This is a genomic window from Kribbella sp. NPDC026596 (genome assembly GCF_040638415.1).
In the GTDB taxonomy this organism is placed as follows: domain Bacteria; phylum Actinomycetota; class Actinomycetes; order Propionibacteriales; family Kribbellaceae; genus Kribbella.
This window is the reverse complement of sequence record NZ_JBEZYF010000026.1, coordinates 1-57,402: the sequence shown is the minus strand read 5'-3', so window position 1 is coordinate 57,402 and position 57,402 is coordinate 1. Positions and strand designations below refer to the sequence as shown.

Genomic DNA, 57,402 nt, shown 5'->3' with positions numbered 1-57,402 from the left:
CGCGGGCTGCGATGACGATCTCGCAGCTCGCACCCGAACGTGCGCTCCGGCGGCTCGAGCTGACCGTCGTACGGCGCCTCGAGGGGTATCTGCACGGGGAGCACCTGGGCCTGCTGCCGGGTCCGGGCACCGAGCTGGCCGAGGCCCGCGAGTACCAGGTCGGCGACGACGTACGGCGGATGGACTGGGCGGTCACCGCCCGGACCACCATTCCGCACGTCCGGGACCTGATCGCGGACCGTGAGCTCGAGACCTGGGCCCTGGTGGACCTGTCCGGCTCGATGGACTTCGGTACGTCGCAGATGGAGAAGCGGGAGCTGGCAGTGGCGGCCGTTGCCACCGTCGGCTTCCTGACGCACCGGTTGGGTGACCGGTTCGGTGGGTTGATGCTGCGTGACTCGGCGCTGCGGCGCTGGCCGGCGCGGTCCGGGCGGCTCGCGCTCTACGGTCTCCTCCGGGCGCTGCTGGCCGAGCAGTTCAGCGGTGACGAGGAGGCCCGTCGCAGCGACCTGGCCGCCGCGCTGGAGTCGATGGCGCGGACGCAGCGCAAGCGTGGACTCCGGGTCATCGTGTCCGACTTTCTCACCCCCGAGGACGGCGAGGTCGACAGTCGGCTCGAGCCGTCCTGGGAGCGCGCGATGCGCAAGCTCACCGCGCAGCACCAGGTCCTCGCGGTGGAGGTTGTCGACCCGCGCGAGCTGGAACTCCCCAATATCGGCGTCGTCACGATCGGTGACCCCGAGACCGGCCAGGTGCGGGAGATCGACACCCGCCGGCGCAAGATCCGGGAGGCGTTCGGAGTGGCCGCGCTCGCGCAGCGGGAACGAACCCGGGCCGCCCTGCGTAGGGTAGGTGCGGGGCACCTCGTGTTGCGGACCGACCGTGACTGGGTCGCCGACACGGTGCGGTTCGTCCTCGCCTACCGGCGAGTGGCGCCCCGCTTGCACCAACCGCCGAAGGGAGTGGCTCGCTGATGGAGTTCCTGTCTCCGGCCAGGTTGTGGTTCCTGCTCATCATCCCGGTCGTCGTCGCGGCGTACATCTTCCTGCAGCACCGGCGGGCGCAGTACGCGCTCCGGTTCACCAACATCGCGCTGCTGGACCGGGTCGCGCCGCGCCGGCCGCAGTGGCGGCGGCACCTGGCGGTGACGCTGGCGCTGCTGGCCGCGCTCTCATGCATCGTGGCGTTCGCGCAGCCGAAGGACGAGGTCAAGGTGCCGCGCGAGCGGGCCACCATCGTGGTCGCGATCGACGTGTCGCTGTCGATGATGGCCACCGACATCGAGCCGAACCGGCTGGAAGCGGCGAAGGACTCGGCCAAGGAGTTCATCAACCAGCTGCCGGCCAAGTTCAACGTTGCCCTGGTCAACTTCGCTGGTACGGCGTCCATCATCGTGCCGCCGACCACCGACCGGGCCACCGTGCTGCGCTCGGTGGACGGGCTCGAGCTGGCCGAGTCGACCGCGACCGGTGAGGGCATCTTCACGTCGCTGCAGGCGCTCACCCAGGTCCCGCCCGACCCGGCGCACCCGAACGACCCGGCCCCGGCGCGGATCGTGCTGCTGTCCGACGGCAAGCGAACGGTGGGCCGGACCGCGCAGGAAGGCGCGCAGGCGGCGAAGGCGAAGAACACGCCGATCTACACGATCTGCTTCGGCACCGACTCCGGCTTCATCGAGATGGACGGCATCCGCCAGCGGGTGCCACCGGACCGGGCCGAGCTGCGCAGCATCGCCGAGACCACCGGCGGCGAGGCCTACACGGCCGAGTCCGCGGGCGAGCTGAAGGACGTGTACAAGGACATCGGCTCCTCGGTCGGCTACGACAAGGTCGACAAGGAAGTCACCTCACGGTTCGCCGGGATCGCGATGCTCTTCACGCTGGCCGCCGCCGGCGCCTGCATCGCCCTCGCCTCCCGCTTCCCGTAAGTCCGCGTTTCAGCCGTGCCCGTGGCGACCCTGCAGGTCGTCGTACTCCCGATCTCCAGCGACAACCCGCAGGTGTTCGCGGACCCGTTCTTCGCCGAGGTCATGGTGGCGCGAACGCATCAGGGAGAGGATTCTCGGACTCATCACCCGCAACCTCGCGTTCTGGCCACACCTTCAGGAGACACGATGCCGGACCGGACGGATCTGCTGGTCGTCGGCGCAGGCCCTTATGCCTACTCTGCGGCCGCGTTTGCCCGTGACAACGGCATCGAGTCCCACATAGTCGGCCGCCCGATGGGTTTCTGGCGCGAGCAGATGCCGGCTGACATGTTCCTGCGTTCGGGCCCCGATTGGCATCTCGACGGAAGCGGCGAGTTCACGTTCGAGGCGTTCTTCGAGGATCGGGGAATGCGTCCCGAAGACTTCGACCCGATCCCGATCTCGGTCTTCCTCGACTACACGGAGTGGTTCCGCGAGCGCAAGTGGCTCGACCTCGACGACCGCCTCGTGACCGGCCTGACCAAGCCGGACGCAGGCTTCGTGGCAACGATGGACGACGGTACGACGATCACCGCGGACAAGGTACTCGCGGCACCCGGCATCGGCTACTTCCTCAACCTGCCGGAGTGGTACGCCGATGTCCCGCCTGCTCGCCGCTCACATACGTCCGAACTGGTCTCCTTCGAATCGCTCGCCGGTGCCAGGGTGGTGATCATCGGCGGCAGGCAAAGCGCCTACGAGTGGGCGGCCCTGCTGTGTGACCACGACGCCGAGCGTGTGGACGTGGTGCATCGCCACAGCACGCCGAAGTTCGCCAAGGTGAACTGGCGCTTCGTCGACCAGTACGTCGATCAGACGCTGACACACCGGGGATGGTGGCGAAGCCTCTCCGTCGAGCGGCAGACAGCGATCGCTGCCGAGTTCTGGCAGGTCGGGCGCCTCACCCTCGAACCCTGGCTTGTGCCGCGGATCCCTGACGCCGTCGTGACTAGCCATCCGGGGTGTGCGGTGGTCGACACGACCGTCAGCGAACACGACGTGACGCTGTCGCTCTCCGATGGCACGGCGCTGACAGCCGATCATGTCGTCTTCGCTTCCGGTTACCGGGCTGACCTTGCTCGCGTGCCTTACCTGGGCGGTGTTGTGGATCGGATCTCGACAACCGAGGGGTTCCCCGCCCTGACCGAGGGCCTCGAGACGTCCCTGGCCGGGCTTTACCTGACAGGGTTCGCGTCGATCCGCGACTTCGGCCCCTTCTACGGGTTCACCAAGGGGTGCCCGTCGGCCGCACGTATCGCCATCGCAGACATGACGCGATGACCGAACCGGACCCGCTTCCCGTAGGCCTGCGTTCCTGAGCAAGCTCACTTCGTGCATCAGATCCGTGCGGTGCAGTGTTCGGCGTACGGATCTGATGCACAAAGTCGGCCGAGGGATGCACAAAGTCGGCCGGGGAAGGATCGCGACACGACGGTGATGTAGTTGACACGGCGAGGTTGCTGGTGTTGGTGGGGGCAGTGGTGCAAGATGTACGCAGTGTTCCGCGGGGTGCCTTTGTGCTCGGTGGGATGCTGGTACCGCCGGGTTCGACGCGGTTGTTCGAGAACGCTGGGGAAGGCGCCCCTCGAGCACAGGAGGTCCCGGTGGCGACGACTCGTGGCGTTCTCTACGTCCACACGGTGCCGTCAGCGTTGTGCCCGCATGTCGAGTGGGCAGCGGGCGGCATCCTTGGCGTGCCCGTGAAACTTGACTGGACGCCGCAGCCCGCGGCCCAGGGCCAGTACCGGGCCGAGCTGTCGTGGCAGGCCGAGGCCGGCACGGCGGCGAAGCTGGCGTCCGCCCTGCGCGGATGGCAGAAGCTCCGGTTCGAGGTGACCGAGGAGCCGAGCAACGGCGTGGAAGGCGAGCGGTACTCCTTCACGCCCGAGCTGGGCGTCTTCCACGCGACGACCGGCGTCCACGGCGACATCATGGTTCCCGAGGAGCGGCTGAAGGCCGCGATGCTGAAGGCGGCCAGCGGTGAGGCCGATCTGACCGAGGAGGTCGAGCGTTTGCTCGGCCGCCCCTGGGACGACGAGCTGGAGCCGTTCCGGTACGCCGGTGACGGCGCGCCGGTGCGGTGGCTCCATCAAGTCGTCTGAACGGATCCTGAGAACTTCAGAAGAAAGCCATGAAGGGCAGGACTTCCCCGAACTTTTCGATGAGACTGAGCATCAGACATCTCACATGGGTGGGAGGGGCCGTGGCCGCTGGGCCACCGGGTGTCGGGACACCCCCGGTTGTCGCAAACAGCGGCCGCACCACGTGAAGGGCGCGGACCTCAGGGTCCGCGCCCTTCGTGCGTTGTCGTGACCAAAACGCGGCTGACGTGGACTGGTACCCGACCTATGGTGGGTCGATGGAGTGGATCCTCGTGGTCTTGGCGGGTGGGGCGATGGTGGGGGCCGGGCGCCAGTTGCTGGTGCGCCGGGCGGCCCGGAAGGTCGATGCCGAGGAACTGGCCCAGATCGAGCGGCTGGCCGGCGAGGACGTGACGGAGTTCGGCGAAGAGCTGACTCGGCTGGGCGAACAGGTCCGGACCGACGACCTGGACGCCGACGGGCGGCTCGACTACCAGCGCGCGCTGGCGGCGTACGAGGCGGCTCAGCAGGCTGTCGAGAAGCTTCAGTCGGCGCACGACGTCAGCACGATCACGGACACGCTCGCCTCTGGGCGGTACGCGATCGTCTGTGTACGCGCGCGAAGTACCGGCCAGCCGGTGCCGGAGCGGCGGGTGCCGTGCTTCTTCAACCCGCAGCACGGTCCGTCGACGACCGACGTGGTCTGGAACCAGCCGAAGCACGGGACCCGGAAGATCGCGGTCTGCGCGCAGGACGCGGCCCGGCTGCGGGCGGGCGAGGAGCCCGAGGTTCGAATGGTTGTGGTCGGCAACAGACGGGTTCCGTACTGGGAGGCCGGCAAGGCCCTCCTGCCCTACAGTTCGGGCTACTTCAGCCAAGGCGGCGGTGCCCAGTACATCACCGAGGCGAAGATCCAGGGCCCGCTCCATCGGATCGCCGACAGTGGCGGGGCCAACGGACTTGGCGACATCGGCCCGGGCATGTAGCCAGGCGGCGCGGCTACAGCGGGATGTTGCCGTGGCAGCCGCGGATCTGGCCGGTTGACTCGGCTTTGGCGAGCGCGGTGGCCAGGGCTGAGCGGGTGCGCGTGGGGTCCACGACCTCGTCGACGACGCCGATCTCGCGAGCCCGGTCGATACCGCCGGCGATCTTCTCGTGTTCGATCGCGAGCTCCGCCTCGACCTGGGGACGCAGTTCGGGATCGACCTCGGCGAGCTTGCGGCGGTGCAGCACCCGGACGGCGGCGACCGCGCCCATCACCGCGACCTCGGCCTGCGGCCACGCGAACACCCGGGTCGCGCCCAGCGACCGCGCGTTCATCGCGATGTACGCACCGCCGTACGTCTTCCGCGTCACCAACGTCACCCGCGGTACGACGGCCTCCGCAAACGCGTGCAGCAGCTTCGCACCACGTCGTACGACGCCGTCCCACTCCTGACCGACACCCGGCAGATAGCCCGGTACGTCGACGAGCACGACGAGCGGGACCCCGAAGGCATCGCACATCCGGACGAACCGGGACGCCTTCTCCGCCGATAGCGCGTCGAGGCAACCACCCAGCCGGAGCGGGTTGTTGGCGATCACACCGACCGTCCGGCCGCCCAGCCGACCGAGCGTGGTGACGATGTTCGGCGCCCACCGCTGGTGCAGTTCGACGGAGGAGTCCTCGTCGAGCACCCCTCCGACCAGCGGATGGACGTCGTACGCACGCTTGGCCGACTCCGGCAGGAACCCGGACAGATCGGTGTCGGCCACGTCGGTCGACACCGTGCCCTGGTTCGCGAGCAGGTCCGCGAGCCGGCGCGCCTGGGCAAGTGCGGCGGCCTCGGTGTCCGTGGTGATGTGGACGACGCCGGACCGCCGGCCGTGCGGCTCGGGACCGCCGAGCCGGAGCATGTCGACGTCCTCACCGGTGACGGATCGGACCACGTCCGGCCCGGTCACGAAGATGCGGCCTTCCGGCCCGAGGATGACGATGTCGGTCAGCGCCGGACCGTACGCCGCTCCGCCCGCGGCCGGGCCGAGGACGACGGAGATCTGCGGGATCTTGCCCGACGCCTGCGTCATCGCGTAGAAGATCTTGCCGACCGCATGCAGGCTGAGCACGCCCTCGGCCAGCCGCGCGCCACCCGAGTGCCACAGGCCGATGATCGGCACCTGCTCCTCGCGCGCGACCTGGTACGCCGTCACCACGACGTCGCACCCCTCGTCGCCCATCGCGCCACCCATCACGGTGGCGTCGGAGCAGAACGCGACGACCTTCGCCCCCGCGATCGTCCCGCGCGCCGCGATCATCCCCGACAGGTTGTCCGGGGTGATCAGCTCCAGGCTGCCCGGGTCGACCAGGTTCGTCAGCCGGGTCACCGGGTTCCGCGGGTCCAGCTCACGGGGCAGTTTGGCGGGCTTGGGAGCCGCGGCGGCGGTCGTCATGTGGTCCTCCGGGGGGTGGTGAAGGAACTGCTTGTTAGACCGTCTTGGAAGGAACTGCTTGTTAGACAGTTTTGAAGGCGATGGCGGCGTTGTGGCCGCCGAAGCCGAACGAGTTGTTCAGCGCCGCGAGGTCCCCGTCGGCCAGCTTGCGCTGCTCGGTCGCGATGTCCAGCTCGATCTGGTCGTCGAGCTTGTCCACGTTGATCGTCGGCGGGACCACCCGGTGGTGCAGGGCGAGCACGGTCGCGATCGACTCGACCGCACCGGCCGCGCCGAGCAGGTGGCCGATCATCGACTTCGGCGCGGTCGCGACCGCGTGGTCGGCGTCCTTGCCGAGCGCCAGCCGGATCGCCAGCGACTCCGCGATGTCGCCCTGCGGGGTCGAGGTGGCGTGCGCGTTGATGTGGAAGATGTCGGCCGGGGTGAGGTCGCCCTCGGCCAGCGCCCGCTCCATCGCCCGGCGGGCACCGGAACCGGTCGGGTCAGGCTGCGCGATGTCATGACCGTCGGCGGAGATCCCCGCTCCCGCGAGTTCGGCGTAGATCTTCGCGCCACGGGCCTTCGCGTGCTCGTACGACTCCAGCACCAGGACCCCGGCGCCCTCACCAAGCAGGAAGCCGTCCCGGTCCACGTCCCACGGGCGCGAGGCCCGCTCCGGCTCGTCGTTGCGCTTGCTCAGCGCCATCATCTGCCCGAACGCCGCCAGCGGCAGGGCCATGATCACGCCCTCGGTGCCACCGGCCAGGACGACGTCCGCGCGGCCGAGCCGGATCTGGTCCAGGCCGAGCGAGATCGCCTCGTTGCCGGAGGCACAGGCGGACACGGGGGCGTGCACACCGGCCTTCGCGCCGAACTCCAGGCTCACGTACGCCGCGGCCGAGTTCGGCATCAGCATCGGGATCGCCAGCGGCGACACCCGGCGGGGGTTGGTCTTCAGCGCGTCGTAGTTCGACAGGGTGGTGCCCAGGCCGCCGATGCCGGAAGCGACCGCGATGCCGAGCCGCTCCTTGTCCAGTCCGGAGTCCTCCAGGCTCGCGTCGGCCCACGCCTCACGGGCGGCGACCACGGCGAGCTGCGCGTTCCGGTCCAGGCGTCGGGCCTTCACCCGCTCGAGCACCTCGGTCGGCTCGACCGCGGCCGGAGCGGCGATCTGGACGGCGAGGTTCTGCACCCATTCGTCGGTCAGCCGCCGGGCGCCGGAGCGACCGGCCAGCAGGCCTTCCCAGGTGCTGGACACGTCACCCCCGAGCGGGGTGGTGGCTCCGAGCCCGGTGATCACGACTCGGGTCTTCGACATCTTTACCTCATCCTTTGCAAGAGATCTGGGGACAGGAGCGAGGGGTGGGTGCGCCGGTGCTGGTGTCCATCGGACCTGGGCCCGATGAACACCGGCCAGCACGGGTACGGCGGTGTCAGCCGTTCTGGGCGCGCTCGATGAACGCGACCGCGTCGCCGACGGTCTTCAGGTTCTTGACCTCGTCGTCGGGGATCTTCACGTCGAACTTCTCCTCGGCGGCCACCACGACCTCCACCATGGAGAGCGAGTCGACGTCGAGGTCGTCGGTGAAGGACTTGTCCAGCTGGACGTCCTCGACCGGGATGCCGGCGATCTCGTTCACGATCTCGGCGAGGTTGGAACGGATCTCTTCGGTGCTGGCCATCTTGTTGTTTCCCTTTCGGATCTTCGCTGGCTGACTACAGCCGGGCCGGCCACCTGAGCCGCCCCGGACAACTATGGGCTACCGGAGCATCGGCTAGGGGAGCCGGATCACTTGCGCGGCGTACACCAATCCGGCGCCGAAGCCGATGATGAGGGCGAGGTCGCCGCTCTTGGCCTCGCCGGACTCGCGCATCGCGGTGATCGCGAGCGGGATCGACGCGGCCGAGGTGTTGCCCTGCCGCTCGATGTCGCGGGCCACCTTGATGTGCTCGGGCAGCTTGAGCGCCCGCCGCATCGCGTCGGTGATCCGCATGTTCGCCTGGTGCGGCACGAACAGGTCGAGGTCCTCGGCCTTCACACCGGCCACGTCGAGCGCCTGCTGTGCGGTCTTCGCCATCTCGAACGACGCCCACCGGAACACCGGGTTGCCGTCCATCGTGAGGTGCGGCCACTGGGAGCTGCCGGCCGCCTCCTGCCACGACTCCTTCTGGCTGATCACCCGGTGCTGCGTGCCGTCGGAACCCCACACCACCGGGCCGATCCCCGGCTCGTCGGTCGGGCCCACCACTGCCGCACCCGCGCCGTCGGCGAAGATGAACGCCGTGCCGCGGTCGGTCCGGTCGGTGATGTCGCTGAGTCGCTCGACCCCGATCGCCAGCACATACTTCGCGCTGCCGCCGCGGACCATGTCGCTGGCCATCGCGATGCCGTAGCAGAAGCCGGCGCAGGCCGCGGAGATGTCGAACGCGGCCGCGGTCGGCGCGCCCACCTCGACCGCGATCCGGGTCGCGATCGCCGGCGTCTGGTAGAGGTGCGTGACGGTGGCGACGATGACGCAGCCGATCTGGGCCGGGTCGATGCCGGACTCGGCCAGCGCGTCCTTGGCCGCGTTCACGGACATCATCAGGACGGTCTCGTCGTCGCTGGCCCAGCGGCGTTCCTTGATCCCGGACCGGGTCTGGATCCACTCGTCGCTGGAGTCGATCTGCTCCAGGATCTCCGAGTTCGGTACGACGCGCCGCGGTCGATACGACCCGATACCGAGCACCCCGGCGTACGTCGCACCGGTCGAAGCAGTGATCGTGGTCATTGGGTGCCTCCGTTGGGGTGCAGGCGAACTAGCGGCTGACCGGGGGCGACCGGGTCGCCTTCCTCGACGAGCCACTCGACGACGATGCCGCCGTGCGGGGCCTTGACCTCGAGCTCGTCGCGCAGACTCTTCACCTTCGCGACCACCTCGCCGGCCTCGACCGTGTCACCGGACTCGCGGCCGACCTGCTCGGAGCGGGTGAACGTGCCCTTCATCGGAGCGACCAGCAGCCGCCACGTCGGCGAGGCGTCGATCTCGGACGGGCTGCCGTGCTTGTCCACGAACGCGCGGGCGTCGTCGAGCTGGTCCGGTGTCTTCAGCGCGAACGTCTCGACGCCCTTCAGCGCCCGGCGCGCGATCCCGGTCAGCGTGCCCGCCGGCGGCAGCTCGAGGATGCCGGTCACCTGCAGATCGGCCATCGTCTCCATGCACAGGTCCCAGCGGACCGGCGCGTTCACCTGGGTGACGAGGCGCTGCAGCACGTCCCGGCCGTCGTGCACGACCTGGCCGTCCCGGTTCGAGATCAGGCGGGTCCGCGGGTCGTGGGTGCTGATCGCGGTCGCGTACTTCGCCAGCGTCTGGACCGCCGGCTCCATGTGCTTGGTGTGGAACGCGCCGGCGACGGACAGCGGGATCAGCCGGGTCTTGGCCGGCGGGTCGGCGGCCAGCGCGGCCAGCTCCTCGACCGTGCCGGCGGCGACGATCTGGCCGGGGCCGTTGTCGTTCGCGGGGGTCAGGCCGTGCTCGGCGAGCTTGGCCAGGACCTCGTCCCGGTCGCCGCCCAGGACGGCGGTCATCGACGTCGCCGTCTGCGCGGCGGCCGACGCCATCGCCTTACCGCGCTCGCGGACCAGCACCATCGCCTGCTCGGCGCTGAGTACGCCGGTACCCGCGGCGGCCGCGATCTCACCGACGCTGTGCCCGGCGACGGCACCGACCTTGCTGAAGGCGTCGGCCGGGTGCGGGATCACCGCCAGCGCGGCCAGCATGCTGGACGCGACGAGTAGCGGCTGCGCGATCGCGGTGTCCCGGATCGTGTCCGCGTCGGCTTCGGTGCCGTAGTGGGCGAGGTCGAGGCCGGCCACCGCGGAGAGCCAGTTGAGCCGGCTCTCGAACGTGGGATCTGCCAGCCACGGCGCGAGGAATCCTGGGGTCTGGGCACCCTGACCGGGCGCGACGATGACGAGCACGTGACCACTCTCCCTCCTCCCGGCCGATCGTGAGCCGGAAAGCAGCACGAATTCTCCTGGGCCGATCTTGTGGAGATCCTACAAAATGGAGCTTCCCGGCTCAGGATTGAGCAGGCGGCCCAAGGTCAGTGCGACACGAAGTGTGAAAGCGTCGCGGGGATTCAGCGGGTTGTAGCCCGTGAGATCGCCCACACGCTTCAACCGGTACCGGACGGTATTGGCGTGGATGAACATCGCCCGGGCGGTCGCCTCGATCGAGCCGCCGGAGTCCAGGTACGCCGAAACCGTGTCGCACAGGACGCCGTCGCCTACGGTGAGTGGGCCGTAGACGTCGTTGGCGAGCTGGCGACGGGCGTGGCCGTCTCCGGAGAGTGACCGTTCGGGCAGGAGTTCGTCGGCCTCGACCGGTCGGGGCGCACCGGGCCACGCCGGTGCCGCACGGAGCCCGGCCACCGCCGCGCGAGCCGAGGTCACGGCCGCCATCAGGTCTTTCACGACCGGACCGACGACGATCGGTCCAGGTCCAAACCACTGAGCGAGTTTTTGTACGATCTCGACAGGTTTACTCGTACCACCGAGTACCACCACCAGCCGGTCGCCCTGCATCGCGCACAGAGCGTCAGCACCCGCCTCGCGGGCCGCGTGCCGGATGGCGTCGGCCAGATTGGCGTTCCCGTCCGTGGCTTGCGCGCGTCCGACCACCACCGTGACCTCGGCCGATCCCGACGTACCGGCGACTCCGGTCCAGCCGAGGGCGGAGGCGCGAGAGCGGACCGACTCGTCCGCCTCGCCGCGGATCACCGAGTCGACCAGGAGTGCTTCCAGCCGGGCGTCCCACGCGCCGCGCATCTCCGCGGCCTGCGCGTAGACCGTGGCTGCGGCGAAGGCGACCTCGCGGGCGTAGCGCTGGATCGCCTCCCGGACCACGGGTACGTCGTCCGCCGGGAGCAGGTCCCCGATGGTGTCCTCGATCGTCTCGATCGTGGTCCGGACCAGGTCGACGGTCTGGTGCAGCGAGATCACCCGGGTGAACTCGCGCGGCGCCGAGCCGAAGATCCGGGTCGGCATCGACGAGTGCGCGCCCGGATCGCGGAACCACTCGACGAACGCCGAGATCCCGGACTGCGCGACCAGCCCGATCCAGGACCGGTCCTGGGCCGACAGCTTCCCGAACCACGGCAGGTTCTCGTCCATCGCCGCCATCGCCGCGGTGGCGAGCGCCCCGGTCGCGTTCTGCAACCGCTCGGCCCGGGCCAGATGCGCCTTGCCACTCTTCGCCACGCCCTGACCTTAGTCCGCCATGATGGGGGTATGAGCGACAAGGCGGGTGTGGCGGAGGCGGTCGCGGCATTGCGAGCCATCGGCTATTACCTGGAACGCGACCAGCAGCCGACCCACCGCGTGAAGGCTTACCGACGAGCGGCCGACACCATCGCGGCCCTGCCGGCGGCCGAGGTACGAGCGCGCCGCCGAGCCGGCACGCTGACCGAGCTCGCGGGCATCGGGCCGAAGACCGAGGCCGTCATTCTCGAGGCGATGGACGGCGCCACTCCGTCGTACCTGGTCAAGCTGGAGGAGTCGGCCGGCGCGCTGACCACGGCCGGCAAGGCGATGCGCGCGGCGCTGAAGGCCGACCTGCATCTGCACTCGGAGTGGTCCGACGGCGGCAGCCCGATCGAGGAGATGGCGCGGACGGCGTACCGGCTCGGGCACAAGTATCTGGCGCTGACCGACCACTCGGCCCGGCTGACGGTCGCGAACGGACTGTCCCGCGAGCGCCGGCTGCAGCAGCTCGAGGTCGTTGCCGAACTCAACAAAAGGCTCGGCGCCGAGCTGGACGGGTTCACGATCCTGAACGGGATCGAGGTGGACATCCTCGAGGACGGCACGCTCGACTGCGACACCGAGATCCTGGCCCGGCTCGACGTCGTCGTCGCCAGCGTGCACTCCAAGCTGCGGATGGCCTCCGAGCCGATGACCGAGCGGATGGTTCGTGCGGTCGCGAACCCGCACGTCGACATCCTCGGCCACTGCACCGGCCGGCTGATCACCGGCGGCCGCGGCACCCGGCCGGAGTCCGACTTCGATGCGGACGTCGTCTTCGAGGCTTGCCGCCAGTTCGGCACCGCGGTCGAGATCAACTCTCGCCCCGAACGCCTCGACCCACCCAAGCGCCTGCTGTCGCTCGCGGTCGAGGCCGGATGCATCTTCTCCATCGACACCGACGCGCACGCGCCCGGACAGCTCGACTGGCAGGTCTACGGCTGCGAACGCGCCGAAGACTGCGGCGTCACGCCCGACCGCGTCATCAATACCTGGGACCAGAAGCAACTCCTGGAATGGACAGCGTCATGAGCGATCTCGAGAAGGATCCGGCTGAGGTGGTGTGCGACGGTTCGGACGGCGGGGGCCCGACGTTGGAGTTGCTGGAGCCGCGGGAGGTCGTGCTCGGGCGGACGACGACGGTACGGCGGCTGTTGCCGAACAAGAACCGCCGGATGGTCGGGGCGTGGTGCTTCGTCGACCACTACGGACCGGACGACCTCACCAGCCGGGTCGACTCGTACGACGTACCGGGGGAGCGCGGGATGCGGGTCCCGCCGCACCCGCACACGAGTCTGCAGACGGTGAGCTGGTTGTTCGAAGGCGAGATCGAGCACCGCGACAGCGTCGGATCGCACGCGTTCGTGCGGCCGGGGGAGCTCAACATCATGACGGCCGGCAACGGCATCGCGCACTCGGAGGTCTCGACCCCGACCGCGCCGCCGGTCCTGCATGGTGCCCAGCTGTGGGTCGCCCTGCCGGACTCCGTGCGTACGACGGTCGCACCCGCCTTCAACGCCTACGCCGACCTGCCGTCGCTCGAGCTCGACGGCGCCAGCGGGACGGTGATGATCGGCACGGTCGCCGGTGTCACCTCACCCGCGCCGGCCTACTCGGCGCTCGTCGGCGCCGACATCACCATCGAGCCCGGTCGCACGCTCTCGTTGCCGCTGACGGTGTCGAACGAGTACGCCGTACTGATCGTCGACGGCTCGCTGTCGGTCGGGGAGCTGACGCCGGGCTTCGGCGAGATGGCCTACCTCGGTGGCGGGCGCCGGTCCGTCGAATTGGTTGCTTCTGGCAACGGTGTGCGCTTCCTCCTGCTCGGCGGCGAACCGTTCGAGGAGCACCTGGTGATGTGGTGGAACTTCATCGGCCGCTCGCACGGGGAGATCGTCGCTGCCCGCGACGCCTGGCAGGCCGCCATCTTGGCGAACGGCAACGACCGTTTCGACATGGTCCCCGGCTACGACGGCGACCCGCTGCCTGCTCCACCGCTACCCGCTATCGCACTGAAACCACGTCCTCGCTCGCGCTGACGCGGCGGCGGTAGTAGGCGTAGGTGAGGACGAGGAGGGCGGGGCCCCAGAGTTGGAGTGGGGCGTAACAGGTGATCATCAGCGCTTTCCAGGCGGTGCTGGAGAACGGGATGAAGTGGTCGGTGAAGACGTCTCGAAAGCCGAAGGTCCAGATGGCGATCAGGCTGAGGGCGCCGAGGACGGCCGGGACGATCGCGGCGTACGGCGCGACCCGACGGCCGCCGATGACGGGGATCCAGCGCGGTGCCACCTCGCCCCAGGGTTTGACCAGCCCGAAGGCGATCAGGGCGACCGCCTCGGAGAACACGGTGAGGACGACGACGTACGTCGCCTCGCCGAAGCCCTGCAGGTGAGCCGGCCGGCCGGAGCCGTCGAGCATGCCCATCGAGGAACCGGCGACCAGGCCGAGGCGCCACAACCCGGACGGCAGAGTCAGCAACGGGATCACGTGGGCCAGACGGTAGGCCCAGCGCGGGACGGGACGCTCAGTCGTGTGCACCCTCCGAGCATCCGGCCGGACACCCCGTCCGCACCTCACTCCCGAGAGTGAACGCGATCCCTCGCGAGAGCCTTCTACAGCAGGTCGTGGTCGCGGGCGTACGCCGCCGCCGCGGTCCGGGACGGTACGTCGAGCTTGGTGAAGATGTTCGTGAGATGCCGCGCCACCGTCTTGTCACTGAGCACGAGCCGCTCCGCGATCTCCGCGTTGCTCCGACCGTCCGCGACCAGGCGCAGCACCTCGAGCTCACGCGCGGTGAGACCGCCCGCGGTGCTGACGTGCAGCAGTTTCTCGACCTCCTGCCGGGCCGGGACCGCGCCGAGCTCGGCGAAGGTCTTGCCCGCGGCGGACAGTTCAGCCACCGCCGATTCCTCGTCCTCGAGCAACCGGAACGACCGACCGATCAGCACCTTCGTCCGCGCGACCTCGTACGGCGCCTGCAGTTCGGTCCACAGTCGTAGCGCAACCCGCGCCTGCGGCAACGCCCGATCGGGATCACCACGCTCCAGCGCCACCAACGCCAAGCAGTACGCCGCCCACGCGCGCAACCCGGCACACCCGAAGCCGGCCGCGATGCTCGCCAGCTCGTCCGCGACCGACTCGGCCTCGTCGACAGCCCCATCGGCCAGCAGGACCTCCACCGCTCCCGCGAGCAGGCGTGACCGGTACACCGCTCCGATCGTCTCCGCGAGCAATCGCCGTACCGTCCCGACCGCCGCCGGCGTGCGGCCGCGGGCGAGTAGCAACAACGCCCGTCCTGGCTGAGGCTCGTACCCGAAGCCGGCCGCCTCGTCATAGGCCTTCTCCGCAGCCACGAGCTCGCCACGGATCCGCAGGACGTCGCCACGCTCACTCAAGGCCAGCCCGGCCGCCGCTTGCGCACCCGACGACGCATACCGCCGGCAGGCCTCGTCGTACTCCTGCAGCGCCTCGCCGTACGCACCGTGCAGCCGCAGGATCTGACCCCGATGTACGGCGCACTGTCCGGTGAACGGCACCAGGTCCGGCTGGGTGTCGCACCACCGGGTCAGCGCCGCCGTCCACGCCGCGGCGCGGGCGAAGTCCTGCACCTCCTGGCAGGCCTCGATCATCGCGCAGTACACGTTGCCCGCGAAGATCGGCGACAGCTCACCGGCCGCGACGCCGACCATCGCTTCGTCGAGCAACGCCAGTCCCTCCGGCACGCGACCGGCGTACATCAGGGTCCGGCCCTGGCAGACCAGGCCCTGGGCGAGCAGATCGGCATTGCCGAACCGGCGGCCCACCTCGGTCATCTCGGCGCTGATGCGCAGGGCACCGGTGGCATCTCCCTGGTTGAGGTGGCGGAAGAAGTCGTGGATCAGGAGGTATCCCCGTTCGACCACGTCGCCCTGGTCGGCGAGCAGCCGTTCGGCGCGGGCCGCCCAGCCGAGACCGATGGCGACCTCCCCGCGGATGTTAAACACCAGCGCCAGCCAGAACGCGACTCGGACCGCGCCCAGGACGTTGCCCTCGTCAACTTCCTGCCGGTACGCGCGTTGCAGCCCGCGGACGCACGCGTCGTTGTCGCCGACCAGGTATGCGGCGGTGGCGAGCGTGACCAGATCGCCGCCGCCGAGGTCGGCCGTGGACGACAGCCGGTCGTAGGCCGTCGCCCAGTCCCGCCGGTCGAACGCCGCCCGGGCGCGCTCCAGATCCTCCACGATGTTCATTGCCATCCCCTCCTGCGAGGATGCGCCCCGGAGTCAGGCGGCGGCAAGACTCCGGTCCGCACGGGATCGGGTCGCGATGCGTTTGGCGACGTACGCCGCGTCCCGGCCGACACCGGGCAGGGTCATCGAACTGAAGGCGTACTGGAAGCTGAGTCCGCAGAAGAACAGGCCGGGCGCGTCCGCGGCGACCCCGCGCAGCTCCCGCGGCCAGCCGTCGGCACCGATCACCGGTTCGTCGATCCAGTCGAACACCTGCCGGAAGCCGGTGCTCCAGACCACGTTCGACACCTCCACGGCCCGGCCGTCACCCAGCATGGGCAGGCCGTCCTGGACGCCGGTGACCCGGTCGTGGACCCGCTCGACCCCTCGCGCGAGCAGGTCCGCGCGCTTCACCCGGATCATCGGGCCGCCCCGGAAGCGCAGGTCCTCCATCACCTTGTCCGCGACCGGCAGCCGACGGGTGACGATGTGCCGCCCGACGAACAGGAAGACCGGCCAGAAGAGTGACTGCCCCGGCTTGCCGGGCCGGACCGGGAGCTGTCCGGGGTCGCGGCCGCACAGGATGGTTCGGTGGGTCTGCGCGACCTCGTAGGCGATGTCGGTGCCGGAGTGTGATCCGCCGACCACCAGGACCGGCCCCGGCTTCAGTTGGCCGGGCCGGCGGTACTCGCTGGAGTGCAGCTGCCGGATCGCCGGGTCGAGGTCGACGGCGAAGTCCGGCAGGTTCGGCGTACGGCCGAAGGTGCCGGTCGCCACGACCACGTTGTCGGCCGCGATCCGCTCGTCGCCGATCTGCGCGACCCAGTGGCTGTTCACCTGCTCCAGCCGGTCGACCCGGGTGCTGGACCGGATCGGGAGCTTGAAGTGGTCGGCGTACGACTCGAGGTAGTCGGCGACCTCGTCCTTGCCGGGGTAGTTCCACCGGTGGCCGGGGAACGGCAGTCCGGGCAGGCCGTCGTACTTCGCCGGGGTGTAGAGCTTGAGCGTGTCCCACTGGGCGCGCCACTGGTCCCCGACGTGGGCGTTGCCGTCCAGGATCGTGAACGGCTGACCGAGCCGTTGCAGGTGGTAGCCGGTCGCGAGTCCTGCTTGGCCGGCGCCGATGATGATGGTGTTCATGCGAGCCTCCGCTCGTCAGAGACGACGCCGCGCCGGGCGGTGTTGAACCGCAGCCACCACAGCAGCATCAGCGCGGACGTCACGACGTAGAAGCCGTGCAGGGCCCAGATCGGCCCCGGCGGCAGGTGCACCACGTAGATGCAGTGGACGGCGTTGCCGACATTGGCGAGCACGAGGTTCCACGGACTGTACGACGCGAGGTCGCGGGTCCGGATCGCCTTGAACACCATCGGCAGCGTGCTCGACGCGAAGAGGAGGGTGGACACCGTCCCCGCGAGTAGAGCAACACTTGCGCCAGTCATGCCACGACACTAGAAATCCGGGCCCATCCGCCGCGTCGGACGGAATGCGCAACTGGCGAACGCCGCCGACTACGAGGTTTGTCGTAGGGCCGCAAGACAACAGGCCCCTGGACCAACCGGTCCAGGGGCCTGTCAGGACGGACGGCGTCAGGCGCCGGCGCCCTCTTGCTTCACGCCGGCGACCGCGGTCGGGTCGTCGATGCGGTACTTGCGGGCCGCCTCGGCGGCGACCTCCGGCTTGACGTCGCCGCGCTTGGCCAGGATCTCCAGCGTGGCGACGACGATCGACTCGGCGTCGACGTGGAAGTGCCGCCGCGCCGCGGCCCGGGTGTCGGCCAGGCCCCAGCCGTCGGTCCCCAGCGACGTGTAGTCGTTCGGCACCCAGCGGGAGATCTGGTCCTGCACCGCGCGCATGAAGTCACTGACCGCGACCACCGGGCCCTTGGTGTCCTTCAGTTGCTCGGTGATGAACGGCACCTGCTCCGGCTCGTCCGGGTGCAGCAGGTTGTGCTGCTCGGCCGCCACGGCGTCCCGGCGCAGCTCGTTCCACGACGTCACCGACCAGATGTCGGCGGCGACCGAGTACTCCTCGGCGAGGATCTCCTGGGCCTTGCGGACCCACGGCAGCGCGACGCCGGACCCGAGCAGCTGCACCCTCGGCACGTCGTCACCCTCGGCGGTCTCGTACTCGTTGAAGCGGTAGATGCCCTTGAGCAGCCCCGCGACATCAAGATCGGCCGGCTCTGCTGGTTGGGGAACGGGCTCGTTGTACACGGTGAGGTAGTAGAAGACGTCCTCGCCGAACGGCTTGTCCTTGTCCAGGCCGTAGCCGTACATCCGGCGCAGGCCGTCCTTCACGATGTACGCGACCTCGTAGGCGAAGCCCGGGTCGTAGTGCACCGCCGCCGGGTTGGTCGAGGCCAGCAGCGGCGAGTGACCGTCCGCGTGCTGCAGTCCCTCACCGGTCAGCGTCGTACGCCCGGCGGTCGCACCGACCAGGAAGCCCCGGCCGAGCTGGTCGCCGAACGCCCAGAGCGAGTCACCGGTCCGCTGGAAGCCGAACATCGAGTAGAAGATGTAGAACGGGATCATCGGCTCGCCGTGCGTCGCGTACGCCGTACCGGCCGCGATCATCGAGCCCATCGCGCCGGCCTCGCTGATGCCCTCGTGCAGCAGCTGGCCCTGCTGGGACTCCTTCCACGACAGCAGCAGGGCGCGGTCGACGGCCTCGTAGTTCTGCCCGTGCGGGTTGTAGATCTTGGCCGTCGGGAACATCGAGTCCATGCCGAACGTGCGGTACTCGTCGGGGGCGATCGGGACGATCCGGTCGCCGATCTCCGGGTCCTTCATCAGATCCCGGAACAGCCGGACCAGGGCCATCGTGGTCGCCACCGGGCCGTTGCTGCCCTTGCTGAGCGGCTTGTAGACGTCGTCACCAGGAAGCGTCAACGAGGTCTTCGGCGCCACCCGGCGCTGCGGCAGCGAGCCGCCGAGCTGCTTGCGCCGATCCATCATGTACTGGTACTCCGGCGAGTCGGTGCCGGGGTGGAAGTACGGCGGGTTGTACGCGTCCTCGAGGGCGGAGTCCTCGATCGGCAGGTAGAGCCGGTCGCGGAACGCCTTCAGGTCGTCCGAGGTCAGCTTCTTCATCTGGTGGGTCGCGTTGCGGCCCTCCAGCGCCTCGATCGTCCAGCCCTTGATGGTCTGGGCCAGGATCACCGTCGGCTGCCCGACGTGCTCGGTCGCGCTCTTGAACGCGGCGTACACCTTGCGGTAGTCGTGACCGCCGCGGGGGAGTTTGCGCAGGTCCTCGTCGGACAGGTTGCTGACCATCTGCTGGAGCCGCTGGTCGCCGCCGAAGAAGTTGTTCCGGATGTACTCACCGGACTCGACCGAGTAGGTCTGGAACTGGCCGTCCGGCGTGGTGTTCATCTTGTTCACCAGCGCGCCGTCGTGGTCCTGGGCGAGCAGGTTGTCCCACTCGCGGCCCCAGATCACCTTGATCACGTTCCAGCCGGCACCGCGGAAGAACGCCTCCAGCTCCTGGATGACCTTGCCGTTGCCACGGACCGGGCCGTCCAGCTGCTGCAGGTTGCAGTTGATCACGAAGGTGAGGTTGTCCAGCTCCTCGCGGGCGGCCAGGCCGATCGCGCCGAGCGACTCCGGCTCGCCCATCTCGCCGTCACCCAGGAACGCCCAGACGTGCTGCTGGCTGGTGTCCTTGATGCCGCGGTGGTGCAGGTACCGGTTGAAGCGCGCCTGGTAGATCGAGTTCAGCGCGGCCAGACCCATCGAGACGGTCGGGAACTCCCAGAAGTCCGGCATCAACCGCGGGTGCGGGTACGACGACAGGCCGTTGTGCGGACCGCGGGACACCTCCTGGCGGAAGCCGTCGAGCTGGTCGGCCGACAGCCGGCCCTCGAGGAACGCCCGCGCGTACATCCCGGGGGAGGCGTGCCCCTGGATGAAGATCTGGTCGCCGCCGCCGGGGTGGTCCTTGCCGCGGAAGAAGTGGTTGAAGCCGACCTCGTACAGGCTGGCCGCGGACTGGTAGGTGGCGATGTGGCCGCCGACCTCGAGGCCCTTGCGGTTGGCCTTGCTCACCATCACCGCGGCGTTCCACCGGATGAAGGCCCGGATCCGGCGCTCGATGTGCTCGTCACCGGGGAACCACGGCTCGCGCTCGGGCGGGATCGAGTTGATGTAGTCGGTGCTCCGCAGCGCGGGCACCCCGACCTGTCGCTCCCGGGCCCGCTCGATCAGCTTGAGCATCAGGTAGCGCGCTCGCGCCTTGCCCCGTTCGTCCAGGACGGCGTCGAGCGATTCGACCCACTCGCGTGTCTCGTCGGGGTCGATATCGGGGAGCTGGGTGGGCATCCCCTCGGTGATGATGGCTGGTGGTTCGTGTCCGGAAGCCACGGTGTCCTGCCGTTCTCTCTGGTTGTCTTCACCGCAATCCTGTCACCTGTTCGGAATGCGTTCTACTTCGCCTTCCACAGGCGCCCGATTCCGGTCGTTCGCGCGTGATCTGAGCGGACACGGACTGTACCCACCCCGCGGATACCGGACACGTCACGGAAGTCTGGTGCATACTTGCGCGACGCGGTACGTCACGATGGACTATCGCTACTGAAACCTACCCCCGGGCAAGCGGGGACCACGGAGGAGGACACGTGAGCGCGACCGCGGACCACGCGGACGGCAAGAGCGGGGTGCCGAACATGGCCTCCCGGCTCGGCCTGGAGGCCGGCTGGGTCGTTCAGGAGATCGGGTACGACGAGGATTGCAGCGACGAGCTCCGCGACGCGATCCGGGAAATCACCGGGGAACCATTCGTCGACGACGAGACCGACGAGGTCGTCGACGTGGTGCTGCTCTGGTTCCGCGAGGACGACGGAGACCTGGTCGATGCCTTCTTCGACATCCTCACCGATCTGAAGGCCGGCGGCGTCGTGTGGCTACTGACCCCCAAGGTCGGCCGCGACGGCTACGTGGAGAGCAGTGACATCGCCGAGGCCGCTCCGGTCGCCGGCCTGGCCACGACCAGCACCCTGAGCGTCACCGACGACTGGTCGGCCACCAAACTGGTGGTGCCGAAGTCGGGCCGCCGAGGCTGAGGTGGCCGCTGCCGTCGGCAGCCGGGCACCCGACTTCAGCGCCCGCAACCAGTACGGCGAACAGGTCCGGCTGAGCGACTTCAGCGGCCGGCGGGACGTCGTACTGGTCTTCTACCCGTATGCCTTCAGCCAGGTCTGCACGAGCGAACTGGCCGCGCTGCGGGACCGGCCGGAGTTGCTCGCGGCCGCCGAGTTCCTGGCGATCTCGTGCGACCCGATGTTCACCCTCCGGGCGTACGCCGACGCCCAGAAGCTCGAGTTCAGCCTGCTGACCGACTTCTGGCCGCACGGCTCCATCGCAACGTCGTACGGCGTCTTCGACCCCGCCCGAGGCTGCGCCCTCCGCGGCACCTTCGTGGTGGACCGCACCGGCCTCATCCGCTGGTCCGTCGTCAACCCCATCCCCGAAGCCCGCAACCCCGACAACTACGCGGAGGCACTGGCAAGTCTGAACCTCAGGTAGACTCCACCGGTCGTTTGATCCGGGCGAATAGCTCAGCGGTAGAGCGCTTCCCTTACAAGGAAGATGTCGGGGGTTCGATCCCCTCTTCGCCCACCAGAAGCGGGACACTTCGGTGGTATGACCGAGGCTGCTGTTGTGCCGCCGTCCTGGACGGTGACTTTGCTGTGCGGTGCGGCTGGGATCGGGAAGACGTCGGTCGCGGTGCGGCTGGCTTCGCGGTACGGCGTGCCGCTGGGCGAGGCTGATGACGTGTACACGGCGCTGAAGGCGCTCACTACGCCTGAGCAGCAGCCGTTGTTGCACTACTGGGACAGCCATCCGGAGGCGGGCAGTTGGTCGCCTGCGAAGACCGCCGACCTGCATCTCGCGGCTGCGGAGTCTGTGCAGGTCGCGTATCGGGCTGTTGTTGCCGACCATGTGGAGTCCCGGACGCCTGTCGTGCTCGAAAGCGATGTTCTGCTGCCGGGCTTGGCCCTCGGCTTCGGCAAGCGCGTCCTGGCGTTCGTCCTGGAGGAGTCCGATGAGGACCAGATCGTCGCGAACTTCCTGGCCCGCGAACCCCAGTACGGAGAGCAGCGGCATCGGGCTCAGGTCAGCGTCGAGGTGAACAATCGGCTGGTCGAACGGGCGCGCGCCGCCGGGCTGCCCGTCGTACCGGCGCGGCCCTGGGGCGACTGTCTGGACCGGATCGACGCAGCACTGCGCGGCTGAGTGCGGCGGTCGTTTCCGGTGATCGGACGGTCTGTCGATCGGGCGTATCCACGGGCCGTGAGCGTCGTTGTCCACGGTGGCGGCGGTCGGTGGAATTCTTAACTGTCGGCTGGTGAGAACGGACTCCTCCCGGGCCGGTTGCGGCTGGTAGGGTTCACGGCTGTCGGTCGGCGCGATGACCCACCGGGTGCGCCCGGTGACGGCATTGTTTCGGCAGGCGGAAAACGGGGCTTGTCGTCGGTGAGAGCGAGACGGGTGTGCCCTGAGCCCGGCTCCGTCCAGTTGGGGAGGCGCGTGTCCGTGGGTCGCCAACTGGCTGGCGCCACCGTCGTTCCGGTGACGTGCCCGCGTGACGCCGTACCGGTCGTCCTCCCGGTGGTGGCATCGGCGTGGTGAGGAGCAGTGTGGACCGGCCGGCGATCTCCACCGGGCCGGCCCTGATGATTCCCGCCGGGTATCCGCGCGACCTCCCGAGCGCCCTGCTGCGCGCCGCCCGTGACTTCGGCGGCGCCGGTGTGGTCGAGATCGGCGCGGACGGCCGCGAGACCAAGCTCGACTTCCCGACGCTGCTCGAGCTCGCCGCCCGGATACTGGCCGGCCTGCGGGCGAACGGCGTACGCGCGGGTGATCCCGCGGTCGTGCACTGCACCGAGCCGGTCGGGTTCTTCGCCGCGTTCTGGGCCTGCACGCTCGGTGGGATCCGTCCGCTGCTGGTGGCCCCGAGTCCCGACGGCGACCGGTCCGAGGCCGGCCGCGAGCGGCTCCGCAAGATCACCGACCTGCTCGGCTGGACCGTCCTCATCGGCCGGCCGTCCGACCTCCCGAACGACCTCGGCCTGCCCGTCCTCGACCCGGACGCGATGGCCGGTCACGAGCCGACCTCTGACTTCCACCGCCCGGCTGCGGACGACGTCGCCGTACTGATGATGTCGTCCGGCACCACCGGTACGCCGAAGATCGTGCAGCTCACGCATCGCGGGCTGGTCGAGTTCGCCGCCGGTACGCCGGCCATGCTGCCGGTGCGGCCCGGTCAGACCACGCTCAACTGGCTGCCGCTGGACCATAGCGGCGCGTTCCTGCTGTACCACCTGCTGCCCGTGTTCACCGGCTGCACGAACATCCACGTGAACACCGACTGGGTCCTGTCGAACCCGCTGCGCTGGCTCGACCTGATGGACCAGCACCGGGTCAACCACTCGTGGTCGCCGAACTTCGGGTACCGCCTCGCGACGCAGGCGATCGCGGGGGAGCCGGATCGGCACTGGGACCTGTCCGCGCTGCGCAGTCTGGTCAGCGGTGGCGAGCAGATCACCGTGCCGGTGATGTCGGAGTTCCTTCGGGTGACGAACCGGTTCGGCGTCGTACCCGAGACCTTCGTCGCGGCCTGGGGGATGACCGAGACGGTCACCGGGATCACGTTCGCCCGGCCCGGTCTGACGCCGAACGTGCACCGCGTCCGGATCCCACCGACCGGAGTCGTCGAGTGGGTCGACCAGCGGCCCGCGACCGGAAAGGTCGCGGTGGCCAGGCCGGGCAAGGCGCGCGCCGAGGCTCCCGGAGTGCTGAGCCTGGTGTCCGTTGGTGCGCCGGCGCCGGGAACGACCGTACGGATCGTCGCCCCGAACGGCGCCGTACTGCCGGAGGGCCGGATAGGTCAGCTGCAGGTCGCGTCGGCTCGCGTGACGCCGGGCTACCTGGGCAACCTGGAGGCGGACCGGTCCGCGTTCCCGATCGGCAACTGGCCGGCCCGCAAGTGGCTCGCGACCGGCGACCAGGGCTTCATCACCGGCGGGCAGGTGGTCATCACCGGCCGGGACAGCGAACGCGTCATCATGTCCGGCAAGCTGTACTACGCCCACGACATCGAGACCGTCGCCGCGACGGTCGTCGGTGCCGAACAGGGCCTGATCGCGGCCTGCGGCGTCGCGGACGCGGACACCGGGACCGATCGGCTGGTTGTCTTCTACGCGCTCACGCCCGACTCGATCCCCGGGATGGACCAAGGGATCCGCAGCCTCATCCAGGGTCGGCTGGGCCTCTCGGCCGAGGTCATCGGCGTACCGCGCCGCGACTTCCCGACCACCCCCGGCGGCAAGATCCTCCGCCCCCTCCTGAAACAACGGTGGATCGACGGCAGCCTGATCACCCCGCACGGCCCCCACATCGAACCCGCCGGCGCCAGCTCCGACTCCGGCCCCACCGGCGAAGGCCCCTCCGCCGCCCCCGACGAGGACCCCTCCGAACGCACCACCGAACTCCCCGTCGTCCGCCTCGCCTGGAAACGCACCCTCCAGCAATCCATCCCCACCCCACCCCAACGCCCCACCCTCGGCGCCCGCCCGAACCAGGCCCCCGCCACGCCCGCCCCCGCCGGGACCACCCCCGCCGAGCCGGCGTCTGCTGCTCCCGCCTCCGCGGACCCAGCCTCAGCCACGGCCACCTCCGCCCCCGCCGAGCCGACCTCAGCCGAACCTGCGTCTGCACCCGCAGACTCTGCGCCCACCGAGGACACGCCGTCGGACCCGGCGTCCGTCGAGCCTGAGGCCGCGCCGGAGCCGGTGCAGACGTCGGAGTCGCAAGCACAGCAGTCCGGCCAGCAGGCTGAATCCTCCGCACAACAGGACGAGCACGGCGCGTACTTCGACAGCACTGCCTTCGCCCTCAATCCAACAGACCCCGAGCAGTCGCAACAACCCAAGACACAGCCGGCGCCGCCCGCCTCACCCGAGGCCCTGACCGAGCCCGCAGTACCTGATGTACTCACGGAGCCTGCCGACCAGGCCACCGAGCCGAGCGCCGCTGAATCCGCCGCCGCCGACCAATCGGCCGAGCCCTCGATAGCAGTAGCCGACGAAGAGCCCGAGTCCACCGAGCAGGCGGCCGAGCTCGACGCGTCGTCGGAGCCGGATACTCAGATCCTCACTCGGATTGAGGCGGACACCGAGCCTCAGCCCGTCCAGGCCGAGTCCACCTCGGAGGCGGTACTCGCGCCCGAGCACGACCCCACGCCCGGCGAAGACGACGCTCCCGAGGTCGCCCAGCCAGCAGCCGAGCACGAACCAACCGCCGACACCGAGTCCGCCGAAGACCCAACACCCGCCGAGCCCGACTCAGCCGAACAAGCCGCCGAACCCGAGCCAGCCGAACAAGCCGCCGAGTCCGAGGCGGCCGAGGCAAGTGCTGAGCTGACGGAGGGGAAGCCGCAGCCGACTGCAGAACTCGAGCAGCGGGAGACGGGCGCAGATGTCGGCCCGCAGGCAGCTGGGGAGGGCGATCAGGCGGCGACTGTAGAGGACGAGGCGCACCCAGAGCCGTCTGGACCTGCCGAGGCGACCGAGGCCGAGCCCGAGCCTGAGGCGGCTGCCGAGGGGACCCCAACTGCAGACGACGAGGTCGCGGCAGACGTGGAGCCGTCCGCACCGTCCGCGGGTGAGCTTGCGCCAGAGGTCGAGCTCGAGCCGGAGGAGGTTGGGGACGGCAAACTGACGCCGGTTGCGGAGGATGACGCGCGCCCGGAGTCGGATGCACCGACTGACCCGTCGGCAGCGGTCGAGTCAGAGACGCACGCACAGGCAGCTGCGGAATCGGAGTCGTCTGCACCGGTCGTGGCTGAGGTTGCGCCAGACGTCGAGTCGGAGCCGGAGGTTGCTGCGGAAGGCGAGTCGAAGCCGACTGCAGACGACGAGGCGCACTCGGAGGCGCGTGCACCGGCCGACGCGGCCCCAGAGGTCGAGCAGGAGGCGGCTGCGGAGGGCGAGGCGGAGGCGGAGTCGCCTGGGCTGGCAGATGTTGCGCAGGAGTCGTCTGCGCCGACCGAGGTCGCGTCGGCGGTAGACGTTGACGCGGAGGGGCTGGCACAGTCGGCGGCGACTGCGGAGGCCGTGGCTGAGGGTGATGCGGCTGCGGAGCCGGGTGCGGTCCAGCAGGGTGCGGCTGCGGTGGTCGTGGAGCCGGAAGTCGACGTACCGGTTGAGGCTGCGGTACTCGGTGAGTCCGAGCCGATCGAGCCAGCGGCGGACAGCTCAGACGCCGAGCTTGAGCCCGCCGAGGTCGGGGACGCAGCTGAGCCTGAGACGGGACTGGAAGCGGACGCCGAGTCGGCCACCGAGCCTGGGGTGCAAGGCGAGCTGGTCGCCGAGGCCGGCGACGAAGCTGAGGCTGAGGCCGGACCAGACGCAGGGGCCGAGTCAGCTGCCGAAGCGGAGGCGCAACCCGAGCCTGTCGCCGACCGCGAGCCTGTCGGTGAGGCGCAGTCCGAGCCGGTCGCGGAGGCTGGGGACGAAGCTGAGCCTCTGGCCGGATCGGAAGCAGACGCCGAGTCAGCCATCGAGGCCGAGGTACAGCCCGAGTCTGTCGCCGATCCCGAGTCTGTCGGTGAGGCGCAGTCCGAGCCGGTTGCCGAGGCTGGGGACGAAGCTGAGTCTCAGGCCGGGCCGGGAGCGGGCGCCGAGTCGGCTGCTGAGCCTGAGGTACACCCCGAGCCGCTTGGCGACGCTGGGCCTGTTGCTGAGCGGCAGTCCGAGGGGGTCGTCGAGGGCGAGCCTGCGCTGGTCGCCGACGCCGAGCCTGTGCCGGCGCTTGAGGCGGCTCCTACGACGGCGGGGGGTTTGGTGGTCGCGTCGGCTGCTGAGGCCCCTCGGGTTCACGATGTAGCTGCGGGCGGAACGGCTTCTGCGACCGCGCCGGAGGATGAGTCCGCGGCGGGGGATGAGTCCGCGGCGGGGGATGAGTCCGCGGCGGGGGATGAGTCCGCGGCGGGGGATGAGTCCGCGGCGGGGGATGAGTCCGCGGCGGTTGGCGAGGTGGGTGCAGGTAGTCCGGCGGCTCTGGCGACTGCGTTGGATTCGGTGGCCGGATCGGCTTCTGAGTCGGCGGCGGCTGCTGAGCCGGCAGAAGGTGCTGACGGCACGGCGGTTGGCGCGGTGGCTGGTGTGGGTGCGGCGGGGCTGGCGGGTGGGTTGGGTTCTGCGGGCGTGGCGGGGGCTGGGACTGCGGGAGATGCTGCGGGAGATGCTGCGGGGGCTGCGACGGGGGTTGCGGGAGGTGCTGCCCGGGCGGCGGGCCGCGCGGCTTTGGCGGCTTCTGGTGCTGCGGGGTCGCGGGGTGTGGTGGTGGAGCCGGTGGCTGTGGTGGGGGTGGCTGGGCGGTTTCCGGGGGCGGAGACGCTGGAGCAGTTCTGGGACAACCTTGTGGGTGGGGTTGAGAGCGTTCGGCGGTTCTCGGCTGAGGAGGTGGGGCAGGTCGGGGACGGGATGGTCGCGGTCAGTGGGGTACTCGACCACGTGGAGTCGTTCGACGCGAAGTTCTTCGGGTTGAGCGATCGTGAGGCCGAGTTGATGGAGCCGGCGCAGCGGCTGTTCCTCGAGGTCTGTCATCAGGCGCTCGAGCACGGCGGGTACGCCGGGACCTCGAGCCGGGTCGGCGTTTTCGCCGGCTCCGGCATGAACCTCTACAACCGCCAGCACCAGTCCCGCGACTCGATCGCCACGCGCGTCGCCTACCGCCTCGGGCTGACCGGCCCGGCGATCGGTGTGCAATCCGCGTGGTCCTCCTCGCTGGTCGCCGTACACCTCGCTTGCCAGGCGCTTCGGTCCGGTGACGCGGATCTGGCGCTCGCCGGGGCCGCCGCCGTACAGGTGCCTCAGGCAACGAGTTATCAGCCGACGCCGGAGTCGGTCTTGTCGCCGAGCGGCCAGGTCCGTGCGTTCGCCGCGGACGCCGACGGCACGGTCGGCGGGAACGGCGTCGCCGCCGTCCTGCTGAAGCGCCTCGACCAGGCCATCGCCGACGGCGACACGGTGTACGCCGTCATCCGCGGCACCGCGGTCAGCAACGAGGACGCCCCGTCGGGCAACCAGGTCGAGCTGATCGAGCGCGCGCTGGAGCGGGCCGGATTCGCGGCGGATTCGCTCAGCTACATCGAGGCGAACGGGATCGGCAGCCCCACCGCGGACGCCGCCGAGGTCAAGGCCCTGACGGCCGCGCTGCGCCGGCACACCGAGCAGGTCGGCTTCTGCACGATCGGCTCGGTCAAGCCGAACATCGGCCACCTCGACAGCGCCGCGGGCATGGCCGGCCTGATCAAGACGATCTTGATGCTGCAGCACCGGATGCTGGTCCCGACCATCAACTACACCGCGCCGAACCCGGACCTCGCCCTCGACGGCAGCCCGTTCGTGATCGGCACCGACGTACGCGACTGGGAAGCCGGTACGACGCTGCGCGCCGGCGTCAGCGCCCTCGACGCCGGCGGCATGAACGCCCACGTGATCCTCGAGGAGGCGCCCCGGCAGATCCGCCGCGGCGACGACGGCCCCGTCGTACTCGCGCTCTCGGCCCCGGACCCGGACGCACTGGCCGACCTGGTCGAGTTGTACCGCACCGACCTCGGCCACGGCACTGGTCACCGCCTCATCGACCTCGCTGGTACGGCGGCGCTCGGCCGACCCGCACACCGGCACCGGATCGCGGTCGCCGGCTCCACGGAAGCCGAGCTGGTCGACGCACTCGGCTCCGCCCAGGCAGCTGAGGTCCCGCGCGGTGGACCCGGCCCACTCGGCTATGCGTTCACCGGACAGGGCGCCGCGCGTCGTGGGATGGCGGCTGGGCTGGCCGCGCGCTTCCCGGCGTTCCGGTCGGTGCTGGACGAGTGCGATCGCGTCTACCACGAGGAGACCGGCGGCAGCCTGCTCGAGCTGTTGCTGACACCAGCTGCCGGGTCGGAAGGCGTCTGGCCGACCGAGACCGCACAGCCGGCGTTGTTCGCGTTCGAGCTTGCGCTGGCGCGGTTGTGGCAGTCGTTCGGTGTGCAGCCCGCGCTGGTAGTCGGTCACAGCGTGGGGGAGTACGCCGCTCTATGCGTGGCCGGCGCGTTGTCACTGGCGGACGGCGTACGGCTGACCGCCAAGCGCGGCGAACTGATGCAGCGTGGCACGGTGCCTGGCGCGATGGTCGCCGTACGCGCGGATGCCGACAGAGTTCGCGAACTCGCGCAGACGACCGGCGTGGAGGTTGCTGCAGGCAACGGTCCGCAGTCGTTCGTGCTGACCGGGTCGGAGGTGATCGTCGGGCAGCTCGCGGCGCAGCTGGACCGGCTGGAGGTCGCGTGGCAGCGGCTGGACGTGGATCGGGCGTTCCACAGTTCGTTGGTCGATCCAATCTTGGCCGACTTCGCGGAGATCGTCCGGGAGATCACGCTCGAGCCGCTGCGGACGCCGATGGTGTCGAGCTGGTCCGGTGATCTGCTCGAGTCCGGCACCGTGCTGGACGGCGACTACCTGGTCGGGCAGCTGCGGCAGCCGGTGCTGTTCGGCGACGCCGTCGAGGCGGTCACGGCGGCGGGTTGCCGGCGGTTCCTGGAACTCGGGCCGGACGCCGTACTGAGTCCTGCCGGTCGCCGGATCGCGCCGAACAGCACGTGGATCCCGGCGCAGCGGTTGGGCCAGGATGCGGTGCTCGCGACGATGAACGGACTCGCCGAGCTGTACGAGCAGGGCACGGAGATCACCTGGTCGAAGGTCTATCCGGACGGCGGTCGCGTGCCGCTGCCGACGTACCCGTTCCGTCGCGTCCACCACCCGGTCGATCCGTCGGTGACGGTTGCGGCCGTGGGTACGGCCGGCACCGCGGACGCCGGTGTGGCGCGGCCGACTGCGTTCGAGCGGGCGGCGCGGGCGCAGGCGGTGGTGTTCGAGCCGTCGAGTGCCGCGGTGAAGCGGATTCCGCTGGATCCGCCGGACGAATCCGCTCCGGCCGAGGTCGAGCCGGTGGACGAGGTTGCGGAGCGGTCGCCGTTCGCGTTGCCGGCCGAGACGCATCAGATCGACGCGGACTACTTCGCGCAGGCTGGTTCGCTGGCCGGCGACGACGTGTCGGCCGAGCGTTATCGCGACTCGCTCGACGCGATCCTGGACCTGACCTGTGCGGAGCTCGACCTCGACCCGTACGACCTCACCGTGGACCACACCTTCGCCGAACTCGGCGCGACGCCGGACAAGCTGGCGCCGGTCATCTCGCAGATCAACGATCGCTTCGCGGTCGAGCTCACAGCCGACGAGTTGTTCGGCAGCTACAGCACCCCGCACAAGCTCGCGACCGCCGTCGCGACTGTTGCCGAAGGCACCGAGTCGGACGACGCCGCCGCTGCTGCTGAGTCGGTGGACGCTGCCGAGGTTGAGTCGGTCGACCCTGCCGGGGCTGAGTCGGTAGCGGCTGCCGGGGCTGACTCGGCGGAGGCTGCTGGACATGAGTTGGTGGAGGCTGCGAAGGCGGTCGAGTCTGCTGCGGCGTCGGAGGACATTGCTGCGCCGGTCGAGGAAGCTGTCGTGCCGGCAGACACCGAGCCGGATGCCGACGACGTCGTAGCCGAGGAAGAGCTGCCGGCTCGGGATCCGCGGGCTGCGCTGGCGGTGTTGGGGTCCGGGCTGGCCGAGTTGGCGGCGAAGGTGGATGAGGCTGCGGCTGCGACGAGCGAAGCCCAGTTGCCGGGCAGTGGGATGGCTGCGCTGATGTCGCAGCAGCTCCGGGTAGCGGGTCAGTTGGTCGACGGCGTCACGCAGTTGATGCGCGAACAACTCGCGCTCCTCAACGAAAGCGCACCAGAAGCCGCCGAGGCGGAAACACCCACCGGCGAATCGCCTGCCCCGGCCGAAGCCGACGCACCAACGGGCAACACACCAACGGTTGAGACAGCACCTCTCGACGCAGCGCCGACTGAGGGTGTTGGTGCCGCCGATGGTGACACCGACGGCCTGTCGGTGGGAGCTGGGTCTGCTCGCGAGAGCTCCGTACCTGGGGCCGCGGAGGCTGCGCGGCGGCGGGATCTTGGGTATTGGGAACTGGCGTTGGCGGGGGCTGAGCCGTTGGTGTTGCCGGCGGATCGGGTGTGGCCGACGGTGGAGCCGCGGGTGGCTTCGGTCAAGCAGGAGCTGGACGAGGAGCTCGGCGACGCGGTGTTCGTGTTCAGCCGGGAGCGCAAGGTCAGCCCGCTGATGACGATGCTCGCGGCGGTCGGCACCGTGCTCGGCCGGTTCGCGGCGCAGGAAGACGTAACCATCGGTTCTGCGTTGATCCGTCCGCAGGGCGACACCTCGACGACGATCCGCCGCGCGCTCCCGCTCCGGATCGACCTCTCCGGTGAACCCGACCTCGGCGAGCTCGCCCAGCGTGTCCGCGACGTCGCGACCGGCGCGTTCGACCACGCCGGCGCCGACCTCGCCTTCTTCGAACGCGACCCGCTCTTCCAGATCCTCGTCGAGTTCGAGGACGGCGACGACGAGCTCCCGGCGACCGTGGACCTGCGGTTGCGGCTGACCCACCACGGCGCGGGCATCACGTGTACGGCGGACTACCGGTCCGGACTGTTCGACCAGAGCACCATCGACCGCCTGCTCGCGTACCTCGAGGCAGTGTTGCGCCGGGCAACGACCAGCCCGCGGCTGCGTCTGCCCGACCTGATGCTCCCGATCGAGTCCGACCTGGAAGCACTCCGCGAGCTCGAGGGGGATGTCGAGCCGACAGGCCTGCGCGGCCGGGTACGTCGTGACGCCGTGGTCGCCGGCGAACTCAGCGGACTGCACACCCTCTTCGAGCAGCAGGTCGCCCGCACCCCCGACGCGATCGCGCTCATCCAGGGCGATCGAGAACTGACGTACGCCGAACTGGACCGCCGGTCGAACGCGGTCGCGTGGCAGCTGACCGACCTCGGCGTGAAACCGGGGCAGCTCGTCGCCGTCCGCGTTGCCCGAGGCACCGAGTTGGTCGTCGCCGTGCTCGCCGTTCTCAAGTCGGGTGCGGCGTACCTGCCGCTGGATCCCGGCGTACCCGAATCCCGCTGGGCGTTCATGATCCAGGACGCATCCGCGGTCGCGCTGGTCGGCGACGATGCGGCACTGGCCGATCGGCTCGGGTTGCGACTGGTCCCGGTCGCCGCGACGGATGGGGACCCGCGGGCGCGGCAGGCGCCGCCGGTGCGGGCCGCGGCCGATGATGTTGCCTACTGCATCTACACGTCCGGCTCGACAGGGAACCCGAAGGGTGTCGTCGTACCGCACCGCGGCCCGGTCAACCTGGTCCGGCACTACCTGCGGACCCGGCGGTCGCTGCGGACGTTGCAGTGGACGTCGTTCGGTTTCGACGTACACGTGCAAGAGATGTTCACCACGCTCGCTTCCGGTGCTGCGCTCGTACTGATCGGCGAGGACGATCGGTACGACCCGGACGCAGTGGTCGCGGCCTTGCGGGATCACAAGGTCGAGCGGCTGTTCATGGCGTTCAGCCCGTTGACGGCGTTGCTCGCGACGATGCGCCGGCTGCCCGAGTTGCCCGCGCTGCGCGAGATCGTCGCCGGCGGTGAGGCGATGGTGCTGACGCACAAGGTGCGCGACTTCCTCGAGGCGCATCCGGACTGCGGGCTGTTCAACGAGTACGGGCCGGCCGAGGCGTCGATCGTCACCACGATCCACGAGGTCGACCCGGCCGAGGACCGGCCGTCGATCGGGCGTCCTGTCGAGGGCGTCGTCGTACGCCTGCTGGACCAGGCATTGCGGCCGGTGCCGGTCGGTGCGGTCGGCGAGATCCACCTCGGTGGTGCGGCCGTTGCCCAGGGCTACATCGGCCGGCCGGACGAGACCGAGCGCGCGTTCGTGCCGGACCCGGGTCATCCGGGCGGTCGGCTCTACCGCAGCCGCGATCTCGGTCGCTGGCGGATGGACGGGACGCTGGAGTACCTCGGTCGCGCGGACGACCAGGTCAAGATCCGCGGCCACCGCGTGGAGCCGGGCGAGACCGAGCACGTACTGGCCGATCAGCCCGGTGTGATCGACGCGGTCGTGGTCGCGTGTGCGGACCCGGGTGGTGACACCTGCCTGATCGGGTACGTCGTCCTGGAGGACAGCGACCCCGCGGTCCTGGCCCGGCTGATGCTCGACCTGGGCAAGGAGCTCCCGATCTACCTGGTCCCCGCGGATCTGATCCCGATCGAGGAGCTCCCGCTGGACGACAACGGCCGCCTGGACCGCAGCCTGCTTCCCGAGCCGGAATGGCTCAGGCCGTAAGAGGTGAGAAGGCTCGAGCCGAGTGGCTCGAGCCCGCCCGAACGAAGTCCGGGCGAGGTCTGTGCCCAGGACGTTTGGTTCTGCACCGTGGACGGGGGGTCAGGTCGGTGGAGGCCCTCCCGCAACCACCGGTCCGCCGTCCGCGGTGCAGAACCCGCGACGATCCTCATCCCTCCTGAGGATCGATCGCACTCCGCGTTCGCCTGCGGAACAGTGATGAGGCACTGATCAGGCAGACGAGCAAGGAGTAGACCGCAAGTGCGGATCCGGCCGTGGAGCCGGCACCACCGGCCGATGATCCGACGCCGGCCGAGCCGCTTCCGTTCCCACTGGACAGTGCGTCGTTCCCACTGGACAGTGCGTCGTTCCCACCGGCCAGGGCCACGACCGCGGCGACCACGACCAGCGCGCTCAACGGCCCGACCCACCTGAGGACACCCATCCGGATCGCAGGCCGCAGCGAGCTGTGCAGCGCGGCCAAGCCACACGCGGCGGCGACGTTCAGCAGCAACAGACGCCCGGAGACGTCCTGCAGTGCGACACCGGTTGATCCGAAGGCGTCGTACCCGACTGCGTACGCGTCGATCGGGACGGTGACCGCGGCCGCGCCGACAGCGGCGAGCTGGAACACTCGCGGGCGCCGGATCGAGCCGCGCAGAACGTCGTACCTGGAGGTCGTGGTCACGACCAGTGCGGTGAAAAAGAGAGCGAACAGCAGGAGCACCGCGACGTCCATCCGGACCGTGTCTCTCTGGTCGAGCGTTGCCCCGGACAACGCTGGCTGACTGGATGCCTCACTGCTGTGGGTTTTCGCGAGGGCGGCGGGAGAGTTTCCTCGCCCGCCGCTCACGCGTTCGGCTGATCCAAGGCCCCCCTCGATCAACCATTTCCAGCCGGTCCAGGCCCCCTGACCGGCCCTGGATGACGTGCCCCCACCCCATCCATCCGTTGCATCGCGTGGAACGGGGCCGTCGTTACACGGTTTCGGGGATTCGGTAAAAATTGCGCAAAGGTGCGCGCGAGAAGCTTTTGCGCGCGCGAATTCTGTGTGCCGACGCTGAAAAGCCCGCCACCCCCAGCACATGGGCGGTGACGGGACGGGGCAGCGGGGTCAGGCCAGGACGGACCAGGCTTGGTGGGCGGCGCCGAGGAGGCCGGCGTTGTCCAGCTGGGCGGGCTCGACGGTGAGGTCGGTGACGAAAGGGAGCTGGGCCAGGCGTTTCACCCACGCCTGCACAGGGTCGAACAGAACCGGACCCGCCTTCGCCACTCCGCCGCCGATGACGACCGTGGTCAGGTCGACCGTGACCGCCGTTGCGACGATGCCGGCGGCAAGCGCCTGCGCGCCGTCGTCGAAGGTCGCCACCGCCAACTCGTCGCCGGCCGCCGCGTCCGCCGCCAGGACCTCCGCATCCACGTCCTCATCCGTACGCCAGCCGCGACGCTTGGCCCGGGCAACCATCCGCGGCCCGCTCGCGTACGCCTCGACGCACCCGAACGACCCGCACGCGCACGCCTCGCCGTCCTGGTCGATCACCACGTGACCGATGTGCGCGGCGTTCCCGGACTGCCCGATCAGCGGCTTGCCGTCGACGACCAGTCCGCCGCCGACCCCGGTCGACACCACGATGCCGAGCAGCGTGTCGACGTCCCGCCCGGCGCCGGTCCAGAACTCACCCAGCGCGAAGCAGTGCCCGTCCACTCCGAGCGTCACGGGTACGTCGCCGGCCACCGCGCGTACCCGATCGACCAGGGGGAAGTTCCGCCAGCCGGTGATGTTCACCGGCGAGACCAGCCCGTGCTGCTGATCCAGCGGTCCGGCCGATCCGATCCCGACCGCGAGCGGCGAGGCGTCGCCCCGGACCCGTTCGATCAACTCCGCGAGCGCAGCGAACACCGCATCCGCGTCACCGTCCGGGGTTGGTATCCGGTCACCGGTGCGGATGGTGCCGTCCGCGGACACCAGAGCGGCGGCCATTTTCGTGCCGCCGATGTCGATCCCGAGTACGGTTCCCTGCGCCATCGCTGCTTCGTCGCTCATCATCCCCCCGTCAGGGCGGTCAAGGTCGAGAGACAACGTTATCCGTAGTCGGCCCGGACAGACAGGGGTCAATTGAAGGAATCCCTGGCGAACCCGCAGGAACAAGGCAATTATGTGCCATGGCAGGTCCTGACAACGATCGCACTGAAGGCCTTCAGAGACGGCTAATTATTAGCTGTCCGTGACGGTCCGGCCCGGGGTGGCGCCCGATTCGCGGGCACGAGAGGGTAGGCCAATGAGTGATGAACTGGATCGTGATGCCGCCGGCGCCCTGATCGTCGGTCTGCCCGGGACGACCGCCCCCGATGAGCTACGCCGCGCCGTCGCCGGCGGGCTCGGTGGGGTGATCCTGTTCACCCGCAACGTCGCCGACGCCGACCAGGTCGCCGCCCTGACGGCGTCGCTGCGGGCCGAGCGACCCGACCTGATCATCGCGATCGACCACGAGGGCGGTGAGTTCAGTCACCTCGCCCCGGCGAACCAGTGGCCGCTCGCGTCGCCGCGCGTACTCGGCGATCTCGACGACGTCGACCTGACCCGGGCCTCCGCCCGGGACGCCGCCGCCACCCTGGCGTCGCTCGGGATCGACCTGATGCTCGCGCCGTCGGTCGACGTGAACAGCAACCCGGCCAACCCGGTCATCTCGACCCGCTCGTTCGGCACGACCGCGGACGTGGTCTCCCGGCATGGCGTCGCGTTCGTCGAGGGCGTGCACGAGGCCGGCATCGCGGCCTGTCCCAAGCACTTCCCGGGCCATGGCGACGTCGCTGTCGACTCGCACATCGGGCTGCCCCGGGTCGACCGCTCGATCGAGGAGGTCCAGGCCGTCGAGCTCGCCCCGTTCCGGGCCACGATCGCGGCCGGTGCCGATGTCGTGATGAGCGCCCACATCGTCTTCTCGGCGTACGACGACCAGCCGGCGACCCTCTCACACCGGGTGCTGACCGGCCTGCTGCGTGCGGAGCTCGGCTTCACCGGCGTGATCACCACGGACGCCCTCGAGATGCAGGCGATCACCAAGACCCGCTCGATCGAGGACGCCGCGGTCGCGTCGATCAAGGCCGGCGCGGATCTGGCCATGATCGCGGTCGGATCCGCCGACCCGCGGACGCTGACCGCCCGCGTGGTCGACGCCGTCGGCAACGGTACGCTCGCCGCCGACCGGGTCGCGGACGCCGCGGCCCGGGTCCGCGCGCTCGCCGCCACGCTCGCCCAGCGCACCCGGCAGCCCGGTCTGGACGGTGCGCCGATCCGCGAGGTCGCCGCCCGCGTCGTGGCCGGCCAGACGTTCCCCGCTTTCGGTGCGGCGCCGTACGTGATCGATCTGGCCCAGGGGCTGCACCCGGCCTGGAACCCTTATTTCAGCGGGCTTCCGGAGGTCTTCGCCCGCGTCGCGCCCGCATCGGTCGGCGTGGTGCTGCGCGGTGTGCATCACCTGTCCGAGGCCGATTCCCCGGCCGGCGACGCGATCTCGGCAGCAGCCAAGGCAGCCGAGGGCCGGCCGTTGGTCATCGCCGTCCAGGACGCCGTGCGTACGCCGTGGATGCGCGACGCACTGGCTCACTTGGTGCAGGGCCGTGGTGACGACGTCTTCGTGCTGTGCACAGGCATCCCCGAGGATCGGGCCATCGTCCCGGCCGGAATCTGCTCGGCGACTACCTCCGGCCGCAACGTGATCGTGCTGGAGGCGGTTGCGAAGGCGCTTACTCGGGCCGGCAGCTGAGGTGTAGGTCCAGGGCGCGCTGCTCGACGTAGTTGAGGGCGTGCCGGACCGCTCCGACCGAGACGATCGCGTCGCCGAGGGACGAGACGGCGACGCGCGGCGGCGTACTGGTGAAGCCGGCCAGCTGCCGCTCGAGGTCGGGGAGCAGCGCCGTGGCCGCCTCGGCCACAGCGCCGCCGAGGACGACCAGCTCGGGGTTGAACAGGATGCCGAGCGTCGCCACCACCCGGGCGGTCCGTCCGGCCACGTCCTGAAGGATCCCGAGGGCGACCTCATCGCCGTCGGCCGCGGCAGTGAACACCAGCTCGGCCGTGACCGGATCGTCGTCGGCCAATTTGCGCAGCGTGGTCTCGACGGCCGGGTCGGCGACCGCTTCGGCGCCGCGCTCGCGGGCGATGCGGGCGATACCGTGGGTGTCGCCGACGCCCTCGACGAGCTTGAGGAAAACCATCTCGCCCGCACCACCGCGACTGCCGTGCAGCAGCCGGCCTGAGTCCATCAGGCCGGATCCGAACCGCTCGCCGGCCAGCAGTACGACCAGATCGTCGACCTCCCGCCCGACACCGCGCCAGTGCTCGCCGAGCGCGGCCAGGTTGGCGTCGTTCTCGAGCAGGACCGGCCAGCCGTGCAGCTCGGTCAGCCGGTTCGCCAGCCCGGCGTCGAACCGCCGCCAGAACTCGTCGTCGACCAGGATGCTTCCGTCCCGGTCGACCGGCGCCGCGACGCCGACCCCGGCCGCGAGCACCTCGCCGTCGGTGACGCCGGCCGACGCGAGTGCCTCGACCACCGTCTCGTGCACGAGCTCGGTCCGCTGCGCCGGCGTGACGTCCGCCACCGACCGCCCGGCCTTGGCGATCGTCGCGCCGCGCAGGTCGGTGAGCAGGACCGTGGTCTTGGCGGCGCCGAGGTCGATGCCGAGCACGAAGCCGGCCCGGCTGTTGAACTCGAACCGCCGTGATGGCCGGCCCACCGAGACGTCGTCGCGGCCGGGGTCGTGCTCGATCACCCAGCCCATCGAGATCAGGTCGTTGCAGACGGCGTGCACGGTCGCGCGGGTCATCCCGGTCGCCTCGATCAGGCCGGTGCCGGTCATCACCCCGGTCCGGATCAGCACGCCGAGTAACTTCCCCGCGTTCACCCGGCGCAGCATCGGCGGCGTCGCCGTCGGCGGCGTGGCTGGTGGTTTCGCCATGAAAAAAGCCCTCTTGACCTCGTCGTGGTTCCGTGCGCAGAATACTGCAGATTCTAAATTTAGAGCCTATATAAACATCCGGGCAAGACTGACATCCGAGTGAGGCATCGTGACCAGTCCGCAGACGACCGACCCCGACTGGTGGCGGCAGGCAGTCGTCTACCAGATCTACCCGCGCAGCTTCGCCGACTCCAACGGCGACGGCGTCGGTGACCTGCCGGGCATCATCAGCCGAGTCCCGTACCTGGTGGCGCTGGGCATCGACGCTGTCTGGCTGAGCCCGTTCTACCCGTCCGCCCTGGCCGACGGCGGGTACGACGTCGACGACTACCGCAACGTGGACCCGCGGCTCGGCACCCTGGACGACTTCGACCGGCTGGTCGAGGCACTGCACGCGGAGCACATCAAGCTGATCGTCGACATCGTCCCGAACCACACCTCCGACCGGCACGAGTGGTTCACCGAGGCGCTCGCCGCCGCGAAGGGCGAGCCGGCCCGGGAGCGGTACATCTTCCGTGACGGGGAGGGCGACCAGCCGCCGTCGGACTGGGACTCGGTGTTCGGCGGATCGGCCTGGGCACGCACCGACGACGGCCAGTGGTACCTGCACATGTTCGCGGCCGAGCAGCCCGACCTGAACTGGGAGCACCCGGACGTCCGGGCGGACTTCGTCCAGACCCTGCGGTTCTGGTCCGACCGCGGGGTCGACGGGTTCCGCGTCGACGTCGCGCACGCCCTGGTGAAGGACCTGTCCGAGCCGTTCCCGGCGAAGGCGACGCTGCCCCGGCAGTCGGAGTCGAACGGCAAGCACCCGTTGTGGGACCAGGACGGCGTGCACGAGATCTACCGGGACTGGCGGATGGTGCTGAACGAGTACGACCCGCCCCGGTCCGCGGTCGCGGAGGCGTTCGTACCGGCGGCCCGGCGGGCCCGGTACGCGAGAGCCGACGGGCTCGGGCAGGCGTTCAACTTCGACCTGCTGCAGGCCGACTGGGAGTACGAGAAGTTCCGCAAGGTGATCGAGGAGAACCTCGCGCAGGCCGAGCAGAACGGCTCGTCGTCGACCTGGGTGTTCTCCAACCACGACGTGGTCCGGCACGCGACCCGGTACGGCCTGCCGAAGAACCCGAAGGGCGGCTGGCAGGACGGCAAGGACTGGCTGCTGAGCGACGGAACCGACCCGACCAACGACGTCGCGCTCGGACTGCGCCGGGCCCGGGCCGCGGTGCTGCTGATGCTGGCGCTGCCGGGATCGGCGTACCTGTACCAGGGTGAGGAGCTCGGTCTGCAGGAGGTCGGCGAACTGCCGGCGGCGAACCTGCAGGACCCGGCGTACTTCCGCTCCAAGGGTGCGGAGAAGGGCCGCGACGGGTGCCGGGTGCCGATCCCGTGGACGGTCGGCGGGCTGTCGTTCGGCTTCGGCTCGGGCGGGTCGCACCTGGTCCAGCCGAAGTGGTTCGGCGCGTACTCCGTCGAGGCGCAGGAGGGCGACGTGGAGTCGACGCTCAGCCTGTACCGCAAGGCTCTCGCCGTTCGCCGCGGACTCCAGGCCAGCAACTCGCTGACCTGGGTCGACGGCACCGACTGGGTCCTGCACTTCACCCGTCCCGGCGGGTGGCAGTCCATCACGAACTTCGGCGCCGCCCCGGTCGAACTGCCCGACGCCGCGGTCGTGCTGTCGAGCGGTCCGCTGGAGGGCGACAAGCTCCCGAGTGACACGACTGCCTGGCTGATCTGATGCGGCAGGATGGGGGTCGTGACCCCCATCCTCGCTGATGTGATCGCTGTCCTCGACCGGCTCTACAACCCCGCCTGGGCGGAGTCCTGGGACGCGGTCGGGCTGGTCACCGGCGATCCGGAACAAGAGGTACGACGGATCCTGTTCGCCGTGGATCCGATGCGAGCCGTGGTGGACGAGGCGATCGAGGGCGACTTCGATCTCCTCGTCACCCATCACCCCCTGTTGCTGCGCGGGGTCAGCAGCGTGGCCGCGACGACGCCGAAGGGTCGGGTCATTCACGACCTGATCCGGAGCAGCACCGCGCTGCACGTCTGCCACACCAACGCCGACAACGCGAACCCTGGCGTGAGCGACGCGCTCGCCGCCGCGATCGGCCTGCGGGACACCCGTCCGCTCAAGCCGATGCCGTCCGACCCGACGGACGAGCTGTCGAGTCAGCGCGGTGGCGGCCGGGTCGGCGTACTCGCGGAAGCCCTGCCGCTGAAGGAGTTCGCCCGACTGGTCACCGACAGGCTTCCGCGTACGGAGCACGGCGTCCGTGTGTCCGGGGATCCGGAGCGGATGATCGAGACCGTCGCGGTGGTCGGGGGAGCGGGCGACTCGGAGTTCGAGCGCGTCCGGGCCGCCGGGGTCGACGCCTATCTCACGGCCGACCTGCGGCATCACCCGGCGACCGAGGCCCGCGCGTACGGCGATCCCGCGCTGGTCGACGTCGCACACTGGGCCAGCGAATGGCCGTGGTTGCGGGACGCGGAGCGACTCCTGGTCGAAGGCTTGGCAGCCCGAGGCAGTACCGTGGACACTCACATCTCGACGCTCTGCACGGACGCATGGACCCTGCGGTTCTGAGCGCACCTGACAACTGAACGATCTAAGGAGCCGACTCTGAACGCCGAGCCCGCCGTCCAACGCCGGTTGCTGGACCTGCAGGATCTCGACCTGCAGCTGGATCAGGTCGCGCACAAGCGCAAATCACTGCCCGAGCACCAGGCCCTGACCGCCCTGGTCGCCGAGAAGGCCGTCGTCGATCGCGACCTGGTCACTGCGGACACCGAGGTCAGCGACCTGCAGCGGGAGCAGAAGAAGGCCGACTCCGATGTCGATCAGGTCCGTCAGCGGAAGGCACGGAACCAGCAGCGCATCGACTCCGGCCAGATCACCTCGCCGAAGGATCTGGAGAACCTGCAGCACGAGATCGGGTCGCTCGAGCGCCGGATCTCCGACCTGGAGGACGCCGAGCTCGAGGTGATGGAGAAGCTCGAGGCGGCCGAGGTTGTCCAGGCGGATCTGCGCACCCGCGCCGAGGCGTTCGCGGGCCAGCAGTCCGAGCTGGAGACCACCCGGGACGCCGCGCTGAAGGAGTTGGACGAGCAGCGTGCTGAGCTGGGTGACAAGCGAGCCACGGTCGCCGCTGAGCTGCCGGACGCCCTGATCGCTCAGTACCAGCGGCTGCGGGAGCACAACGGCGGGATCGGTGCCGCGCCGCTCGTCGGCAAGCGCTGCATGGGCTGCCGCATGGAGCTCGCGCCGTCCGACCTGAACGTCATCAAGGCCGCCGCACCGGACGCCGTACTGCGCTGTGAAGAGTGCGGACGGATTCTCGTGCGGACGTCGGAGAGCGCGGTATGAGTGGTCCTTCGCATGTGATCGTGGAGGCCGATGGTGGTTCGCGCGGGAACCCGGGACCGGCGGCGTACGGCGCTCTGGTGCGCGACCCGGCGACCGGTGAAGTGATCGCGCAGGACGGGAAGACGCTCGGGATCGCGACCAACAACGTCGCCGAGTACTCCGGTCTGATCGCGGGTCTGCAACTGGCTGCGGAGTACGCGCCGGACGCCTCGATCGAGGTCCGGATGGACTCCAAGCTGGTCATCGAGCAGATGGCCGGCCGCTGGCGGATCAAGCATCCGGACCTGCAGCCGCTGGCGATCAAGGCGCAAGGCCTGGCGCCGTTCGGGACCGAGTGGACGTGGGTGCCGCGCGCTCAGAACGCGGCCGCCGACGCGCTGGCGAACATGGCGCTCGACGGTGTGGACATTCCGCTCACGCCGGAGCCGGCCGGACCCGCGCCGACGGTGGCCAAGGAGCCGACGGATCTGCAGAAGGCGTTGCAGGGCTGGGGTGCACAGGCCGAGCCGCCGACGCAGCTGATCTTCCTGCGGCACGGCGAGACGCCGCACACCGCGGAGAAGCGGTTCTCGGGCTCTGGTGGTGACAACCCCGGGTTGAGCGACACCGGCCGGGCTCAGGCGCAGGCAGCCGCGGAGTACCTGTTCCGGATCGGTGGCGTCGATGCGCTGGTGACGTCGCCGATGCGGCGGACCCGGGAGACGGCCGAGGTCGTCGCGGCGAAGCTCGGGCTCGACGCGGTCGTCGACGACAACTGGCGAGAGGTCGCGTTCGGGGACTGGGACGGGCACACGTTCGCCGAGATCCAGCAGAAGTGGCCGGACGCGATGAACGCGTGGCTGGACTCGACCGCGGTCGCGCCGCCCGGGGGCGAGTCGTTCGACACCTGCGCCCGGCGGGCCCGGTCGGCCCGGGACGGAATCCTCGCCAAGTACCCCGGCAAGACCGTCGTCGTGGTCACCCATGTCACGCCGATCAAGCTGATGGTCCGGTCGGTGCTGCAGGCCCCGATGAGCTCGCTGTTCCGGATGGAGTTGCGCCCGGCAACCCTGACCGAGATCCACTGGTACGCCGACGGCCTCGCGTCTTTGCGTTCGTTCAACGTGCCGCCCTCGCTAGTCTGACCTGAGATGCGCACACCGACGTGCGCTGATGAGGACGGAGAGCTCACGTGCCGCTGCAGAGGGTTCACTTCGCGGAAGACGTTCCTGAGGTTTTCCGGGCGTCGCTGCAGGACATCAGGCGTGAGCTCGAGGTGCCGGCGGAGTTCCCACCCGAGGTGGTCGCGGCCGCGCTCACCTCGGCGCAGAACCCGCGTCTGCCCGAGCTGGACCGGACCGACATCGAGTTCGTCACCATCGACCCACCGGACTCGATGGACCTCGACCAGGCCTTGCACATCGAGCGCACCGGCGACGGATACACGGTTCACTACGCGATCGCGGACGTCGCAGCGTTCGTCCAGCCCGGCGATCCGATCGACCAGGAGGCCCGCCGCCGGGGCGAGACGCTGTACGCCCCGGACAAGCGGACTCCGCTGCACCCACCGGAGTTGTCCGAGGGTGTGGCGTCGCTGCTGGCCGACCAGGTTCGTCCCGCGTTGCTGTGGACGATCACCGTCGACGCGACGGGCGAAGGTACGGGCGTCGTCTGTGAACGCGCGCTGGTGAAGTCGCGGGCCAAGCTGAACTACGCCGGCGTACAGAAGGATCTCGACGCCGGTAGCGCGTCCGAGTCCATTCAACTGCTGCGCGAGGTCGGCAAGCTGCGCGAGCAGCGTGAGCTCGACCGCGGCGGCGTCAACCTGCCCATCCCGGACCAGGAAGTCGTCACCTCCAACCACGGCTGGGGTCTGGAGTTCCGCGCGCCGCTGCCGGTCGAGGGGTGGAACGCGCAGATCTCGCTGCTCACCGGCATGGCCGCGGCGGATCTGATGATGAGGGGCAAGATCGGCATTCTGCGTACGCTGCCCGAGTCGCACGACGACCTGCGGCGCAAGTTGGGGAACACCGCCAAGGCCCTCGGGATCGTCTGGCCGGACGAGACGTCGTACGCCGCATTCATCCACGGACTGGATCCGAAGGTGCCGGCGCACGCGGCGATGCTGGCGGCGTGCACAGTGCTGTTCCGTGGCGCCGGGTACACGGCGTTCGCGGGGAGTGTGCCGGAGAATCCGGAGCACGCCGCGATGAAGGCGGACTACGCGCACGTCACCGCGCCACTGCGACGCCTGGTGGATCGGTGGACCGGCGAGATCTGCGTCGCGCTGTCCGCGGGCACCGAGGTGCCGGCCTGGGTGCGCGAGTCGATGGACGAAATCCCGAAGGTGATGGACGAGGCGGATCGGCGGGCACACGCGTACGAGCGCTCGATCGTGAGCATGGTCGAGGCCGGCCTGGTCGCGGACCACATCGGGTCCGCCTTCGACGGAGTGATCACCGACGTCGACGAACGCGAGAACACCCGCGGGATCGTCGCGCTGTCCACGCTCGCGATCGAAGGCCGCGTCACCGGTACGGCACCGTTGCCGCTCGGTCAGGCGGTTCGCGTAAAGCTCGTCGAAGCCGACATCGCCAAGCGGACGGTGGCTTTCGAGCTAATCCCGTAGGTAGTCCTCGACCGCCGCGGTCGTGCGATCGAGGTCGCCGGTCGCGAGCAGGTCGATCAACGCACCGCGCAGCATCGCGAGGACGCCGGTACGCCGTGCCTCGGCCGCGGCGGATCCTGGATCGGGCTGACTGGCCTTGAGCAGCTCGAGCCAGTCGTCGACAGTCGAGCGACCGTAATCGGCCCACGGACCGTCCGGCGCGACCAGCGAACGCCCGTACGCCTCGACCCAGAACTTCATCAGCGGCCGGCGCTCTGGCTCCGCCAGCCACGTCCACAGCTCCCGCGCGACCACGGTCAGCCCGGGCGGTTCGTCGTACCGCTCGTCGATCTGCCGGAGTAGCTCGAGCTCGTCGACGCGGGCGCGGGCCAGCAGGGCGCGGATCAGGCCGTCCTTGCTGCCGAACAGGAACAGCAGCACCCGCGGGCTCGAGCCGATCGCGGTGGCCAGCGGTCGCAGCGACAGGTCGGCCAGCCCGTGGGTGAGCGAGTAGGCGTACGCGCGCTCGAGCAGTTCCTGCTGGCGCGCGGAAGGGGCTGGCTTCGTGGTCGGCACAGGGCTAGTATCGCGTACTGAAACAGTCGTGTCAGTAGAACGGGTAGGGATCGATGACGAAACTGATCAGGAAGCTGGGGACGCCGGGAGATCTTGGCTGGGTCGTCCAGTCGCATGCCGAGATCTACGCGGCCGAGTACGGCTGGGGCCTGCCGTACGAGGTGCTGATCACGCAGATCGTCTCGGCGTACGGCGCCGAGCACGACGACGAGCGCGAGGCCGCCTGGATCGCCGAGGTGGACGGGGAGCGGGCCGGCAGCATCTTCTGCGTCCGGGGTCCGGACGAGGCGACCGCTCAGTTGCGGCTGCTCCTGGTGACGCCGGCCGCGCGCGGTCTCGGCCTCGGTGCCGAGTTGGTCGACACCTGCCTCGCCTTCGCCCGCGGGGCCGGGTACAAGCGGATGGTGCTGTGGACCAACGAACCGTTGGTCGCGGCGCGGCACGTCTACCTGTCGCGCGGCTTCCGCCTGACCGGCTCCGAACCCCACGAGCTGTGGGGCCAGAGCCTGGTCGGGCAGACGTACGAGATCGACCTCTGAGTTACTCGCCGTTCAGCGCCGGCGTGCTCTCGCGTCGAGGGAGCGTCAGGTCGCGCAGGCGGGAGCGCCGGGGGTCGGGGTGTTGTAGATCGCGTGCGACAAGAAGGTGGTGATGTAGCCGTTCTGGACGGTGAGTGCGTGGCGGGGTCCCGCGCTGCCGAGCGGCAGGAACTTCCGGAGCGGGTACGCCAGGTAGTAGGCGCCGTAGTCGGTGAAGTTGAAGTGCCGGGTGCCCGGGACCGTCGCGCACCACGACGTACCACTGCTTGCCTTGAGCAACGAGAGGGCGCGGTTGCGGTCCGCGTCGGTCTTCGCGTCCGGGCCGCACACGCTGGTGATGCACGAGTCATCGGCGCCGAGCAGCAGGATCGGTGCTTGCACACCCTTGGTCACCACGTCGCCGAACTGCGCACCGTCCAGGTCGACCGCGGCCGCACATCGCTGGTCGAGTCGGCAGGCCTCCAACGAAGCCGCGCCGCCGAACGAGTGCCCGACGTACGACGGTCCGATCGAGGGCTCGACGCTGTTGGGTAGTTGCCTGGCCACCATGCCGGCCGCGAACCGTGCATCGGCGGCCCAGACGCCGACAAGGTGATCGCCGACCTTCTGTGCCTGCTCGTTGCTCTCGCCGAGGTTCGGCGGGTTGGCATCCGGCTTGCTCGCGACTGTCTGCCCGTCGAGCACGGTCAGGTTGGCGCTGTACGTCGGGGTCACACCGGCTACCAGGTAGCCGTGGCTGGCGAGATCCTCGGCGAGGCTCGCGTACATCGGCGCGGACAATCCCATCCCCGGCATCAGCACCACGACGGGGAAGCGGCCGGGGGCGATGGCGACGCGATCGAGGGCTCGGTCCTCGAGTGTGTTGAACGGTCCCTGGAACAGCGCCAGCGGTGCCTTCAGGCGGAGTCCGTTCCAGAGGCCGGGGGCGTACTCGACCTTGCGGCCGGTGGTGCCCTTGGCGACCGGGTACCAGAGCCACACCGAGAGCTTCCGCGGCCCGTCGGCGTACGGGTCCCGGCGCGGGGAGTCGGTCCACTCGAACGTCCGGCGTCCGACCTGGAAGTTCCCGGTCGGCTCGGGCAGCGATACCGGCTCAGACCGTTTCACCATGATCCAGCCGACGTACCCGGCGCTTGCGAGCAGGGCGCACAGCACCAGGATCACGATCCCCGTGCGCATCCGGCGAAGTCCTCTGCGCGCCATAAACCAAGCGTGCCACTCGGAGCGTGTCGAACGCCGGATCTCGGTTCCGACGTTACCGATATCAGTGCTGATCGATGGAGGAATTGTGATGGATCTTCCGGATGTCGTGTCCCGGGACGAGTGGCTGGTCGCGCGCAAGGCGCTGCTGGCCGACGAGAAGGAGTTCACCAAGCGCCGCGACGCGTTGAACACGCGCCGTCGTGAGTTGCCGATGGTGCTGGTCGACAAGCCGTACGTGTTCACCGGACAATCCGGCTCGGTGGGCCTGGCGGACCTGTTCGAAGGCCGGCTGCAGTTGGTCGTCTACCACTTCATGTTCCAGCCCGAGTGGGACCGCGGCTGCCCGAACTGCACCGGCTTCGTCGACGAGATCGGGTCGCTGGAGTACCTCCACAGCAGGAACACCACGTTCGCGCTCGTCTCCCGGGCGCCGTACGAGAAGCTGGCCGCCTACCAGGCTGAGCGTGGGTGGAGCTTCCCCTGGTACTCGTCGTACGGCAGCGACTTCAACTACGACTTCCACGTCACGCTGGACGAGTCGGTCGTCCCCTTCGAGTACAACTACCGCAGCAAGGCCGAGTGGGACCTGCTCCCCAACAACGAGCACACCCAGACCCAACAACCCTTCGACCTCCACGGCCTGAGCTGCTTCCTCCACACCGGCAACGCCATCCACCACACCTACTCCACCTACGGCCGAGGCCCCGACGCCATGACCTTCACCCCCACCGCGCTCGATTTCACCCCCCTCGGCCGCCAAGAACCCTGGGAAAAGCCCCCAGGCCGAATCCCCGCCCCGCAAGACGAGGCCCACTGCCACTAGGTGTACTGATCCAGCCCGCCTCAGCTTGTCTGCGGTGCCGGGCGGGCGTTGTGGGCTGGGACAGGTAGTGGTGGGGTTGGACAGGTTATTGCTTGTCTCAGGCCGCCAGGAGGGGTGTCAGGCCCCGAGAGGTCACCGGTTGTTGGGGGAACGGGTCGGTCTGTAAGCCGGATTCTGTCGCGTGCGATCATCCATCTACGGTGGCCGTTGCCGGGCACCTCGAGCGGCCTACCCGCGAGCTCGGGCGGGCAGCCCTCGGACGCTCGCGCGGACGGTGGTTGCCCATCGCCCTTCTTGGCCTTGCTCCACGTGGGGTTTACCGAGCCTCCGCAGTCACCTGCGGAGCTGGTGGTCTCTTACACCACCGTTTCACCCTCACCCGCACTCCCATGAACCACGGGGTTCACCGGAGCCGCTGGCGGTCTGTTCTCTGTGGCACTGTCCCGCGGGTTGCCCCGGGTGGGCGTTACCCACCACGCTGCCCTGTGGAGTCCGGACTTTCCTCGGCGCCCGCTGTCGCGGACGACGCGATCGCCCGACCGACCCGTTCCGTCCCTCAGGATACGGCCTGCGCGGATACCGCGGGCCAGCGGCCGTCAGCACCCCGTTCGTACGGGCGTACGTCGACGACCGCATCGAGGTTGAGCGGTCCGTAGATGTGCGGGAACAGTTGGTCCGCCACCTGCTCCTCGCACACCGCCGACACCAGGCGCTCGGTGTCGATCACCAGCAGGCACAGTGGCCCGTCGACATCGTCGTACACGAAGTTCGCCACCATGGACACCTGCTCCGGCCGGGACGCGTGGATGAACGTCGCGCCGTCGTCGAGGCTCTTGCCGCGCGTCGACCACCGATAGCTGCCCGCCTCCCGTGCGGCCGCCCACTGGTCCGGAAACGCGAGATGCAGAATCGTCGCCATGCCCACAGGCTAGTGGTGGCAGCGCGCCGAGGCATGGATCACGGCGGCAGTGTCCGGACGAGAAAGGCCCGGACCCAGCAGGTGAACTAAGGTCCTCGGCATGGCTACGGAGGAGAACGCTGAGTCCACGCCCGCGTCATCGTCAACGTCCGGTACGCCGACGCCGCCGAAGCCGGTCGACGACCTGGTGACGACCCAGCACTCGCTGACGATCGACGGGCACGAGCTCAACTACACCGCGAGTACCGGGCGGATCGTGCTGCGCCGGGAGGTGCTCACCGACGGCAAGTTCGACGGGTACCAGCCGAAGGCCGAGGTGTTCGTGACCGCGTACACGCTCGACGACGCGGACGCGGCCGAGCGGCCGGTGACGTTCGCGTTCAACGGCGGACCGGGGTCGTCGAGCATCTGGCTGCACCTCGGGCTGCTCGGCCCGCGCCGAGTCGTGTCGGGTGACGCCGGTGAGCTCGCGCCGCCGCCGTACTCGCTGGTGGACAACGCCGAGACCCTGCTGCGGCACAGCGACCTGGTCTTCATCGACCCGGTGTCGACCGGGTACTCGCGGGCCGTCGAAGGGGAGAAGCCGGGGGAGTACCACGGGTTCACGCAGGACCTGGAGTCGGTCGGCGAGGTGATCCGGTTGTGGACGTCGCGCACCGGACGGTGGATGTCGCCGAAGTTCCTGGCCGGCGAGTCGTACGGTACGACGCGCGCCGCCGGGCTGGCCGCGCACCTGCAGGAGCGCTACGGGATGTACCTGAACGGCGTGATGCTGATCTCCGCGGTCCTGGAGTTCGGCACGCTCGACTTCACGCCGGGCAACGACCTGCCGTACACGTTGTTCCTGCCGTCGTACGCCGCGATCGCGCACTACCACGGTCTCGTGCCGGACCGTTCTCTGGAGGACGTGCTGGCCGACGCCGAGCGGTTCGCGGCCGGGCGGTACCCGAATGCGCTTGCCCAGGGCAACCGGATCCCGGCGGACTACCGGGCCGAGGTGGTTACCCGGCTGGCGTCGTTGACCGGGCTGAGCGAGGACTACATCGACCGGGTGAACCTGCGGATCGAGCACGGCCGGTTCTTCGCCGAGCTGTTGCGGTCACGCCGCCAGGTGGTCGGCCGGCTGGACGGTCGCTTCCTCGGCTGGGATGCGGACTCGGGTGGCGAACGGCAGGGCAACGACCCGTCGTTCAGCGCGATCACCGGGCCGTACACGGCCGCGCTGAACCACTACGTGCGAATGGAGCTCGGGTACCAGAACGACCTGCCGTACGAGATCCTCAACTTCGAGGCGGCGAAGAACTGGTCGTTCAAGGAGTTCGAGGGTCAGCAGATCAGCGTCGCCGACAAGCTCGCCGAGGCGATGCGCGTGAACCCGCACCTGAAGATCCACGTGGCATCCGGCCACTACGACGGCGCCACGCCGTACTTCGCCACCGAGCACACGCTCTCCCGCCTGCAGATCCCGGCCGAACTGGTCGGCAACATCGAGACGAAGTACTACGCTGCCGGCCACATGATGTACGTCCACGACGAGTCCCGGGTCCAGCAGTCCGAGGACCTGGCCGCGTTCATCCAGGCGGCCTCCAACCGATGAAGCTGCCCGCCGAAGTCGAAGCGATCACCTCGCAGTACCTCGCGCTGACCGACGACGTGCTGCCCGGCCGGATCCTCGGGTTCTACCTCACGGGCTCGATCCCGTTGGGCGACTTCCACGCCGGTCGCAGCGACATCGACGGTGTGGTCGTCGTCGACGGACCGGTGACCGAGGCCGACGTACGCCCGATCCACGAGAAGCTTCCTGAGCGTCCGTACTTCGACGTCACGTATCTCACGGCTGATGCGTTGGCGGTCGCGCCGGATCGCGGTACGCCGGTGGTCTACACGATCGACGGGGAGTTCAAGGATCCGGCGGAGGCCGGCCCCGTGAATCCGGTGCTGTGGTCGGAGTTGGCTCGTCAGTCGCTGGCCGTCCGGGAGGTGCCGGGGCTGACGGTCCACGACGATCACCAAGCGCTGGTCGACCACACCCGCGCGAACCTCACGTCGTACTGGACGCCGATGCTCGACCGTCTCGAGGAGCACTTCGCCGACTTCGCGGACGATCACGTGGTCGACGGGTGGATCATCCCTTGGTACGTCCTCGGGATCCCGCGGCTGCACGCGTTGCTTGCCACTGGCAACATTGTGTCCAAGACCGCGGCCGGGAAGCACGCGGTCGCAACGTTCCCGTCGTACGCCGGTCTCTGTGTGCGGGCGATCGATCACCGGGCCGGGCACGAGGTCGTCTTCACTGTCGCTGATGTGCGCCAGACGGTCGAGTTCGGCCGGACGGTGATCGGCTCGGCCACGGAGCTCTGATGGGCATCCTCGTCCGTGCACCTGGTCCGATGGACACACCTTCGGTGCCAGGCGTCGTCCTCCGTACGCCGTCCGTCGCGGACATCCCGGCGTTGGGCCGGTTGTACTTCGAGGCCTACGAGCCCGGCGTCGCCGCGTCGACCGAGACAGAGGCGGTCGAGGACATCCAGCTCAGCTTCGACGGCGCGTACGGCGTCCTGGACCTGAACCTCAGCCGGTTGGCCTGGCTCGACGATCAGCTCGTCGGCGCACTGCTCGTAGTCGAACGAGCCCCCTGGCCGGACACCCCGGACTGCCCCTTCATCATCGAACTCTTCACCGCCCCAACCCACCGCCGCCACGGAATCGCCCGCCAACTACTAAGCACCTGCTCCGCCGTCACCATCGCACTAAGAGTCGACGACAACAACACCCCCGCCCTCACCCTCTACCACGCCCTCGGCTTTCACGACGGGTAAATGCGTTACGGGAGGGTGAGGACTTCGGCGCCGGTGTCGGTGACTACGAGGGTGTGTTCGAACTGGGCGGTTCGGGACTTGTCCTTGGTGGTGGCGGTCCAGCCGTCGTCCCAGAGGTCGTAGTCGTAGGTGCCGAGGGTCAGCATCGGCTCGATGGTGAACGTCATGCCGGGCTCGATCACGTCGTCGAAGCGTTCGTCGTCGTAGTGCGGGATGATCAGCCCGGAGTGGAACGACGTGGCGATGCCGTGACCGGTGAAGTCGCGGACGACGCCGTACCCGAAGCGCTTGGCGTAGGACTCGATCACGCGGCCGATGATGCTGACCTTGCGGCCGGGCTTGACCGCCTTGATGCCGCGGTTCAGCGCCTCCTGCGTACGCTCGACCAGCAGCCGGCTCTCCTCGTCCACGTCGCCGACCAGGAACGTCGCGTTGGTGTCGCCGTGGACCCCGTCGAGGTACGCCGTGATGTCGACGTTGACGATGTCGCCGTTCTCGAGGGGACGGCTGTCGGGGATGCCGTGGCAGATCACCTCGTTGACCGACGTACACAGCGACTTCGGGTAGCCGCGGTAGCCGAGCGTCGACGGGTACGCGCCGCGCTCGATCAGGTACTCGTGGCCGACCGCGTCCAGCTCGTCGGTGCTGACTCCGGGCTTCGCCGCCGCACCGACCGCCTGCAGCGCCTGCGCGGCCAGCTTGCTCGCGACCCGCATCCTGTCCACCAACTCCGGTGCCGTGACGTAGGAACCGTCGTACGGCGTGGGGGACGGCTTGTCCACGTAGTCCGGGCGCGGGATGGAGGCGGGTACTTCGCGGCGCGGCGAGATGATGCCGGGAGTGATAGTCGACATGGTGAGATCATTCTAGTGAGCTGCGACAAGACTCCCAGGAGGTGGTCATCCAGATGAGCGACGATCACAGCAACGAGTGGTACTACAACACCAAGACCGGCAAGGTCGAGCAATACCAGGGGGCGAAGTCGGGCGACCGGCTCGGCCCGTACAACTCGCCGGAGGAAGCCGCGCGGGCGCTGGAGAAAGTCCAGGAACGCAACGAGTCCTGGGACAACGACCCCAACTGGAACGACGACTGACACCCTGCAGCGCGGGGCAGTTGGAGCGGTGGAACGACGACTGACACCCTGTGATGACGCAGCAAGGGGCACCACCGGTGATGGTGGTGCCCCTTGGTGTTTGGTGTCAGTTGACGTCGTGTGGACGTCGGCTTCAGCGGGTGACCCGCTGTGCCGCGGTCTTGCGGGCCGGGGCCTTGCGGGCCGGAGCCTTCTTCACCGCGGTCTTGCGCACCGGCGCCTTCTTCGCCGCGACCTTGCGCGCGGGCGCCTTCTTGGCGGCGACCTTCTTGGCCGGGGCCTTCTTCGCGACGGTCTTCTTGGCGGGCGCCTTCTTCGCGACCGTCTTCTTCGCCGGCGCCTTCTTGGCCACGGTCTTCTTCGCCGTCGTCGTCTTGGCGGCGACCTTGCGGGCCGGCGCCTTCTTCGCCACGGTCTTGCGGGCCGGGGCCTTCTTCGCCGGGGCCTTCTTCGCGACGGTCTTCCTGGCGGTGACCTTCTTGGCCGGCGCCTTCTTCGCCACCGTCTTCTTGGCGGCGGTCGTCTTCTTTGCCGCACTCACCTTCTTCGTCACTGTCTTCTTCGCTGTGCTGACCTTGCGCGCGGTTGTCGTCTTCGCGGCGCTGGCCTTCTTGGCGACAGTCTTCTTGGCGGGAGAAGCCTTTTTGGCTGTCGCCTTCCCTGCGGCTGCCTTCTTGGCTGGCACTCTGCCTCCTTGGTGCGGCTGAGGAAAACCACGGTGGATTCCTCGTCGTCATGATGATGACAACACTTGTGCGCTACGTAAAGCACCCGAAACGTCCGCAGGTTAAGGCGTGTGAGCCGCATAGCGGCAGGCAAATGCCGAAAATCCTTGTGCAGAAGGGATTCCGCCGCGCACCGAGCATGCCCGAGGCGCTCAAGAAATTCTTGGCGACACGCGCACAATCTGCGTGCCGAACCGTGCAATCGGGGAGTGTTGTCGTCGGCAACGTCCTCGGCGAACAGAGGTGACAGACGTGCGAGAGAGCACCTACGACGACCTCGGCAACGTCGTCGCGATGCCGTCCGCGGTGACGCGCGTAGTGAGCATCGTGCCGTCGTTGACCGAGTCGATCGCGGCAACGCACGCATCGCTGATCGTTGGTGCGACCGACTACTGCACGCATCCCGCGGACCTCGACGTGACGCGCGTTCGCGGTACCAAGAATCCCGACCTCGAGCGCATCCGCGAGCTCGCTCCCGATGTCGTACTCGCGAACGCCGAAGAGAATCGTGAGGTCGATCTCGACGCGTTGCGCGCGAGTGGAATCGCCGTCTGGGTGACCGCACCGACGACCGTCGGCGAATCACTCGACTCACTGAGTCGCATGCTGTCCGCGATCATCGGAGACGTTCCCCGATGGCTGCACGACGCGCGCGTTGTGTGGAGTACGCCGTACGACGGGAAGCGCCGGCGGGCCGTCGTACCAATCTGGCGTAGACCATGGATGGCATTGGGGCGGGACACGTTCGCGGGTGATCTGCTCAGCAGGATCGGTATCGACAACGTGCTGCGTGAATCCGGTGAACGTTATCCGCGGATCGACCCGGATGCGTTACCCGCCTACGACATCGTGGTGTTGCCGGACGAGCCTTATGCCTTTTCACCGAGCGATGGGCCGGAGGCATTCACGCGGCCGGCGAAGTGCGTGTCCGGGCGGCATCTCACCTGGTACGGGCCGTCGCTCGTCGAGGCGCGGGAATTGCTCAGCGGCCAGCTGCAGTGACGTGTGACACGGTCGTTGCCCTCTCAGCTAGACGGTTAGGTATGCCTCACCTACACTCGCTGCGTGCCGTCGATGACCGCGAAGAAGAAGTGCTGCAAGGACAAGCCGAGGTGCAAGAAGTGCCCGGTCGTCCTGCTGCGCCTGAGCAAGGCCGGCTGCGCCGAGCGGCTCGACCGCAGGCACTACGAGGTGGACAAGAAGGTCCCGAAGAAGGTGCTGAAACAGGCCCGCAAGCGCTGAGCAGGTGATCCCGGGCTAGGACGCGCGGCGCAGCGTGATCGCGTCGGCGGCGCGGCGGAGCAGCTCGGGGATGGTGACGTGTGCGGCCTGACCGGTCGCCTCGAGGTCGTCGCCGTACCACCAGCCGTGCGCGCTGATCGTCTGCAGCTCGAGCTCCTCCTGGTTGGCGAACGTCACGTCGACGCCGTCCACCGCGACCGCGAAGAACGTCTGGTGCTGGATGATCGGGCACCCGCCCCACTCGAACTCGATCGTGTTCGTCGCCACCGGTGCGCCGAGCGCGTCGGCCGGCAGCAGGATGCCGACCTCTTCGCGCAGTTCCCGGCTGGCCGCCTCGGTGACCGTCTCGCCGGTTTCCACGCCGCCGCCGATGGTGAACCAGTACGGCGTCTGTGGTTTCAGCGGATCCCAGCCGTGCAGCAGCAACACTTTGCCGTCGGGACGCACCGGCAGCACGCGGGCCGTCGTACGCCGTACGACGGTGCCGGGTGGTGGCAATCGGGATTCGCTCACACGACAAAACGCTAGACGACACAGGAGGTTCCGCGTCGCCCGATGCGGCGCGTCTCACAGTTGTTGCCGCGGACACCTAGGATCGAAAGCATGGCGAGTATTGGTCTGGGTCTTGCGGCGCTAGGGCGTCCTGGGTACATCAATCTCGGGCACGACGAGGACTTGCCGCCGCGACGGGCGGTCGAGGATCTCCGGGAGCGCACACATCAGTTGCTCGAGCAGGCGTGGCTGGACGGAGTTCGGTACTTCGACGCCGCGCGTTCGTACGGACTTGCCGAGAAGTTCCTCGGTGAGTGGCTGACGGCGGAGCGCCGTACGCAACTGACCGTCGGCTCGAAGTGGGGGTACACGTACGTCGCTGATTGGCATTCCGATGCGGAGACGCACGAGGTGAAGGACCACCGCCTCGCGACCTTCGAGCGGCAGTGGCCGGAGACGCTTCAAGCGCTTGGTGGACCGCCTGACTTCTACCTTGTCCACAGCCTCACGGCGGACAGTCCGGCACTCGGTGACAAGCGGTTGCTCGACCGACTGCGGGAGTTGGCGGACAGCGGCGTACGCGTCGGATTGTCGACGAGTGGGCCGCGTCAGGCCGAGACGCTACGCAAGGCACTCGAGCTCGACACACCGTTCACGGCCGTGCAGGCGACCTGGAACGTCCTCGAGGCCTCATCCGGCGCTGCGTTGGCCGAGGCGCACGCCGCAGGCTGGTTCGTGGTCGTGAAGGAAGCCGTCGCCAACGGCCGCCTGACCGCCAAGGCCGGCGAGACCCCGTTCAACGAGTTCGCCCGCCAGCACGGCATCGCCCCCGACGCCCTCGCCATCGGCGCCGCCGCCGCCCAACCCTGGGCCGACATCATCCTCAGCGGCGCCACCACCGCCGAACAACTGGCAAGCAACCTCGCCCACACCACAGCCGGCCCCCTCACCGAGTTCACCCAACAACCCGAGGAGTACTGGACCGAACGCTCCGCCCTCCCCTGGATCTGACGGGTGGTGTGGGGTTAGAAGGTGTGTTCGTCGGTGGGGAAGGTGCCGGAGGCTACGTCTGCGGCGTAGGTGGTGGCGGCGGTGGTGAGGATGCCTCGGAGGTCGGCGTACTGCTTGACGAAGCGGGGCATGGTGCCTGAGCGGAGGCCGGCCATGTCTTGCCAGACGAGGACCTGGGCGTCGGTGTCGCGGCCGGCTCCGATGCCGATGGTGGGGATGGAGACTCGCTTGGTGATTTCAGCGGCGACGTCGCCTGGAACCATCTCGAGGACCACCGAGAACGCACCTGCCTCGGCGAGCGCCACGGCGTCGTCGATCAGGCCGGCGGCTTGGTCGCCACGGCCCTGGACGCGGTAGCCGCCGATGCTGTGCTCGCTCTGCGGCGTGAAGCCGATGTGCGCCATCACGGGGATGCCGGACTGCGTGAGCTTCTCGACCATCGGGACCATGTTGCGGCCGCCTTCGAGCTTCACCGCATGTACGCCGGCTTCCTTCATGAACCGTACGGCGGTGTGGAAAGCCTGCTCGGGTGAGGCCTGGTACGAACCGAACGGCAGGTCCGCGACGACGAGTGCCCGCTCAACGGCACCAGCGACGGCCCGCGCCAGCGGGATGAGTTCGTCGACGGTGACGCGCAGCGTGGTCTCGTAGCCGAAGACGTTGTTCGCGGCGGAGTCACCGACGAGCAGCACCGGAATGCCGGACTGGTCGAAGATCTCGGCGGTGTACTGGTCGTACGCCGTCAGCATCGCCCACTTCTCGCCACGGTTCTTCATGTCGCGGAGGTGGTGCACGCGGTACCGGCGCGGCTTCTTGGTGCCGTCACCCGGGCCGCTGCCGCCGGACGGCTTGTTCTCCACCGGTGCGGCCGAACCGCCGATCGCCGACGACGCCGCGGCGCTCGCCATGGCCTGAGCCCTGCGGGCCGCACGGTGGGACGCGGACTGGTCGTTGCCGACCTGGCTCGGAGCGTCCTGCTGGACGTCCGCACGCCGCCGCCCACCAACGGGCTTGGGCTCGCTCACCGGCGCGTTGCTCTCGTACTCCGCGCTCGGATCCGACAGGTAACCGTTGTCCTGCTTCGGGGCCGACTCCTGCGGGTAGGACTCGATTGCCTCCGGCATGTACGCCGTGATCGTCGGAGTGTCCACCGGGTAGTTGGCCGGGGGAATCGCGGGCGCGGTCGGACGCGGCGGCTGTTGCGGTTGCGGCGGCGCCTGGTTCTGAGCCGGCGCAGGCGGCGTCTGCTGCTGCGGCGTCGGCGGCTGGTGCGGCGGGGTCACACCGTTGCTGCTGTGACCGTTGCTCTGAGCCGGAGTCGGTGGCGGTGTAGGCGAAGGACTCGGAGCCGGACTGCTCCAGTTGGTGCTCCCGTTCGAGCTGTGCGGTGCGGCTGGTCGCTGTGTCACGCCATTGCTCGACTGCGGCGGTGCGGGCGGGCGCTGGGCCTGCTGCGGCGGTCCGGCCGGCGGTTGCTGCGGTTGACGGTTCGGCAGTGTGCCGTTGCTCCCCGGACCGAACGGACTCGGCCGGCCTTGCGACGGCGGAGGCGTCTGCTGCGCGGGCGGCTGCTGCGGCCGGAAAGGGTTCTGCTCCGGGTACGACGGCTGTCCGTACTCCTCGCCACGAGCCTGCTGCTCACGCTCACCACGGAGCTCACGCTCACCACGAGCCAACTGCTCGCGCTCACCACGAGCCAGCTGCTCGCGCTCACCACGAGCCAGCTGCTCGCGCTCACCACGAGCCAGCTGCTCGCGCTCACCACGAGCCAGCTGCTCGCGCTCACCACGAGCCTGCTGAGATCGGTAG

At 69.3% G+C, this 57,402-nt stretch carries 49 protein-coding genes, 1 tRNA gene and 1 other RNA gene (1 of these 51 only partly in view); 28 read left to right on the top strand and 23 right to left on the bottom strand.

From position 1 onward, the window contains the following. Both AB0E63_RS22365 and AB0E63_RS22360 read left to right on the top strand, forming a co-directional pair. Positions 1 to 974: the 3' portion of a DUF58 domain-containing protein gene (locus AB0E63_RS22365; RefSeq protein WP_360369263.1), read on the top strand. The gene continues 19 nt to the left of window position 1, outside the view; the window shows 974 of its 993 coding nt (coding positions 20-993); the start codon falls outside the window, past its left edge; it ends in the stop codon at positions 972 to 974. After that, entirely contained in the window at positions 974 to 1,927 is a 954-nt protein-coding gene (locus AB0E63_RS22360; protein ID WP_360369260.1) for a VWA domain-containing protein, read from the top strand. The genes AB0E63_RS22365 and AB0E63_RS22360 overlap by 1 nt, the downstream gene beginning before the upstream one ends. Before the next feature lie 9 nt (positions 1,928 to 1,936). Here AB0E63_RS22360 and AB0E63_RS22355 read toward each other — a convergent pair whose 3' ends face one another. After that, positions 1,937 to 2,071 (bottom strand): hypothetical protein, encoded by a 135-nt coding sequence (locus AB0E63_RS22355; RefSeq protein WP_360369257.1) that lies wholly within the window; start codon positions 2,069 to 2,071, stop codon positions 1,937 to 1,939. A gap of 42 nt (positions 2,072 to 2,113) precedes the next feature. On the opposite strand from AB0E63_RS22355, the gene AB0E63_RS22350 reads away from it, so the two are divergent. From AB0E63_RS22350 to AB0E63_RS22340, 3 genes are all read left to right on the top strand, one after another. Continuing rightward, the gene (locus AB0E63_RS22350; RefSeq protein WP_360369254.1) at positions 2,114 to 3,247 is read left to right on the top strand and encodes an NAD(P)-binding domain-containing protein; all 1,134 of its coding nucleotides are present in this window, start codon (positions 2,114 to 2,116) and stop codon (positions 3,245 to 3,247) included. Positions 3,248 to 3,570: 323 nt separating this feature from the next. Further along, entirely contained in the window at positions 3,571 to 4,068 is a 498-nt protein-coding gene (locus tag AB0E63_RS22345; protein ID WP_134118487.1) for a DUF3145 domain-containing protein, read from the top strand. A 257-nt stretch (positions 4,069 to 4,325) separates the two neighbouring features. Beyond that, entirely contained in the window at positions 4,326 to 5,033 is a 708-nt protein-coding gene (locus tag AB0E63_RS22340) for a hypothetical protein (protein WP_360369251.1), read from the top strand. Between the two features lie 13 nt (positions 5,034 to 5,046). Here the strand turns inward: AB0E63_RS22340 and AB0E63_RS22335 are convergent, their stop codons facing one another. The 6 genes from AB0E63_RS22335 to AB0E63_RS22310 all read right to left on the bottom strand — a co-directional run bounded on the left by AB0E63_RS22335 (position 5,047) and on the right by AB0E63_RS22310 (position 11,698). Beyond that, positions 5,047 to 6,477 carry a carboxyl transferase domain-containing protein gene (locus tag AB0E63_RS22335; RefSeq protein ID WP_360369248.1) on the bottom strand — a complete coding sequence of 477 codons (1,431 nt, stop codon included), beginning with the start codon at positions 6,475 to 6,477 and terminating at the stop codon, positions 5,047 to 5,049. Positions 6,478 to 6,538: 61 nt separating this feature from the next. Beyond that, positions 6,539 to 7,774, bottom strand: a complete 1,236-nt coding sequence (gene fabF, locus AB0E63_RS22330; protein WP_360369245.1) for a beta-ketoacyl-ACP synthase II — start codon at positions 7,772 to 7,774, stop codon at positions 6,539 to 6,541. 115 nt (positions 7,775 to 7,889) lie between these two features. Further along, positions 7,890 to 8,138 carry an acyl carrier protein gene (locus tag AB0E63_RS22325; protein ID WP_130446978.1) on the bottom strand — a complete coding sequence of 83 codons (249 nt, stop codon included), beginning with the start codon at positions 8,136 to 8,138 and terminating at the stop codon, positions 7,890 to 7,892. 93 nt (positions 8,139 to 8,231) lie between these two features. Continuing rightward, positions 8,232 to 9,227: a beta-ketoacyl-ACP synthase III gene (locus AB0E63_RS22320; protein ID WP_360369242.1), complete on the bottom strand. Its 996-nt coding sequence runs from the start codon at positions 9,225 to 9,227 to the stop codon at positions 8,232 to 8,234. Next, positions 9,224 to 10,417, bottom strand: a complete 1,194-nt coding sequence (locus AB0E63_RS22315; protein WP_360369239.1) for an acyltransferase domain-containing protein — start codon at positions 10,415 to 10,417, stop codon at positions 9,224 to 9,226. Before AB0E63_RS22315 ends, AB0E63_RS22320 begins: the two co-directional genes overlap by 4 nt. A 78-nt stretch (positions 10,418 to 10,495) precedes the next feature. Then, positions 10,496 to 11,698 carry a helix-turn-helix domain-containing protein gene (locus AB0E63_RS22310; RefSeq protein WP_360369236.1) on the bottom strand — a complete coding sequence of 401 codons (1,203 nt, stop codon included), beginning with the start codon at positions 11,696 to 11,698 and terminating at the stop codon, positions 10,496 to 10,498. Between the two features lie 30 nt (positions 11,699 to 11,728). Here AB0E63_RS22310 and AB0E63_RS22305 point away from each other — a divergent pair, with 30 nt between their 5' ends. After that, entirely contained in the window at positions 11,729 to 12,772 is a 1,044-nt protein-coding gene (locus AB0E63_RS22305) for a PHP domain-containing protein (protein ID WP_360369233.1), read from the top strand. Beyond that, on the top strand, positions 12,769 to 13,779 hold the full coding sequence (locus tag AB0E63_RS22300; RefSeq protein ID WP_360369230.1) for a pirin family protein: 1,011 nt from the start codon (positions 12,769 to 12,771) through the stop codon (positions 13,777 to 13,779). Before AB0E63_RS22305 ends, AB0E63_RS22300 begins: the two co-directional genes overlap by 4 nt. Here the strand turns inward: AB0E63_RS22300 and AB0E63_RS22295 are convergent. From AB0E63_RS22295 to aceE, 5 genes are all read right to left on the bottom strand, one after another. Further along, entirely contained in the window at positions 13,745 to 14,278 is a 534-nt protein-coding gene (locus AB0E63_RS22295; RefSeq protein WP_360369227.1) for a hypothetical protein, read from the bottom strand. The genes AB0E63_RS22300 and AB0E63_RS22295 overlap by 35 nt on opposite strands. A gap of 74 nt (positions 14,279 to 14,352) precedes the next feature. Beyond that, entirely contained in the window at positions 14,353 to 15,969 is a 1,617-nt protein-coding gene (locus AB0E63_RS22290) for a response regulator transcription factor (RefSeq protein WP_360369224.1), read from the bottom strand. Positions 15,970 to 16,002: 33 nt separating this feature from the next. Further along, entirely contained in the window at positions 16,003 to 17,088 is a 1,086-nt protein-coding gene (locus AB0E63_RS22285; RefSeq protein ID WP_360369221.1) for an NAD(P)/FAD-dependent oxidoreductase, read from the bottom strand. Beyond that, positions 17,085 to 17,390 (bottom strand): hypothetical protein, encoded by a 306-nt coding sequence (locus AB0E63_RS22280; RefSeq protein ID WP_360369218.1) that lies wholly within the window; start codon positions 17,388 to 17,390, stop codon positions 17,085 to 17,087. Before AB0E63_RS22280 ends, AB0E63_RS22285 begins: the two co-directional genes overlap by 4 nt. Positions 17,391 to 17,537: 147 nt before the next feature. Further along, a complete protein-coding gene (gene aceE / locus AB0E63_RS22275) occupies positions 17,538 to 20,267 on the bottom strand; it encodes a pyruvate dehydrogenase (acetyl-transferring), homodimeric type (RefSeq protein ID WP_360369410.1) in 2,730 nt (909 codons plus the stop codon). Between the two features lie 296 nt (positions 20,268 to 20,563). Here aceE and AB0E63_RS22270 point away from each other — a divergent pair, with 296 nt between their 5' ends. From AB0E63_RS22270 to AB0E63_RS22250, 5 genes are all read left to right on the top strand, one after another. After that, the gene (locus tag AB0E63_RS22270) at positions 20,564 to 21,007 is read left to right on the top strand and encodes a DUF3052 domain-containing protein (RefSeq protein WP_360369215.1); all 444 of its coding nucleotides are present in this window, start codon (positions 20,564 to 20,566) and stop codon (positions 21,005 to 21,007) included. 1 nt (position 21,008) lies between these two features. Next, positions 21,009 to 21,470, top strand: coding sequence for a peroxiredoxin (locus tag AB0E63_RS22265; protein WP_360369212.1), 462 nt, complete (start codon positions 21,009 to 21,011; stop codon positions 21,468 to 21,470). 21 nt (positions 21,471 to 21,491) lie between these two features. Next, a tRNA-Val gene (locus AB0E63_RS22260) sits at positions 21,492 to 21,566 on the top strand. A 21-nt stretch (positions 21,567 to 21,587) separates the two neighbouring features. Further along, a complete protein-coding gene (locus AB0E63_RS22255) occupies positions 21,588 to 22,181 on the top strand; it encodes a hypothetical protein (protein WP_360369210.1) in 594 nt (197 codons plus the stop codon). A gap of 392 nt (positions 22,182 to 22,573) precedes the next feature. Further along, positions 22,574 to 33,235: an amino acid adenylation domain-containing protein gene (locus tag AB0E63_RS22250; protein WP_360369207.1), complete on the top strand. Its 10,662-nt coding sequence runs from the start codon at positions 22,574 to 22,576 to the stop codon at positions 33,233 to 33,235. 166 nt (positions 33,236 to 33,401) lie between these two features. Here the strand turns inward: AB0E63_RS22250 and AB0E63_RS22245 are convergent, their stop codons facing one another. Together AB0E63_RS22245 and AB0E63_RS22240 are read right to left on the bottom strand one after the other, a co-directional pair. Beyond that, positions 33,402 to 33,971, bottom strand: coding sequence for a hypothetical protein (locus tag AB0E63_RS22245; RefSeq protein ID WP_360369204.1), 570 nt, complete (start codon positions 33,969 to 33,971; stop codon positions 33,402 to 33,404). A 375-nt stretch (positions 33,972 to 34,346) separates the two neighbouring features. Further along, positions 34,347 to 35,276, bottom strand: coding sequence for an ROK family protein (locus tag AB0E63_RS22240; RefSeq protein ID WP_360369201.1), 930 nt, complete (start codon positions 35,274 to 35,276; stop codon positions 34,347 to 34,349). A 235-nt stretch (positions 35,277 to 35,511) separates the two neighbouring features. Here AB0E63_RS22240 and nagZ point away from each other — a divergent pair, with 235 nt between their 5' ends. Next, positions 35,512 to 36,999, top strand: a complete 1,488-nt coding sequence (gene nagZ, locus AB0E63_RS22235; RefSeq protein ID WP_360369198.1) for a beta-N-acetylhexosaminidase — start codon at positions 35,512 to 35,514, stop codon at positions 36,997 to 36,999. Here the strand turns inward: nagZ and AB0E63_RS22230 are convergent. Beyond that, on the bottom strand, positions 36,980 to 38,191 hold the full coding sequence (locus AB0E63_RS22230) for an ROK family transcriptional regulator (protein WP_360369195.1): 1,212 nt from the start codon (positions 38,189 to 38,191) through the stop codon (positions 36,980 to 36,982). The genes nagZ and AB0E63_RS22230 overlap by 20 nt on opposite strands. A 109-nt stretch (positions 38,192 to 38,300) precedes the next feature. Between AB0E63_RS22230 and AB0E63_RS22225 the strand changes: the two genes are divergently transcribed. From AB0E63_RS22225 to AB0E63_RS22205, 5 genes are all read left to right on the top strand, one after another. After that, on the top strand, positions 38,301 to 39,929 hold the full coding sequence (locus tag AB0E63_RS22225) for a glycoside hydrolase family 13 protein (protein ID WP_360369192.1): 1,629 nt from the start codon (positions 38,301 to 38,303) through the stop codon (positions 39,927 to 39,929). 18 nt (positions 39,930 to 39,947) lie between these two features. Beyond that, entirely contained in the window at positions 39,948 to 40,781 is an 834-nt protein-coding gene (locus AB0E63_RS22220; RefSeq protein WP_360369189.1) for a Nif3-like dinuclear metal center hexameric protein, read from the top strand. Between the two features lie 66 nt (positions 40,782 to 40,847). Continuing rightward, on the top strand, positions 40,848 to 41,561 hold the full coding sequence (locus AB0E63_RS22215; protein ID WP_360369186.1) for a C4-type zinc ribbon domain-containing protein: 714 nt from the start codon (positions 40,848 to 40,850) through the stop codon (positions 41,559 to 41,561). Continuing rightward, complete coding sequence (locus AB0E63_RS22210; protein WP_360369183.1) at positions 41,558 to 42,685, top strand: bifunctional RNase H/acid phosphatase; 1,128 nt, start codon at positions 41,558 to 41,560, stop codon at positions 42,683 to 42,685. The genes AB0E63_RS22215 and AB0E63_RS22210 overlap by 4 nt, the downstream gene beginning before the upstream one ends. 47 nt (positions 42,686 to 42,732) lie before the next feature. Further along, positions 42,733 to 44,169, top strand: coding sequence for an RNB domain-containing ribonuclease (locus AB0E63_RS22205; protein WP_360369180.1), 1,437 nt, complete (start codon positions 42,733 to 42,735; stop codon positions 44,167 to 44,169). Here AB0E63_RS22205 and AB0E63_RS22200 read toward each other — a convergent pair. Continuing rightward, the gene (locus AB0E63_RS22200; protein WP_360369177.1) at positions 44,158 to 44,724 is read right to left on the bottom strand and encodes a TetR/AcrR family transcriptional regulator; all 567 of its coding nucleotides are present in this window, start codon (positions 44,722 to 44,724) and stop codon (positions 44,158 to 44,160) included. The two genes, AB0E63_RS22205 and AB0E63_RS22200, sit on opposite strands and share 12 nt — an antisense overlap. 53 nt (positions 44,725 to 44,777) lie before the next feature. Here AB0E63_RS22200 and AB0E63_RS22195 point away from each other — a divergent pair, with 53 nt between their 5' ends. Beyond that, complete coding sequence (locus tag AB0E63_RS22195) at positions 44,778 to 45,263, top strand: GNAT family N-acetyltransferase (protein ID WP_360369174.1); 486 nt, start codon at positions 44,778 to 44,780, stop codon at positions 45,261 to 45,263. A gap of 45 nt (positions 45,264 to 45,308) precedes the next feature. On the opposite strand, the gene AB0E63_RS22190 is transcribed toward AB0E63_RS22195, so the two are convergent. Further along, positions 45,309 to 46,442, bottom strand: a complete 1,134-nt coding sequence (locus AB0E63_RS22190) for a hypothetical protein (protein ID WP_360369171.1) — start codon at positions 46,440 to 46,442, stop codon at positions 45,309 to 45,311. A 112-nt stretch (positions 46,443 to 46,554) separates the two neighbouring features. Here AB0E63_RS22190 and AB0E63_RS22185 point away from each other — a divergent pair, with 112 nt between their 5' ends. Beyond that, positions 46,555 to 47,289 carry a DUF899 domain-containing protein gene (locus AB0E63_RS22185; RefSeq protein WP_360369168.1) on the top strand — a complete coding sequence of 245 codons (735 nt, stop codon included), beginning with the start codon at positions 46,555 to 46,557 and terminating at the stop codon, positions 47,287 to 47,289. A 147-nt stretch (positions 47,290 to 47,436) separates the two neighbouring features. Here the strand turns inward: AB0E63_RS22185 and rnpB are convergent. Both rnpB and AB0E63_RS22175 read right to left on the bottom strand, forming a co-directional pair. Next, positions 47,437 to 47,836, bottom strand: an RNA gene (gene rnpB, locus AB0E63_RS22180) — RNase P RNA component class A. A gap of 9 nt (positions 47,837 to 47,845) precedes the next feature. Beyond that, complete coding sequence (locus tag AB0E63_RS22175) at positions 47,846 to 48,208, bottom strand: DUF952 domain-containing protein (RefSeq protein ID WP_360369165.1); 363 nt, start codon at positions 48,206 to 48,208, stop codon at positions 47,846 to 47,848. 100 nt (positions 48,209 to 48,308) lie between these two features. Between AB0E63_RS22175 and AB0E63_RS22170 the strand changes: the two genes are divergently transcribed. Genes AB0E63_RS22170 through AB0E63_RS22160 form a run of 3 tightly spaced genes read left to right on the top strand, consistent with a single transcriptional unit; the run spans position 48,309 to position 51,027 of the window. After that, positions 48,309 to 49,805 (top strand): peptidase S10, encoded by a 1,497-nt coding sequence (locus AB0E63_RS22170; RefSeq protein WP_360369162.1) that lies wholly within the window; start codon positions 48,309 to 48,311, stop codon positions 49,803 to 49,805. Further along, positions 49,802 to 50,569, top strand: coding sequence for a hypothetical protein (locus AB0E63_RS22165; RefSeq protein ID WP_360369159.1), 768 nt, complete (start codon positions 49,802 to 49,804; stop codon positions 50,567 to 50,569). The genes AB0E63_RS22170 and AB0E63_RS22165 overlap by 4 nt, the downstream gene beginning before the upstream one ends. Further along, positions 50,569 to 51,027: a GNAT family N-acetyltransferase gene (locus AB0E63_RS22160; protein ID WP_360369156.1), complete on the top strand. Its 459-nt coding sequence runs from the start codon at positions 50,569 to 50,571 to the stop codon at positions 51,025 to 51,027. The genes AB0E63_RS22165 and AB0E63_RS22160 overlap by 1 nt, the downstream gene beginning before the upstream one ends. A gap of 5 nt (positions 51,028 to 51,032) precedes the next feature. Here the strand turns inward: AB0E63_RS22160 and map are convergent, their stop codons facing one another. Then, entirely contained in the window at positions 51,033 to 51,881 is an 849-nt protein-coding gene (map, locus tag AB0E63_RS22155; protein ID WP_360369153.1) for a type I methionyl aminopeptidase, read from the bottom strand. Between the two features lie 53 nt (positions 51,882 to 51,934). Here map and AB0E63_RS22150 point away from each other — a divergent pair, with 53 nt between their 5' ends. After that, positions 51,935 to 52,123: a hypothetical protein gene (locus AB0E63_RS22150; protein ID WP_360369150.1), complete on the top strand. Its 189-nt coding sequence runs from the start codon at positions 51,935 to 51,937 to the stop codon at positions 52,121 to 52,123. Between the two features lie 133 nt (positions 52,124 to 52,256). On the opposite strand, the gene AB0E63_RS22145 is transcribed toward AB0E63_RS22150, so the two are convergent. Further along, positions 52,257 to 52,808 carry a histone H1-like repetitive region-containing protein gene (locus AB0E63_RS22145; RefSeq protein ID WP_360369147.1) on the bottom strand — a complete coding sequence of 184 codons (552 nt, stop codon included), beginning with the start codon at positions 52,806 to 52,808 and terminating at the stop codon, positions 52,257 to 52,259. Between the two features lie 292 nt (positions 52,809 to 53,100). Here AB0E63_RS22145 and AB0E63_RS22140 point away from each other — a divergent pair, with 292 nt between their 5' ends. Next, positions 53,101 to 53,850: a helical backbone metal receptor gene (locus AB0E63_RS22140; protein WP_360369144.1), complete on the top strand. Its 750-nt coding sequence runs from the start codon at positions 53,101 to 53,103 to the stop codon at positions 53,848 to 53,850. A gap of 63 nt (positions 53,851 to 53,913) precedes the next feature. Further along, on the top strand, positions 53,914 to 54,090 hold the full coding sequence (locus AB0E63_RS22135; RefSeq protein WP_360369413.1) for a hypothetical protein: 177 nt from the start codon (positions 53,914 to 53,916) through the stop codon (positions 54,088 to 54,090). A gap of 15 nt (positions 54,091 to 54,105) precedes the next feature. Here the strand turns inward: AB0E63_RS22135 and AB0E63_RS22130 are convergent, their stop codons facing one another. Further along, positions 54,106 to 54,603, bottom strand: a complete 498-nt coding sequence (locus AB0E63_RS22130; RefSeq protein ID WP_360369141.1) for an NUDIX domain-containing protein — start codon at positions 54,601 to 54,603, stop codon at positions 54,106 to 54,108. A 90-nt stretch (positions 54,604 to 54,693) separates the two neighbouring features. Between AB0E63_RS22130 and AB0E63_RS22125 the strand changes: the two genes are divergently transcribed. Beyond that, positions 54,694 to 55,593, top strand: coding sequence for an aldo/keto reductase (locus AB0E63_RS22125; RefSeq protein WP_360369138.1), 900 nt, complete (start codon positions 54,694 to 54,696; stop codon positions 55,591 to 55,593). Between the two features lie 14 nt (positions 55,594 to 55,607). Here AB0E63_RS22125 and panB read toward each other — a convergent pair whose 3' ends face one another. Then, positions 55,608 to 56,876 carry a 3-methyl-2-oxobutanoate hydroxymethyltransferase gene (panB, locus tag AB0E63_RS22120; protein ID WP_360369135.1) on the bottom strand — a complete coding sequence of 423 codons (1,269 nt, stop codon included), beginning with the start codon at positions 56,874 to 56,876 and terminating at the stop codon, positions 55,608 to 55,610. Between the two features lie 252 nt (positions 56,877 to 57,128). Between panB and AB0E63_RS22115 the strand changes: the two genes are divergently transcribed. Then, the coding region (locus AB0E63_RS22115) for a hypothetical protein (RefSeq protein WP_360369132.1) at positions 57,129 to 57,402 on the top strand (274 nt) is incomplete at its 3' end.

What these genes read in the sequence shown, in the direction of transcription:
- AB0E63_RS22325 (WP_130446978.1), bottom strand. Translation starts at nt 8,138, where the DNA reads ATGGCCAGCACCGAAGAGATCCGTTCCAACCTCGCCGAGATCGTGAAC.
- AB0E63_RS22190 (WP_360369171.1), bottom strand. Translation starts at nt 46,442, where the DNA reads ATGCGCACGGGGATCGTGATCCTGGTGCTGTGCGCCCTGCTCGCAAGC.
- AB0E63_RS22255 (WP_360369210.1), top strand. Translation starts at nt 21,588, where the DNA reads ATGACCGAGGCTGCTGTTGTGCCGCCGTCCTGGACGGTGACTTTGCTG.
- AB0E63_RS22240 (WP_360369201.1), bottom strand. Translation starts at nt 35,276, where the DNA reads ATGAGCGACGAAGCAGCGATGGCGCAGGGAACCGTACTCGGGATCGAC.
- AB0E63_RS22245 (WP_360369204.1), bottom strand. Translation starts at nt 33,971, where the DNA reads ATGGACGTCGCGGTGCTCCTGCTGTTCGCTCTCTTTTTCACCGCACTG.
- AB0E63_RS22165 (WP_360369159.1), top strand. Translation starts at nt 49,802, where the DNA reads ATGAAGCTGCCCGCCGAAGTCGAAGCGATCACCTCGCAGTACCTCGCG.
- AB0E63_RS22185 (WP_360369168.1), top strand. Translation starts at nt 46,555, where the DNA reads ATGGATCTTCCGGATGTCGTGTCCCGGGACGAGTGGCTGGTCGCGCGC.
- AB0E63_RS22150 (WP_360369150.1), top strand. Translation starts at nt 51,935, where the DNA reads ATGAGCGACGATCACAGCAACGAGTGGTACTACAACACCAAGACCGGC.
- AB0E63_RS22170 (WP_360369162.1), top strand. Translation starts at nt 48,309, where the DNA reads ATGGCTACGGAGGAGAACGCTGAGTCCACGCCCGCGTCATCGTCAACG.
- nagZ (WP_360369198.1), top strand. Translation starts at nt 35,512, where the DNA reads ATGAGTGATGAACTGGATCGTGATGCCGCCGGCGCCCTGATCGTCGGT.
- AB0E63_RS22280 (WP_360369218.1), bottom strand. Translation starts at nt 17,390, where the DNA reads ATGACTGGCGCAAGTGTTGCTCTACTCGCGGGGACGGTGTCCACCCTC.
- aceE (WP_360369410.1), bottom strand. Translation starts at nt 20,267, where the DNA reads ATGCCCACCCAGCTCCCCGATATCGACCCCGACGAGACACGCGAGTGG.
- AB0E63_RS22355 (WP_360369257.1), bottom strand. Translation starts at nt 2,071, where the DNA reads ATGAGTCCGAGAATCCTCTCCCTGATGCGTTCGCGCCACCATGACCTC.
- AB0E63_RS22360 (WP_360369260.1), top strand. Translation starts at nt 974, where the DNA reads ATGGAGTTCCTGTCTCCGGCCAGGTTGTGGTTCCTGCTCATCATCCCG.
- AB0E63_RS22335 (WP_360369248.1), bottom strand. Translation starts at nt 6,477, where the DNA reads ATGACGACCGCCGCCGCGGCTCCCAAGCCCGCCAAACTGCCCCGTGAG.
- AB0E63_RS22230 (WP_360369195.1), bottom strand. Translation starts at nt 38,191, where the DNA reads ATGGCGAAACCACCAGCCACGCCGCCGACGGCGACGCCGCCGATGCTG.
- AB0E63_RS22285 (WP_360369221.1), bottom strand. Translation starts at nt 17,088, where the DNA reads ATGAACACCATCATCATCGGCGCCGGCCAAGCAGGACTCGCGACCGGC.
- AB0E63_RS22320 (WP_360369242.1), bottom strand. Translation starts at nt 9,227, where the DNA reads ATGACCACGATCACTGCTTCGACCGGTGCGACGTACGCCGGGGTGCTC.
- fabF (WP_360369245.1), bottom strand. Translation starts at nt 7,774, where the DNA reads ATGTCGAAGACCCGAGTCGTGATCACCGGGCTCGGAGCCACCACCCCG.
- AB0E63_RS22305 (WP_360369233.1), top strand. Translation starts at nt 11,729, where the DNA reads ATGAGCGACAAGGCGGGTGTGGCGGAGGCGGTCGCGGCATTGCGAGCC.
- AB0E63_RS22125 (WP_360369138.1), top strand. Translation starts at nt 54,694, where the DNA reads ATGGCGAGTATTGGTCTGGGTCTTGCGGCGCTAGGGCGTCCTGGGTAC.
- AB0E63_RS22340 (WP_360369251.1), top strand. Translation starts at nt 4,326, where the DNA reads ATGGAGTGGATCCTCGTGGTCTTGGCGGGTGGGGCGATGGTGGGGGCC.
- AB0E63_RS22160 (WP_360369156.1), top strand. Translation starts at nt 50,569, where the DNA reads ATGGGCATCCTCGTCCGTGCACCTGGTCCGATGGACACACCTTCGGTG.
- AB0E63_RS22195 (WP_360369174.1), top strand. Translation starts at nt 44,778, where the DNA reads ATGACGAAACTGATCAGGAAGCTGGGGACGCCGGGAGATCTTGGCTGG.
- AB0E63_RS22290 (WP_360369224.1), bottom strand. Translation starts at nt 15,969, where the DNA reads ATGAACATCGTGGAGGATCTGGAGCGCGCCCGGGCGGCGTTCGACCGG.
- AB0E63_RS22300 (WP_360369230.1), top strand. Translation starts at nt 12,769, where the DNA reads ATGAGCGATCTCGAGAAGGATCCGGCTGAGGTGGTGTGCGACGGTTCG.
- map (WP_360369153.1), bottom strand. Translation starts at nt 51,881, where the DNA reads ATGTCGACTATCACTCCCGGCATCATCTCGCCGCGCCGCGAAGTACCC.
- AB0E63_RS22350 (WP_360369254.1), top strand. Translation starts at nt 2,114, where the DNA reads ATGCCGGACCGGACGGATCTGCTGGTCGTCGGCGCAGGCCCTTATGCC.
- AB0E63_RS22210 (WP_360369183.1), top strand. Translation starts at nt 41,558, where the DNA reads ATGAGTGGTCCTTCGCATGTGATCGTGGAGGCCGATGGTGGTTCGCGC.
- AB0E63_RS22175 (WP_360369165.1), bottom strand. Translation starts at nt 48,208, where the DNA reads ATGGCGACGATTCTGCATCTCGCGTTTCCGGACCAGTGGGCGGCCGCA.